General features: G+C 62.7%; 51 protein-coding genes and 1 other RNA gene (1 of these 52 cut by a window edge). 9 read left to right on the top strand and 43 right to left on the bottom strand.

The annotated features are described in order from the left end of the window. Positions 1-83, bottom strand: the beginning of a protein-coding gene (locus HPQ64_RS02565; protein WP_172886812.1) for a F0F1 ATP synthase subunit delta. Its footprint begins 478 nt before the window's first position; the window shows 83 of its 561 coding nt (coding positions 1-83); the start codon lies at positions 81-83; the stop codon falls past the left edge of the window. A gap of 300 nt (positions 84-383) precedes the next feature. Beyond that, on the bottom strand, positions 384-2588 hold the full coding sequence (locus tag HPQ64_RS02560; protein ID WP_343035893.1) for a primosomal protein N': 2205 nt from the start codon (positions 2586-2588) through the stop codon (positions 384-386). 219 nt (positions 2589-2807) lie between these two features. Here HPQ64_RS02560 and fsa point away from each other — a divergent pair, with 219 nt between their 5' ends. Then, positions 2808-3461, top strand: a complete 654-nt coding sequence (gene fsa, locus HPQ64_RS02555; protein ID WP_172886811.1) for a fructose-6-phosphate aldolase — start codon at positions 2808-2810, stop codon at positions 3459-3461. A gap of 186 nt (positions 3462-3647) precedes the next feature. Here the strand turns inward: fsa and HPQ64_RS02550 are convergent, their stop codons facing one another. From HPQ64_RS02550 to HPQ64_RS02540, 3 genes are all read right to left on the bottom strand, one after another. After that, positions 3648-4346 carry a sulfate transporter family protein gene (locus tag HPQ64_RS02550; RefSeq protein WP_172886810.1) on the bottom strand — a complete coding sequence of 233 codons (699 nt, stop codon included), beginning with the start codon at positions 4344-4346 and terminating at the stop codon, positions 3648-3650. A gap of 79 nt (positions 4347-4425) precedes the next feature. Continuing rightward, the gene (gene nudC / locus HPQ64_RS02545; RefSeq protein WP_172886809.1) at positions 4426-5361 is read right to left on the bottom strand and encodes an NAD(+) diphosphatase; all 936 of its coding nucleotides are present in this window, start codon (positions 5359-5361) and stop codon (positions 4426-4428) included. A 43-nt stretch (positions 5362-5404) separates the two neighbouring features. Then, positions 5405-5815, bottom strand: coding sequence for an HIT domain-containing protein (locus HPQ64_RS02540; protein WP_172886808.1), 411 nt, complete (start codon positions 5813-5815; stop codon positions 5405-5407). Positions 5816-5942: 127 nt separating this feature from the next. Here HPQ64_RS02540 and HPQ64_RS02535 point away from each other — a divergent pair, with 127 nt between their 5' ends. The 5 genes from HPQ64_RS02535 (at position 5943) to recR (ending at position 10744) form a co-directional block, all read left to right on the top strand. Beyond that, on the top strand, positions 5943-7571 hold the full coding sequence (locus tag HPQ64_RS02535) for an acyl-CoA synthetase (protein WP_172886807.1): 1629 nt from the start codon (positions 5943-5945) through the stop codon (positions 7569-7571). Between the two features lie 67 nt (positions 7572-7638). Beyond that, positions 7639-7736: signal recognition particle sRNA small type (gene ffs / locus HPQ64_RS02530), an RNA gene on the top strand. Between the two features lie 98 nt (positions 7737-7834). Beyond that, positions 7835-9739 (top strand): DNA polymerase III subunit gamma/tau, encoded by a 1905-nt coding sequence (locus tag HPQ64_RS02525; protein WP_172886806.1) that lies wholly within the window; start codon positions 7835-7837, stop codon positions 9737-9739. Between the two features lie 53 nt (positions 9740-9792). Beyond that, the gene (locus HPQ64_RS02520) at positions 9793-10113 is read left to right on the top strand and encodes a YbaB/EbfC family nucleoid-associated protein (protein WP_160777074.1); all 321 of its coding nucleotides are present in this window, start codon (positions 9793-9795) and stop codon (positions 10111-10113) included. A gap of 22 nt (positions 10114-10135) precedes the next feature. Next, the gene (gene recR / locus HPQ64_RS02515) at positions 10136-10744 is read left to right on the top strand and encodes a recombination mediator RecR (RefSeq protein WP_172886805.1); all 609 of its coding nucleotides are present in this window, start codon (positions 10136-10138) and stop codon (positions 10742-10744) included. Positions 10745-10771: 27 nt separating this feature from the next. Here recR and HPQ64_RS02510 read toward each other — a convergent pair whose 3' ends face one another. The 7 genes from HPQ64_RS02510 to HPQ64_RS02480 form a co-directional block, all read right to left on the bottom strand. Next, a complete protein-coding gene (locus HPQ64_RS02510; protein WP_172886804.1) occupies positions 10772-12409 on the bottom strand; it encodes an ABC transporter ATP-binding protein in 1638 nt (545 codons plus the stop codon). A 13-nt stretch (positions 12410-12422) separates the two neighbouring features. Continuing rightward, on the bottom strand, positions 12423-13601 hold the full coding sequence (locus HPQ64_RS02505; RefSeq protein ID WP_172886803.1) for an ABC transporter permease: 1179 nt from the start codon (positions 13599-13601) through the stop codon (positions 12423-12425). Between the two features lie 4 nt (positions 13602-13605). Continuing rightward, positions 13606-14721 carry a microcin C ABC transporter permease YejB gene (locus HPQ64_RS02500; protein ID WP_172886802.1) on the bottom strand — a complete coding sequence of 372 codons (1116 nt, stop codon included), beginning with the start codon at positions 14719-14721 and terminating at the stop codon, positions 13606-13608. 42 nt (positions 14722-14763) lie between these two features. Continuing rightward, the gene (locus HPQ64_RS02495; protein WP_172886801.1) at positions 14764-16632 is read right to left on the bottom strand and encodes an extracellular solute-binding protein; all 1869 of its coding nucleotides are present in this window, start codon (positions 16630-16632) and stop codon (positions 14764-14766) included. Beyond that, complete coding sequence (locus HPQ64_RS02490; RefSeq protein ID WP_172886800.1) at positions 16632-18518, bottom strand: extracellular solute-binding protein; 1887 nt, start codon at positions 18516-18518, stop codon at positions 16632-16634. The genes HPQ64_RS02495 and HPQ64_RS02490 overlap by 1 nt, the downstream gene beginning before the upstream one ends. Before the next feature lie 169 nt (positions 18519-18687). Continuing rightward, entirely contained in the window at positions 18688-20097 is a 1410-nt protein-coding gene (locus tag HPQ64_RS02485; protein WP_172886799.1) for a diguanylate cyclase domain-containing protein, read from the bottom strand. A gap of 255 nt (positions 20098-20352) precedes the next feature. Further along, positions 20353-20910, bottom strand: a complete 558-nt coding sequence (locus HPQ64_RS02480) for a c-type cytochrome (protein ID WP_172886798.1) — start codon at positions 20908-20910, stop codon at positions 20353-20355. 191 nt (positions 20911-21101) lie between these two features. Between HPQ64_RS02480 and HPQ64_RS02475 the strand changes: the two genes are divergently transcribed. The 3 genes from HPQ64_RS02475 (at position 21102) to HPQ64_RS02465 (ending at position 23862) form a co-directional block, all read left to right on the top strand. Beyond that, positions 21102-21836, top strand: coding sequence for a 3-deoxy-manno-octulosonate cytidylyltransferase (locus tag HPQ64_RS02475; RefSeq protein ID WP_172886797.1), 735 nt, complete (start codon positions 21102-21104; stop codon positions 21834-21836). 47 nt (positions 21837-21883) lie between these two features. Further along, the gene (locus HPQ64_RS02470; protein WP_172886796.1) at positions 21884-22774 is read left to right on the top strand and encodes a prephenate dehydratase; all 891 of its coding nucleotides are present in this window, start codon (positions 21884-21886) and stop codon (positions 22772-22774) included. An 86-nt stretch (positions 22775-22860) separates the two neighbouring features. Continuing rightward, positions 22861-23862, top strand: a complete 1002-nt coding sequence (locus HPQ64_RS02465) for an adenosine kinase (RefSeq protein ID WP_172886795.1) — start codon at positions 22861-22863, stop codon at positions 23860-23862. A gap of 76 nt (positions 23863-23938) precedes the next feature. On the opposite strand, the gene HPQ64_RS02460 is transcribed toward HPQ64_RS02465, so the two are convergent. From HPQ64_RS02460 to dnaK, 31 genes are all read right to left on the bottom strand, one after another. Beyond that, positions 23939-24559, bottom strand: a complete 621-nt coding sequence (locus tag HPQ64_RS02460; protein WP_172886794.1) for a 2,3-bisphosphoglycerate-dependent phosphoglycerate mutase — start codon at positions 24557-24559, stop codon at positions 23939-23941. Between the two features lie 29 nt (positions 24560-24588). Further along, positions 24589-25401 carry a 4-hydroxy-tetrahydrodipicolinate reductase gene (gene dapB, locus HPQ64_RS02455; RefSeq protein ID WP_172886793.1) on the bottom strand — a complete coding sequence of 271 codons (813 nt, stop codon included), beginning with the start codon at positions 25399-25401 and terminating at the stop codon, positions 24589-24591. A 142-nt stretch (positions 25402-25543) separates the two neighbouring features. Next, complete coding sequence (gene pnp / locus HPQ64_RS02450; protein WP_172886792.1) at positions 25544-27661, bottom strand: polyribonucleotide nucleotidyltransferase; 2118 nt, start codon at positions 27659-27661, stop codon at positions 25544-25546. Positions 27662-28036: 375 nt separating this feature from the next. Then, entirely contained in the window at positions 28037-28306 is a 270-nt protein-coding gene (gene rpsO / locus HPQ64_RS02445; protein ID WP_172886791.1) for a 30S ribosomal protein S15, read from the bottom strand. A 3-nt stretch (positions 28307-28309) separates the two neighbouring features. Beyond that, entirely contained in the window at positions 28310-29284 is a 975-nt protein-coding gene (truB, locus tag HPQ64_RS02440; RefSeq protein ID WP_172886790.1) for a tRNA pseudouridine(55) synthase TruB, read from the bottom strand. A 4-nt stretch (positions 29285-29288) separates the two neighbouring features. Continuing rightward, the gene (gene rbfA / locus HPQ64_RS02435; protein WP_172886789.1) at positions 29289-29699 is read right to left on the bottom strand and encodes a 30S ribosome-binding factor RbfA; all 411 of its coding nucleotides are present in this window, start codon (positions 29697-29699) and stop codon (positions 29289-29291) included. Between the two features lie 105 nt (positions 29700-29804). Further along, positions 29805-32492, bottom strand: coding sequence for a translation initiation factor IF-2 (infB, locus tag HPQ64_RS02430; protein ID WP_172886788.1), 2688 nt, complete (start codon positions 32490-32492; stop codon positions 29805-29807). A gap of 8 nt (positions 32493-32500) precedes the next feature. Beyond that, on the bottom strand, positions 32501-33148 hold the full coding sequence (locus HPQ64_RS02425; RefSeq protein ID WP_172886787.1) for an RNA-binding protein: 648 nt from the start codon (positions 33146-33148) through the stop codon (positions 32501-32503). Positions 33149-33203: 55 nt separating this feature from the next. Further along, positions 33204-34859 carry a transcription termination factor NusA gene (gene nusA / locus HPQ64_RS02420; RefSeq protein WP_172886786.1) on the bottom strand — a complete coding sequence of 552 codons (1656 nt, stop codon included), beginning with the start codon at positions 34857-34859 and terminating at the stop codon, positions 33204-33206. Positions 34860-34941: 82 nt separating this feature from the next. After that, the gene (gene rimP / locus HPQ64_RS02415; protein WP_172886785.1) at positions 34942-35511 is read right to left on the bottom strand and encodes a ribosome maturation factor RimP; all 570 of its coding nucleotides are present in this window, start codon (positions 35509-35511) and stop codon (positions 34942-34944) included. A gap of 244 nt (positions 35512-35755) precedes the next feature. Further along, positions 35756-36442, bottom strand: coding sequence for a tRNA (guanine(46)-N(7))-methyltransferase TrmB (trmB, locus tag HPQ64_RS02410; protein ID WP_172886784.1), 687 nt, complete (start codon positions 36440-36442; stop codon positions 35756-35758). A gap of 39 nt (positions 36443-36481) precedes the next feature. Beyond that, positions 36482-37654: a methionine adenosyltransferase gene (gene metK, locus HPQ64_RS02405; protein WP_172886783.1), complete on the bottom strand. Its 1173-nt coding sequence runs from the start codon at positions 37652-37654 to the stop codon at positions 36482-36484. A 153-nt stretch (positions 37655-37807) separates the two neighbouring features. After that, positions 37808-38215: a helix-turn-helix domain-containing protein gene (locus tag HPQ64_RS02400; protein ID WP_160777048.1), complete on the bottom strand. Its 408-nt coding sequence runs from the start codon at positions 38213-38215 to the stop codon at positions 37808-37810. Positions 38216-38430: 215 nt separating this feature from the next. Beyond that, positions 38431-40017 (bottom strand): apolipoprotein N-acyltransferase, encoded by a 1587-nt coding sequence (lnt, locus tag HPQ64_RS02395; RefSeq protein ID WP_210260061.1) that lies wholly within the window; start codon positions 40015-40017, stop codon positions 38431-38433. Positions 40018-40177: 160 nt separating this feature from the next. Next, positions 40178-41329 carry a transporter associated domain-containing protein gene (locus HPQ64_RS02390; protein ID WP_172886782.1) on the bottom strand — a complete coding sequence of 384 codons (1152 nt, stop codon included), beginning with the start codon at positions 41327-41329 and terminating at the stop codon, positions 40178-40180. Between the two features lie 80 nt (positions 41330-41409). After that, positions 41410-41937: an rRNA maturation RNase YbeY gene (ybeY, locus tag HPQ64_RS02385; protein ID WP_172886781.1), complete on the bottom strand. Its 528-nt coding sequence runs from the start codon at positions 41935-41937 to the stop codon at positions 41410-41412. Beyond that, positions 41934-42989 carry a PhoH family protein gene (locus HPQ64_RS02380; protein WP_172888471.1) on the bottom strand — a complete coding sequence of 352 codons (1056 nt, stop codon included), beginning with the start codon at positions 42987-42989 and terminating at the stop codon, positions 41934-41936. Before HPQ64_RS02380 ends, ybeY begins: the two co-directional genes overlap by 4 nt. Before the next feature lie 87 nt (positions 42990-43076). Further along, positions 43077-44516, bottom strand: coding sequence for a tRNA (N6-isopentenyl adenosine(37)-C2)-methylthiotransferase MiaB (miaB, locus tag HPQ64_RS02375; RefSeq protein WP_172888470.1), 1440 nt, complete (start codon positions 44514-44516; stop codon positions 43077-43079). 75 nt (positions 44517-44591) lie between these two features. Beyond that, positions 44592-45455, bottom strand: coding sequence for a lyso-ornithine lipid O-acyltransferase (gene olsA / locus HPQ64_RS02370; protein ID WP_172886780.1), 864 nt, complete (start codon positions 45453-45455; stop codon positions 44592-44594). A gap of 4 nt (positions 45456-45459) precedes the next feature. Continuing rightward, entirely contained in the window at positions 45460-45858 is a 399-nt protein-coding gene (locus HPQ64_RS02365) for a Fur family transcriptional regulator (protein WP_172888469.1), read from the bottom strand. A 128-nt stretch (positions 45859-45986) separates the two neighbouring features. Beyond that, a complete protein-coding gene (gene rimI / locus HPQ64_RS02360; protein WP_172886779.1) occupies positions 45987-46475 on the bottom strand; it encodes a ribosomal protein S18-alanine N-acetyltransferase in 489 nt (162 codons plus the stop codon). Continuing rightward, entirely contained in the window at positions 46472-47254 is a 783-nt protein-coding gene (gene tsaB, locus HPQ64_RS02355) for a tRNA (adenosine(37)-N6)-threonylcarbamoyltransferase complex dimerization subunit type 1 TsaB (RefSeq protein WP_343035892.1), read from the bottom strand. The genes rimI and tsaB overlap by 4 nt, the downstream gene beginning before the upstream one ends. Positions 47255-47326: 72 nt before the next feature. Beyond that, on the bottom strand, positions 47327-47881 hold the full coding sequence (locus HPQ64_RS02350) for a NifU family protein (RefSeq protein WP_172886778.1): 555 nt from the start codon (positions 47879-47881) through the stop codon (positions 47327-47329). A gap of 177 nt (positions 47882-48058) precedes the next feature. After that, positions 48059-48553 carry a universal stress protein gene (locus HPQ64_RS02345; RefSeq protein WP_172886777.1) on the bottom strand — a complete coding sequence of 165 codons (495 nt, stop codon included), beginning with the start codon at positions 48551-48553 and terminating at the stop codon, positions 48059-48061. A 78-nt stretch (positions 48554-48631) separates the two neighbouring features. Beyond that, entirely contained in the window at positions 48632-49936 is a 1305-nt protein-coding gene (hslU, locus tag HPQ64_RS02340) for an ATP-dependent protease ATPase subunit HslU (RefSeq protein ID WP_172886776.1), read from the bottom strand. 81 nt (positions 49937-50017) lie between these two features. After that, complete coding sequence (hslV, locus tag HPQ64_RS02335) at positions 50018-50578, bottom strand: ATP-dependent protease subunit HslV (RefSeq protein WP_172886775.1); 561 nt, start codon at positions 50576-50578, stop codon at positions 50018-50020. 108 nt (positions 50579-50686) lie between these two features. Beyond that, entirely contained in the window at positions 50687-51271 is a 585-nt protein-coding gene (locus tag HPQ64_RS02330; RefSeq protein WP_172886774.1) for an NADPH-dependent FMN reductase, read from the bottom strand. Between the two features lie 247 nt (positions 51272-51518). After that, positions 51519-52718 (bottom strand): ferredoxin reductase family protein, encoded by a 1200-nt coding sequence (locus HPQ64_RS02325; protein ID WP_172886773.1) that lies wholly within the window; start codon positions 52716-52718, stop codon positions 51519-51521. A gap of 312 nt (positions 52719-53030) precedes the next feature. Next, complete coding sequence (locus HPQ64_RS02320; protein ID WP_172886772.1) at positions 53031-53645, bottom strand: class I SAM-dependent methyltransferase; 615 nt, start codon at positions 53643-53645, stop codon at positions 53031-53033. A gap of 73 nt (positions 53646-53718) precedes the next feature. Continuing rightward, positions 53719-54846 (bottom strand): molecular chaperone DnaJ, encoded by a 1128-nt coding sequence (gene dnaJ / locus HPQ64_RS02315; RefSeq protein WP_172886771.1) that lies wholly within the window; start codon positions 54844-54846, stop codon positions 53719-53721. 252 nt (positions 54847-55098) lie between these two features. Next, positions 55099-57024, bottom strand: coding sequence for a molecular chaperone DnaK (dnaK, locus tag HPQ64_RS02310; RefSeq protein ID WP_172886770.1), 1926 nt, complete (start codon positions 57022-57024; stop codon positions 55099-55101). Positions 57025-57146 lie beyond the last annotated feature (122 nt).

The following is a 57146-nucleotide window of genomic DNA, read 5'->3' as shown; positions in this document are numbered from 1 at the left end:
GCCTTCTGGTCTTCGGCAAGCTCGAGGAGCGCCGTTGCGTATCGTGAGGCCACGCCTGAGATGAGAGATACGTTGTCAGTCACAGGATCCGTGCTCTCTGACGCAGGTTGGTGCCGGAGCTTTCAGCTGAGCTGTCAGCAAGGCTTTGAAAATTCGTCATTATTGGTGGTTTTGAGGGCCGAAAGCCAAGTCCGATCCCCCGAAGCCGCGCTCCGCATAGCACAGGCTTTCTCCCTGCGCAACAGCGCCTGACGGCCCGGAAATGCCCGCAAATGCCGGCTTTCGCCGCCACCGCGGACGATCCTTATGTCTTTTCCCCGCGCCCGGCAAGACCGATGACAGGCAAAACGCCCGCCGATCTCAACAAAAAGCGTGGATGCCGGTCACAAGAAGCTTTGCGGATCGACGTCGACCTGGAGGCGAAGCGAGGCCCTGGGTTTCGGCGCCGCCTTCAACCATTGTCTGAGATAGGCCTGAAGGTCGAAGGCGCGCGGGGCCATGACGAGGGCGCGGAACCGGTGACGGCCCCGAACCAGGGCAAGGGCGGCTTCTGCGGGGCCGAGCAGCGTGACGGATTGATCGTGCGGGGCGGAGCGTACCACGGCTCTTGCGAAATCCGCCGTCTGGTTGCGATCGGTGCCTGAAAAGATCAGTGCGGCGAGGCGTCCGAAAGGCGGCAGTCCGGCGGCGCGGCGCGCCTCGATTTCGCTTTTGTAAAAGGCATCGCGGTCGTTCGCCAGAAGCGCCTTGATGACCGGGTGTTCCGGCGCATAGGTCTGGAGGAAACCGCGGCCCTGACCGGCGATGCGCCCGGCGCGGCCCGTCACCTGCGAAATGATCTGGAAGCTGCGCTCGCCCGCGCGGGGATCGCCATGCGCCAGGCCAAGATCGGCATCCACAACGCCGACAAGGCGCATGAGCGGGAAATTATGGCCCTTGGCGACAAGCTGCGTGCCGATGACGATATCGGCCCCGCCTTCGGCGATCACCTTCATTTCGCGCCTGAGCCTGTCCGGCCCGCCTGGAAGATCGGAGGAAAGCACGAGCGTATGCGCGTCGGGCAGGATATCGGCGATCTCCTCCGCGATCCGCTCCACCCCCGGTCCGCAGGCGACCAGCGTTTCCGCATTTCCGCAGCTCGGGCAAGCGGACGGCACCGGCTCGCTATAGCCGCAGTGGTGGCACTGGAGCCTGCCGCGAAAGCGGTGTTCGACCAGCCATGTCGAGCAGTTGGGGCAATGGAAGCGGTGGCCGCAGGTGCGGCAAAGCGTGAGGGGAGCATATCCGCGCCGGTTCAGGAACAGGAGGGCCTGCGCACCGTCGGCAACTGTCTCGGCCAAAGCCTCGACGAGCTTGGGCGCAAGCCAGCGCCCGCGTTCAGGCCCTTCGGTGCGCATGTCGATGGGGATGATTTCGGGAAGGGCTGCGCCAGATGCCCGCTCGGGCAGTTCCAGCCTCGTGTAACGGCCGGCACTCGCATTCACCTGGCTTTCGACGGATGGGGTCGCGGAGGCGAGGGCAACAGGAAAGCTGCTGATCTTGCCCCGGACCACCGCCATGTCCCGGGCGTTGTAGGAAACCCTGTCCTCCTGCTTGTAGGCGGTGTCGTGCTCCTCATCGACGACGATCAGGCCAAGGTCCTTGAAGGGGAGAAAGAGAGCGGAACGGGCGCCGACGACCACCTTCACATCGCCGCTCGCCGTGCCGCGCCAGACGCGGGCGCGTTTTTTCGGCGGAACGTCGGAATGCCATTCGGCGGGACGCGCGCCGAAGCGGGCTTCGAACCGGTCGATAAACTGGCTGGTCAACGAAATCTCGGGAAGGAGCAGAAGGACCTGTTTGTCCTGGCGAATCGCCTCGGCGACCGCTTCGAAATAGACTTCCGTCTTGCCCGAGCCTGTCACGCCGTCGATGAGGAAAACCGAAAAGCCCTTGCCGATCGCGGCGCGCAGCTTGGCGACCGCTTCCCCTTGCGCAGGCGTGAGCGATGGTCCCTCACGGTCCGGCTCGGGTGCCGGCGGCGGCGGGCTTGCCGGCATGGAGACGACCTCCAGCACGCCGTGGGAAATTAACCCGTCCACAACGGACGGGCTGACGCCGGCAGCTCCCGCAAGGCCGCTTTTCGTCCAGGCGAAGCCGTCTTCGACAAGCTCGAGCACGCGGGCGCGCGCCTTCGTCACACGCTCGATCTCCACACCTTTCACCTTGCGCACGCCGGGCAGCGGCGCCTCGGGCTCGAGCGCTTCCTCGGACCTGAGCACCATGCGCGCGACCATTCCAGGCGGAGACAAAGTCCAGTTCGCTACCCAGTCGAGGAATTGCATGAGATCGGGCTTCAGCGGCGGCACATCGCCATAGACGTGCAGGATGTCTTTCAGCTTGCTTCGTGAGACTTCGGCACCTTCCTCGATATCGCGCACGACGCCGATCACCTCGCGGGGGCCGAGCGGCACACGCACGATAGAGCCGGGGCGCACGTGGAGGCCTGCCGGAACCCGGTAGCTGTAGGCATCCGCCACGGCGACGGGCACGAGAACGCTCACCGTTACGGGCAGAGAACCATCCAGGATTTCGTCATCGAAGAGCACGGATGCTACAGACCTTGAGAATTTTCCGGAGTTTGGCCTGCAGTGGGCGCACGCCGGGCGAATCAGGGGGTGTTCCTTATCCTCATCCTACGTTAAAGAGACGGCGAATTCGGACCAAGCGAGGATTGGAGGTAAACTCCAGCCGCTTTCCCAAAGTAGGATTTGCCTGAATCCGCCGCGCCGGCCCGATTGACGCTCGAGAAATGGAGCCCGTGTCCCATGAAATTCTTCGTCGATACCGCCGACACCGCCGAAATCAAGGAACTCGCCGATATCGGCCTGCTTGACGGCGTGACCACCAACCCCTCGCTCATCATGAAAGCGGGCCGCCCGATGAAGGAGGTTATCGCCGAGATTTGCGGGATCGTCGAAGGCCCGGTTTCGGCGGAAGTCACGGCCACCGAATTCAAGGACATGATGGCCGAAGCAGAAGTGCTCGGCAAAATCGCTGACAATATCGCCATCAAGGTGCCGCTGACGTTGAACGGCCTCAAGGCTTGCCGCGCCCTTTCCGACAACGGTCAGATGGTGAATGTGACGCTCTGCTTTTCCGCAAACCAGGCGTTGCTGGCCGCAAAGGCCGGTGCAAGCTTCATTTCGCCCTTCATCGGCCGCCTTGACGATATCCACCTCGACGGGCTGGAGATCATTCGCGAAATCCGCGTGATCTACGACAATTACGGCTTCGAGACGGAAATCCTCGCGGCCTCGATCCGCAGTGCCAACCATGTGAAGGATTGCGCGCTTGTGGGCGCGGATGTGGCGACGGTGCCGCCCGCGGTTCTCAAGGGCCTTGCAAAGCACCCGCTGACCGACAAGGGGCTTGAAGCCTTCCTTGCCGACTGGGCGAAGACGGGCCAGAGCATTCTTTAAGAGCTTGGGCCGATGACAAGTTTGGACGTTTTCGCCTTTGTGTGGCCGATCATTGCCGTGGCGATTGTCATCGGCCTCGCATTTTACTGGACGCGGAACATGCGCAAGCTGAAGTCCTGATGCGGATTCGGCGATTTTCGCGACCACCCTTGCAAGGTCTTCGATCTTCCCTGAAATGAGATCCGATCACGTTGAACGGTAGGGCGGAGCGTCGGCTGCGGCCGCCTTACCTCTCGCCAGACGCTTGTAGAGATGCACCATGAAAATGGTGGCGAAGATCGGCGTTACGAGGTTGAGGATCGGCACGGCGAGAACGCCTGCGATCACGAGGCCCGCCAGAAATACCGTGGCGCCGTGCGCCCTTCTCAAAGCCTTCGCATCTGCTTGTGGCATGAAACGCGTTGCTGCGAATTCGAAGAACTCCCGCCCCAGCAGGTAACCGTTCACCAGGAAGAAAGCGACGAGATTGATGCCCGGCACGAGCAGGAGCATCAGCGCGAAAATATTGGCGAGAATGACGATGCCGGTGAATTTCACCGTGAGCCAGATGCTTTCGGGCAGCGGCATGGCGCGACCCGGACCGTCGGCAGGGTAATCCTCGCGCTCGACGATCAATGCGATATCGTCCTGAAAAATTGCAGCGAACATCGCCGTGACCGGGGCGACGAGGAAGCCGAGGCCGATGAATGCGCCGACGCCGGTGAGGATTGAAAGCGCTGTATCGAGCCAGGGGTAAGGCAGGTCGACAAATCCGGCGACAAGCCCGTTCAGCGCTATCCAGATGAGAAAGAGCGCCGCAAGCGTGAACCCCAGCGACTTCCAGAAAATCGCCCGGAAGGCGGGCTGGAAGACCTGGCTCATGGCGCGGATGGCGGCGGCGATCATATTGCTTGGCGTCCTTTGAAACGACGGTCATTCGCCATTGACATAAGTAGCACTCGGCCGGGCCACAAGCGTCGCGGGGTCAGGATCGCCCCTCCACCCATTCCCGGATCAGCCAATGGGCGATGGAAATGCCTGGCGGGATGATTTTGCCTTCCCCGTGTTCGCCCGCCATCATCTGCCGTACTTCGCCACGGGAGAACCAGCGGCAGTCTTCCAGCTCCGTTTCGTCCATGGCGATGTCGCGTGAAAGCGCCTCGCCCCGGCAGCCGATCATGAGGGAGGCTGGAAACGGCCAAGGCTGACTTGCGCGATAGGCGACCTTGCCGACCTTGATGCCGGACTCTTCGAAGACCTCGCGGCGGACGGCATCCTCCACCGTCTCTCCGGGCTCGATGAAGCCCGCGAGTGTTGAATAAACGCCTTCGGCAAGGCGCGGCGGGCGGCCGAGCAGGCAATTGTCACCGTCGGTGATCAGCATGATCGCGACCGGGTCGGTGCGCGGGAAATGCAGGCCGCCGCAGTTCGAGCAGTCGCGGCGGTATCCGCCTTGCGTCATGACGCTCTTTTCGCCGCAGCGCGAGCAGAAGCCATGCGTCATGTGCCAGTGGCCGAGCGCGCGGGCCTGGGCGAGAATGCCGAGATCTTCCGGCGGGAGTGCGCCCTGTATGGCGAGCGAGCGGATGTCGATGAGCTTGAACGCATTATTTTTTTCAATCTCTTCTTCGGTCGCCGAAATCTGGACTGAAAAGACTGGAGCGTCCGTTTGCGGCCGGAAGCCGAGAAGCACCGTTTCATCCGATGCCGCCGCGAACTCGTTTGCGAGCGTGCGTTCGTGGAAGATGTTCAGTTCCTTGCCGGAAACGTCGACCACGGGCCGGTCGGCGGAAAAGAGCACGAAGCGGGCATTACCGGAATTTCGGTGCCGCTCGAACCATTCCGCATCGCCGCGATGCTCCGAAAGGCGGTTGAGCGGATTTGCGGCATAGGCGAAGGGTTCGAATCGATGCTGGCTCATGAAGTGGAAAACGTCCCTGGGTGGCTGGATACAAGCGCTTACATCAGGCGCTCAAACGGTCGGAAAGTTCTGAAATCAGGCGGTCGCGCTCGCCTGAATCATAGGCAACGGGTTTGGCAGCGCCCCAGACGGGGCCGGGCCATGCGGGATCGTCCTGATGACGCGCGATGATATGTATGTGAAGCTGGGGGACCTGATTGCCGAGGGCCGCGACGTTGAGCTTCTGGCAGTCGGTCGTCTCGCGCAGCGCTTCGCTCGCGAGCGCGATCTCTTCCATCAGTTCCGCGCGTTCCGGCGCCTCAAGGTCGAGCAGTTCGATCAGGTCCGGCTTTCTCGGAACGAGGATCAGCCAGGGATAATTCGCATCCTTCATGAGCCTGACGGCGCAAAGCTTCAGATCCGCCACGTGATAGGTGTCGCCGGCAAGCCTCGGGTTGATATCGAACGGGATCATGGGGACGCTCCTGAAACGCGGCCTGAGACTATACCCTTGCCGGAGAGGACGGAAAGCCGCGCCCGTGACATTTTCGCGATTGCGGGTCAAAACTGGATAAAACGTACGGGATGCGCGGAGGAAATTTATGCTGCCGAAAGCCGATAGCTACGATGCCCTGACGAAGAAGTTCCGCTGGGACGTGCCGGAACGCTTCAACATGGGCGTCGACGTTTCGGACAAATGGGCGGCGCGCGATCCGGACCGTCTGGCACTCACCTTCATCGACGAGGAAGAGAACGTGTCGCACTACACGTTCTCCGACCTGAGCCGGCTTTCAAACAGGCTCGCAAACCTCTTGACCTCGTCGGGCGTCATCCAGGGCGACAGGGTCGGCATACTGCTGCCGCAGGCGCCCGAGACCGCCTTCGGGCATATCGCCGCCCACAAGATGGGCGCGATCTCCATTCCGCTTTTCATGCTCTTCGGCGAGGAGGCTCTGCTTTTCCGGCTGAGGGATTCAGGTGCGCGCGCGATCATCACCAACACTGACGGCGCCAACAAGATCCTGCCGATTCGCGATCAATTGCCGGAGCTTCGCCAGGTCTTCACCGTGGACGGCAAGCACATAGGCACGCGCGATCTGCATGAGGAAATGGCGGGTCACAGCGATCACTTCACGCCCGTCAACACGAGCGCGGAGGATCCGGCGGTCATCATCTATACCTCCGGCACGACGGGGCAGCCCAAGGGCGCGCTGCATGCCCATCGCGTCCTCCTTGGCCATTTGCCGGGCGTGGAAATGAGCCATGACTTTTTTCCGCAGGAAGGCGACCGTATCTGGACGCCTGCCGACTGGGCCTGGATCGGCGGGCTTCTCGACGTCCTGATGCCGGCCCTTCATCACGGCGTTCCGGTCGTCGCACGGCGCTTTTCCAAGTTCACAGGCGAGGCGGCGTTCCAGCTTTTGCAGGACCAGAAGATCCGCAACGCCTTTCTGCCGCCGACGGCATTGAAGATGATGCGGCAGGTGGAAAGTCCGGAAAAGCGCTGGGAGCTGAACCTTCGATCCGTGGCGAGCGGCGGGGAGACGCTTGGCACGGAACTGCTCGACTGGGGCAGGCGCGTCTTCGGACTGACCATCAACGAGTTCTATGGCCAGACGGAATGCAACATGATCGTCTCCTCCTGCGGGGCGATCATGAACGCCCGGCCCGGCATCATGGGCCGCGCGGTGCCGGGGCACCAACTTGCGATCGTGACCGACGGCGGGCAGGCGCTCGCCAGCGGCGAGATTGGCAATATCGCGGTCAAAAGGCCAGACCCCGTCATGTTCCTCGGCTACTGGCGAAACGAGAAGGCGACTCGGGCGAAATTCGCCGGCGACTGGTTGCTGACCGGCGATACCGGCATCAGGGACGAAGCGGGCTGGATCCGCTTCGTCGGGCGCGACGACGACGTGATCACTTCCGCCGGATACAGGATCGGCCCCGGCGAGATCGAGGACTGCCTGATCGGCCATCCCGCAGTGAAAATGGCGGCCGCCGTCGGCAAACCGGACAAGCTTCGCACCGAGATCGTGAAGGCCTATGTGGTGCTGAACGAGGACGCCGAGCCATCCGGTGAACTTGCCAAGGAAATCCAGGATTGGGTGAAGACGCGCCTCGCCGCCCATGAATACCCGCGCGAAGTGGAATTCGTCGAAGAACTGCCGATGACGACGACCGGCAAGATCATCCGCAGGGAACTCAGGCAAAGGGCCACACAGGAAGAATGAAGAGGACGAAAGATTCCCTCCCTGCCCCCTTGCCAAGCCGTGCCCCCCTTCTGATATAAGGGGGTCGGGAGGCTGGTGGTGGACGAGCCACTCGCCAACCGGGTCAGGTCCGGAAGGAAGCAGCCCTAACGAGTTTCGGCACGGGTCATCGTGCCGGCCTCCCACCCTCGCCGTCAGCGCGTTCGGCCTTCGACGCGCCGAATTGCGGTGACAAGACGCCGCCTGGCGAGACAGAGCGCCGCAAGGCCTGTAAACTGGTGGCCATGGACGGCACGACTCCCCCAGAACCCGGCTTCGACCTTGGCGTCAAGAAAGACGATGCCTATCGCGTTCTCGCGCGCAAATACCGCCCAAGGACCTTCGACGATCTCGTCGGCCAGGAGCCGATGGTGCGCACGCTGCAGAATGCCTTCGAAACGGGCCGCATCGCGCAAGCCTGGATGCTGACGGGCGTGCGAGGTGTCGGCAAGACCACGACGGCGCGCATCCTTGCCCGTGGCCTCAACTACGAGATCCCAGGCGAAGCCGAACAGCCGACCATCCGCCTCGACAAACCCGGCATCCACTGCGAAGCGATTATGGAAGGCCGGCATGTCGATGTGATCGAGATGGACGCGGCCTCGCACACCGGTATCGGCGACATTCGCGAGATCACGGACGCCGCGCGCTACCGCCCGGCTTCCGCGCGCTACAAGGTCTACATCATCGACGAAGTGCATATGCTCTCCAACGCGGCCTTCAACGGCCTGCTCAAGACGCTGGAAGAGCCGCCGGAGCATGTGAAGTTCATTTTCGCCACCACTGAGATCCGCAAGGTTCCGGTGACGGTGCTTTCGCGCTGTCAGCGCTTCGACCTGCGCCGGATCGACGCCGCAAAGCTTGTCGCGCTCCTGCGCGATATCGCCGGCAAGGAAAACATAGACATTTCCGACGAAGCGCTCGCGCTGATCGCGCGGGCGGGCGAAGGATCGGCCCGCGACAGCCTTTCGCTGCTCGATCAGGCGATCGCCCATGGGGGAGGACATATCGGCGCGGAACACGTGCGCGAAATGCTGGGCCTTGCCGACCGGGCACGCGTTATCGACCTGTTCGAGCAGGTGATGAGGGGGGACGCTGCGTCTGCCCTTGAGGAAATGAAAGGGCAGTACGACAGCGGCGCCGACCCGGTGGTCGTATTGTCCGATCTCGCCGATTTCACGCATCTCGTCACGCGTCTAAAAATCGTGCCGAAGGCCGGCGACGAGGCCTCCGTCACCGAGGCCGAGCGCACGCGCGGGCGGGAATTCGCCGAAAAACTTTCGCTCAGGCTGTTGTCGCGGGCATGGCAGATTCTCCTGAAGGGGATTGCCGAAGTGCAGGCAGCACCCAAGCCGCTGGCGGCTGCCGACATGGTTCTGGTGCGCCTTGCCTACGCCGCCGACCTTCCCGACCCGGAAGAGGCGCTAAAGGCGTTGAGGGAAGGCGCGTTGCCACCTGCGAGTGCGCAGCCAACCAGCGGAGGCGCGGCGGCCCGACAGGCGCCGCAAGCGCCAGGCGGACAGCCGGTTCAGGCCCGAATGGCGACACCGCAGGCCGGCCCGGCTTCGCCAGGTCAGGGACCTTCCGCGCGCATGGCGGGCAGCCCGTCGGCGCAACTCAAGGCAGTGGAAAGTGCGCCGGAGCAGAAGGTGGATGAAGCACCGGTGCCCGATGCCTCCGCCCCGCCCGTGCCGGTGGCGAACGGGCCGAGGTCGCTTGCCGAGTGCGCTGCCCTTGCCGCCGAAAAGCGCGATATTCCGCTGAAGGTGGCGATCGAGCGAAACATGCGCCTCGTCAGCTTCGAGCCGGGCCGTATCGAGTTTCAGCCGACGCCGGACGCCGATGCCGACCTTGCCGGAAACCTCGGTCGCAAGCTTACCGAATGGACCGGCACGCGCTGGATCTGCATCGTCAGCCGCACGCAGGGCAGACCAACGCTTTTCGAGGAGCGGGAGGCCAACAAGCGCCAGCTTCTCACCGATGCGCGCTCGGAACCTTTGGTCGCCGAACTTCTTGCGGCCTTTCCAGGTGCCGAGATCGTAAACGTTCATGTCAGAACGCCGGAGGGCGAGGCGCCACCCACTGAGGCTGTGCCGGAAAATCCGGATGAAGGCGAATTCGATGGTGACGATCAGGATCCGAACGCTTAAGTCACCTACCTAGTGATCGAGACCAATTTGGCTCCAATCGACGGAGATATCCCATGGACTTCATGAAGATGATGAAGCAGGCCAAGCAGCTTCAGGAAAAGATGGGCACGCTTCAGGAAGAGGTTGCCCAGATCGAGGTGACCGGCACGGCGGGCGCTGGCCTTGTCACCGTAACCCTCAACGGCAAGAGCGAGATGAAGGGCCTCAAGATCGACCCGTCGCTTGCCAAGGAGGACGAGGTCGAAATTCTGGAAGACCTGATCATGGCCGCCTTTAACGACGCCAAGGCCAAGGCGGAAACCGCCATGCAGGAAAAGACGCAGGAACTAATGGGCGGCCTTGGCCTGCCCGCCGGCATGAAGCTGCCGTTCTGAGCACAGCACAGGATTCCGGCGAATGTCGAGCCGTTCCGTCGCCGGCCCGGAGATCGAGCGCCTTATCCAGCTTCTGGCGAAACTGCCGGGGCTGGGGCCGCGCTCGGCACGCCGGGCGGCACTTCACCTGATCAAGAAGAAAGAGCAATTGCTTGCGCCTCTGGCCGAGGCGATGGATGTCGCCGTGGAAAAGGTCGGCATCTGCTCGACTTGCGGAACGGTGGACACGAGCGACCCCTGCACGATCTGCTCCGATCCGCGCCGCGATGCGTCGACCATTCTCGTTGTAGAGGACGTCGCCGATCTCTGGGCGCTCGAACGGGCGGCGGCGCTCAACTGCCGCTATCATGTGCTTGGCGGCACGTTGTCACCGCTCGACGGCATCGGGCCGGACGATCTGAACATCGGCGGGCTTGTCGACCGGGTCGAGGCAGGCGGCGTGAGCGAGGTGATCCTGGCCGTGAATGCGACCGTTGAAGGGCAGACCACGGCGCATTTCGTGACGGACAGGCTTGCCGGCTTTGACGTGCGCGTTACCAAGCTTGCCCACGGCGTGCCCGTCGGCGGAGAGCTCGACTATCTCGACGAGGGCACGCTCACGCAGGCGCTGAAGGCCCGCACGGCTTTCTGACGCCGCTTTCGCCAAAAATCTTCCGCTTTACTGGCTGACGATGCCTTCGCCCGCCGTTTCAAGGCGGAAGGCGGCAGCCATCAGCGCCTTGGTGTAATCCGTTTCCGGATGGTCGAAAACCTTCTCCGACGGGCCTGATTCCACCACCTTGCCGTCCTTCATGACGATTACGTCGTTGGCGAGGGCACGCACCACCTTCAGATCATGCGAGATGAAGAGATAGGCAAGGTCATGGCGCTTCTGCAGGTCGCGCAGGAGATCGACGACCTGCGCCTGCACGCTCATGTCGAGCGCCGATGTCGGTTCGTCGAGCATGACGAATTTCGGTTCCAGCACCATGGCGCGGGCGATCGAGATGCGCTGGCGCTGGCCGCCCGAAAACTCGTGCGGGTAACGGAAGCGGGTCGCGGCATCGAGGCCCACCTCCTCAAGCGCATGGGCCACGCGTTCGTCGCGCCCTTCCTGTGAAATGCCGGGAAAATGCACTGCGAGACCTTCTCCCACGATATCGGCGATCGACATGCGCGGCGAGAGTGAGCCGAACGGGTCCTGGAAGACGATCTGCATGTCGCGCCTGAGCGGGCGCATCTCCTTCCACGAAAATTGTTGGATATCCCTGTCGTGGAAGGAAATTTCGCCGGTCGAAGAAATCATCCTGAGAAGGGCGAGACCCAGCGTCGTCTTGCCCGATCCGCTTTCGCCGACGATGCCGAGCGTTTGCCCCTCGCGAACGGAGATATTTACCCCATCGACGGCCTTGATGTGATCGACCGTGCGGCGCAGGAACCCGCGCTTGACGGGAAACCAGACCTTCAGGTCGTCGGCCTTCACCACGATCGGCTTGGATGTGTCCGTCTTGGGCGGGCTGCCCTTCGGCTCGGCCGCCAGAAGGTGCTTCGTGTACTCGTGTTGCGGGTTGGAGAAAATTTCCTCCGTCTCGCCCTTTTCCACAATCTTGCCGTCGGTCATCACGCAGACACGGTCGGAAATCTTGCGCACGATACCGAGATCATGAGTGATGAAGAGCATCGCCATGCCGACGTCGCGCTGGATATCCTTCAAAAGCTGGAGGATCTGCGCCTGCACCGTCACGTCGAGGGCCGTCGTCGGTTCATCCGCGATCAGGAGATCGGGTTCGTTGGCGAGCGCCATGGCGATCATCACGCGCTGGCGCTGCCCGCCGGAAAGCTGATGCGGGTATGACTGGAGCCGCTTTTCAGGCTGAGGGATGCCGACCTGGTCAAGAAGCTCAAGCACGCGCTTGCGCGCTGCTGTATCGCTCATGCCGCGGTGGATCTTCAGGACTTCGGCGATCTGCCTTTCCACCTGATGCAGCGGATTGAGCGACGTCATCGGTTCCTGGAAGATCATGGAGATCTCGTTGCCGCGCACCTTGCGCAGGGCTGCATCATTCGCGGTGAGCATGTCCCTGCCCTTGAAGAGGATCTCTCCGCTCGGATGCGAGGCTGTCGGATAGGGCAGGAGCCGGACGGTCGAAAGCGCAGAGACGGATTTACCCGATCCGCTTTCGCCGACAAGCGCGACCGTCTCTCCCGAATTGATGTCGAAGGAAATGTGGTCGACGGCAAGCGTCTTCCTGCCTTCCTGAGAAAAGGCGACGGAAAGGTCCTGAACGGAAAGGAGGGGGCTTTTCGATGTTGTCATGCCTGTCGCTCCCTCATGCGAATGCCTTGCGCGGATCGAAGGCGTCGCGCACCGCCTCGCCGATGAAGATCAGCAGGCTCAGCATGATGGAGATCATGAAGAAGCCGGTGATGCCGAGCCAGGGTGCCTGAAGGTTGTTCTTGCCCTGCGCGAGAAGCTCGCCAAGCGATGGCGATCCTGGTGGCAGGCCGAAGCCGAGGAAGTCGAGCGCCGTCAGCGTCGTGATCGATCCGTTCAGAATGAAGGGCATGAAGGTGAGGGTGGCGACCATGGCATTCGGCAGCATGTGCCGCCACATGATGACGCCGTTCGACACGCCAAGCGCCTTGGCGGCCGTCACGTATTCGAAGTTGCGGGCACGCAGGAACTCGGCACGCACGACGCCAACCAGCGCCACCCAGGAGAATGCGAGCAGGATGGTGAACAGCGTCCAGAAACCCGGGATCAGCACCGAAGAGACGATGAGGATCAGGTAAAGGGTGGGGATCGCCGTCCAGATTTCGATGAACCGCTGGAAGAAAAGATCCACCCAGCCGCCGTAATAACCCTGCACGGCGCCGGCTGCGATGCCGATGATCGACGAGGCGATGGTAAGCGCCAGCCCGAATAGAACGGAAATGCGGAAGCCGTAGATCAGGCGTGCGACGACGTCTCGTCCCTGATCGTCGGTGCCGAACCAGTTCCAGTTGCCGAGCGTGCAGTTGGCGTCCTCCGCGCCGTTCGGATACTGCTGGCAGCGTTCTTCCTTGTCGAGCATCCAGGAGGGTGGGGCGGGAGCGGGGACCGGTATCTCGTTGTTGATCGTATCGTAGGAATAGCGGATCGGCGGCCAGAGGATCCAGCCGTTGGCGTTGATCTCGTCCTGGATGAAGGGGTCGCGATAGTCGGTTACAGCCAGGAATCCGCCGAATTTTTCCTCTGGGTAATCGACGAAGACCGGCGTCAGCAGTTCGCCCTTGTAGGAGACGAGGATCGGCCTGTCGTTGGCGATGAATTCCGCGAAAAGCGCCAGCACGAAGAGGATGAGGAAAATCCAGAGCGACCAGAAGCCTCGCCGGTTCGCATTGAAGTTTGCTAGCCGGCGCTTGTTGATCGGCGAAAGCTCGAAACGGCCCCTCGGGCGGAATTTGCCCTCGCTTGCGCTCACGAAACGGCTTTGGCCGGTTGCCCTGTTCTCAGTGCGGGTGTCCATGCTCTCAGACCTCCCGGCTTTCGAAATCGATCCGCGGATCGATCCAGGTGTAGGTAAGGTCCGAGATCAGGTTCACGATCAGGCCGAGCAGGGAGAAGATGTAGAGCGTGGCGAAGACTACGGCATAATCGCGGTTTATCACCGCCTCGAAGCCGAGAAGGCCCAAGCCATCGAGCGAAAAGATCGTCTCGATCAAGAGGGATCCGGCGAAGAAGGCGGAGATGAAGGCACCCGGAAAACCGGCGACCACGATCAGCATGGCATTGCGGAAAACGTGTCCATAAAGCACCTGGCGCTCCGTCAGGCCCTTGGCGCGCGCGGTCTGGACGTATTGCTTGCGGATCTCGTCCAGGAAGGAGTTTTTCGTAAGCAGCGTCGTCGTCGCGAATGCCGAAAGCGCCATCGCCGTGATCGGCAGAACGAGGTGCCAGAGATAGTCGACGATCCGCGCCGGCCAGGAAAGCTGCTCCCAATTGTCGGAGGTGAGCCCGCGTAAGGGGAACCAGTCGAAGAACGAGCCGCCCGCGAAAAGGATGATCAGGAGCACGGCGAAAAGGAAGCCGGGGATGGCATAGCCGACGATGATGACGGCGGAGGTCCACACATCGAAAGGCGAGCCGTCCTTCACGGCCTTGCGGATGCCGAGAGGAATGGAGATCGAATAGGAAAGCAGCGTCATCCATAGCCCGAGCGAAATCGAGACGGGCATTTTCTCGATTATGAGCTCTATGACCGAGATATCGCGGAAATAGCTCTCCCCGAAATCGAAGCGGGCATAATTCCAGAGCATCTCGCCGAAGCGCTGCAGCGGCGGCTTGTCGAAGCCGAACTGGGCTTCCAGCTCTTTCACGAATTCGGGGTCGAGCCCTTGCGCCCCGCGGTATTTGGAACTTGCCGCTTCGCCGCTTCCGCCGCCGCTGTCCTGCCCACCGGCGGTAATATCCGACCCGCCGCCGCCGCTGATGCGCGCGGTGGCCGAGACGTCCGTTCCCTGAAGCTGGGCGATGATCCGTTCCACCGGGCCGCCCGGCGCGAACTGGATGATGACGAAATTTATCGCCATGATGCCGACTAGCGTCGGGATGATCAGCAGAAGCCGCCGGAGAATATAGGCGCCCATCGTTCGTTCTTACCTTGTCCGCATTCGCCCAGGGTTGTGCGCTCAGCCCGCCTTGCCCGCAACGGCAGCCTTGTCCTCGTCGAACCACCACGTCGTCTCGACCGGAAAGTCATAACGCGGTGGCTCGGGCGGCATGCCGAAGATATCCCACATGGCGACCGTGTGAACCGGCTTGTACCAATGCGGCACCCAGTAGTAACCGGCGCGCAGGCATCGGTCGAGGGCTCGCGCGGCAATCTCCATTTCGTCGCGGGTTTCCGCGAAAATTGCCTTTTCGATCAGCGCGTCGATTGCCCGGTAGCTGATGCCTGCCAGATTGTTGCTTCCCGGCGTTTCGGCGGCTTTCGAACCCCAGAACTGGCGGATCGATTCGCCAAGTGTCGGCGCCAGCGAATACCGGCGCGAAACCACGTCGAAGTCGAACTCGTTGATGCGTGCCTGATATTGCGATGGGTCAACCAGCCGGAAAGTAGCGGCAACGCCGAGGCGCTTGAGATTGTTGATGTAGGGCAGTACCACCCGTTCGAAGGACGGCGAATTCGACAGGAATTCGATGGTGAGCGGCTCGCCGGTGGGAAGGACGAGCTGGCCGCCCTCGCGGGTCAGGCCTGCTTCGCGGAACAGGCTGTCGGCTTTTCGCAGCAGGTTGCGGTCCTGCCCCGATCCGTCCGAGATGGGCGCCTGTATCGCCGATCCGAAGACGGCTTCCGGCAGGCTTTCGCGGAAAGGCTCCAGCAGGGCAAGTTCCTCCGGCCCCGGTTCGCCTTCCGCCTTCATCGTGGAGTTTTCGAAAAAGGATTCGGTACGCGTGTAGAGATCGTAAAAGAGGTTCTTGTTCGACCATTCGAAATCGAAGGCGAAGCCGATCGCCGCGCGCACTCTGGGGTCGGAGAACTTCTCGCGCCTCGTGTTGAAAAACCACCCTTGCGCGCCTGACGGTCGCCCGTCGGGGAATTCGCGTTGCTTGACGCGGCCATCCTGCACGGCCGGGAAATTATACTCGGTTGCCCATGTCTTGGAGGTGAATTCCTCGCGAAAGGTCATCGAGCCTTTCTTGAAAGCCTCGAAGGCCACTTGCCGGTCGCGGAAGAACTCCAGCCGCAGCACATCGAAATTGTAATGGCCGCGTGAGACGGGAAGATCCTTCGCCCACCAATTGTCGACCCGTTCGTATTCGATATAGCGGCCGACCTCGTAATCGCCTACCCGATAGGGGCCGGACGAAACAGGCGGCGTCAGCGTCGACTGGGTAAAGTCGTAGCGGGTGTAATAGTCCTTCGACAGGATCGGCAGGCCGGCAATGGTCATCGGCAGTTGCCGGGACTGCTTGCCGGAAAAGGTGACCCGTGCCCGGCGCTCGTCGAGTGCTATCGCCTCCACCATTTCCTCGATGGTCTGGCGGATCAGCGGATGGCCGTCCCGCTTCAGCGTCATCAGCGAAAATGCGACGTCTTCGGCCGTCAGCGGCTTTTCGTCGTGGAAGCGCGCCTCGGGCCGGATCGTGAAGGTGTATTGATTTTCATCGTCCGATTTTTCGACGCTTTCGGCGACAAGACCATAAACCGCATCCGGTTCGTCGAGCGCGCGCACCATCAGCGTGTCGAAGCAAAGCTCCATGCGCGGCGGGGCATCGCCCTTCAGGATAAAGCTGTTGAAGGTGTTGAAGGTCTGCGGGTTCTGGTTATACGCCCAGGAGGGAGCAGTGTAGACCATGCGCCCGCCTTTCGGCGCTCGCTGGTTCACATAGTCGAATGCGGCGAATTCGGGCGGATATTTCAACTCGCCGAAAACCGACATACCGTGCCTCCCCCCCGTTTGGGCAAGGCTTGCGGGGAACGGTAGCAGGCCGGCTGCAGCGGCGGCTCCGCCCAGTTTCAGGACCGTCCGACGGCTGGGGAGTCGTTGTGTCATCACTTCTTCTGCTCCACACGCGCGGCCTTTTCCTCGTCCCACCACCAGATCGTGGGGAAGCCGTGGGTGAATTCCGGAATGTTGTCCGGATGGCCGAACCGATCCCAGCGGGCGGTGCGGTCGACATCGAGATAAAACTGCGGCACGACGAAATTGTGGTGCAGGAGCACACGGTCAAGCGCCCTGGTCGCGGCCACGAGCTCGTCGCGGTCTTTGGCGAAGATCACCTTCCGGATCAGCGCGTCCACGCCTTCGTCCTTGATGCCGGCATAATTGCGCGACTGTGCCTGGTCGGCGGCTTCGGATCCCCAGAAGTCCAGCTGTTCGTTGCCCGGCGACAGCGACTGCGGCCAGAGCGAGGTGATCATGTCGAAGTCGCGGTCGCGGATGCGGTTGATGTATTGCGGCGTGTCGATGACCCTGAGATTGAGCTTGATGCCGAGGCGCTGCAGATTGCGCGCGTAGGGCAGCACGAGACGCTCGGAATTGGGATCGTTCGACAAAAATTCGATCTCGAATTGCTCGCCCGCGTCGTTGACGAGCCGGCGCCCATCGAGCTTCCAGCCTGCCTCCTGCAGAAGCTCCAGCGCCATGCGCAGGTTCTCGCGCAGCTTCTGCGGGTCGCCGTTGACGGGGTTTTCGTAAGGCTCGGTGAAAACTTCCGGTGGAATCTTGTCGCGCACGCTCTCCAGGATCTCCAGTTCCTTGCCCTCGGGCAGGCCGGAGGAGGCGAGCTCGGTGCCGGCGAAGTAAGAACCGACGCGCTTGTATTGGCCGAAAAAGGTCGTCTTGTTGGCCGATTCGAAGTCATAGGCGAGGTTCAGCGCCCGGCGCACCCGCTCGTCGGAGAATTTCTCCCGCCTGAGGTTCGGGACGAAGGCCTGCATCACGCCGCTCGCCTTGTCGGGGAATTTCTCAAGGATCACGCGACCGTCCTTAACGGCTGGAAAGTCATACCCGGTGGCCCAGTTTTTGGCGCTGTTCTCGGCCCGAAAATCGTACTGATCGCCCTTGAAAGCCTCCAGTAGTACCGTTGAATCGCGGAACGTGTCGTAGCGGATCCTGTCGAAATTATACGTGCCGACGCGAACAGGGTGGTTCGCGGCCCAATAATCGGGCACCCGCTCGTATTCGACGAAGCGATTCGGCTCGAAATTCTTGATTCGGTAAGGGCCTGAACCCAGCGGCGGTTCCAATGTTCCCGACTCGATCGAGCGCTGATTGCCGTTTTTATCCGTGCCTTCCCACCAGTGTTTGGGAAGCACGAGAAGCTGGCCGACGATGTGGGGCAATTCGCGGTTTCCAGGCCCATCGAAGGTGAAGCGAACCGTTCTGTCCCCCACCTTCTCCGCGCCGGTCACATGACGGTAGTAGAATTTCTGGCTGGGGTTGACCTCGGTGATCTTTTCGAAACTCCAGATCACGTCATCGACGGTGATGGGCTCGCCGTCGTGCCAGCGCGCGTTTGGGTTCAGCCTGTACTCCACCCAGGAAAAGTCCTCAGGATAGCGCACCGCCTCGGCGATCAGCCCGTAAGCCGCGCTGATATCCAGCTCGTCGAGCGCGGATTCGGTCAGCGAATCGTAGATCAGGCCAAGGCCGATCGCCGGGTTTCCGCGCGGCAGGACGGGATTGAACGTATCGAAGCCGCCAACGTCGGACAGCCTGACGATGCCGCCTTTGGGCGCATCCGGATTTACATAGCGGAAATGTTCGAACTCGGGCGGATAATTGGGGTCGCCCGTCAGGGCCGATGCATGTTTCCATTCAGGTTCCGCCGCGCGCGCATCGTCCAGCGTCGAGCTTGCGCCGATCAGGAATAGCGCCGGCAGCACGCAGACGAGTGTCGTTACGGCGCTGCGTCGAAACCTTGCAAAGCTCGGCATGATTATTTTCGGTCCCCTCGGTTCGCTGGCGTCAGGCGCACTCCGGGCGGGAGGCGTGAACGGGCAAATCGTCAGTTTCGATATATTAGGGACTCGAACCGCGCTTCGACACCTTAGAAACGATTAATGACAAAAGTTTAATCGCAATCCGGCAAGGGCGCCGCGCTTATCAGGACGAAGCGGAAGCGCTTTTCTTTGCGCGGTACATGCGCCTGTCGGCGAGTGCGAGAAGATCGTCGACAGATGAGGAATCGGTGGGAAAGGCCGCCCAGCCAATGCTCACCTCAATCGTAATGGAACGCTCGCCGATGATCAGCGGCTCGCTCACGCGCTGGCGCAGGCGGCCAGCCAGATGCCGCGCCGTCTGTTCTCCGCCCGCTCCCGGTACGATGATGACGAACTCATCGCCCCCGATCCGAGCGACCGTGTCGGATCTGCGGGTTGCGTCGGTTATGCGCCGGCCGATTTCCTGCAAGAGCGCGTCGCCCACGGCGTGGCCGTAGGCATCATTGATCGGCTTGAAGCCATTGAGATCGAGATAGAGCACGAGAAAGCCGAGGTCGGTCCGCTCGCAAAGCGCGGCGAGCTGGCTTAGCCGGTCCTCCAGCAGGCGGCGGTTCGGCAAGCCGGTCAAGGGATCGTGCAGCGCCATCGCGCGTGCGCGTTGATGGGCCGACACGACGAGCCCGCTCAAGACGGCGATCAGCAGCGAAATCCCGTAGCCGATGCCCCGTGCGGCGTGGATCCCGGTCTTGTCGACATACCAGCCGCCAGCCGGGCGTGCCGCCAGTTCCCAACTCCCGTGCGGCAATGATACGGGCAGGGTGACGGCGTCATTTTCGAACAGGGCCGGGTCTCCCATTATAGGGTCGCCGTCGGCTCCCTTGCCATCCGCGCCTCGCATGGCGAATTCATAGCCGCCCGTCCTGGGCAGGATGCCGGCATCGGCAAACAGGCCCTCCATGTTGATGACGACGGAAGCGACGCCCCAATATCCGGGCTCGGCCTGGGGGTCGCTATCCGGTCCCGGGCGATATATCGGCGTTCGGGCGATAAGCGCCCTGCCTCCCTGCACAAGGTCGACGGGGCCTGCGATAATGGTGGCGCGTTCGTCCATTACGCGTTTTATCGCCGGCCATTGATCGGCGCTTTCGCGGTAGTCGAACCCGAGTGCGCGTTCATTGCTCGCCAAGGGGTAGACATAGGCGATGACGTTGTCGGGCGCGATCGCCGCGCTTCGCACGTTGCGGCCGATGGACACGGTCTGCTCTGCAAACCGCTGAAACTCCTCCTGGGAAAGGCCGGGCCGCGTCGCGGCATAGCTGACGAGCCCCTGGCCGATGTAAAGCGTTGCGTTGATTTCGCCTTCAAGCTTCGCGCGAGCCTCGGCAAGGCGCGAAAGCGCCGTGGCCTGCTGGCGTTCGCGCGCGGCGTCAGCCATCAGATTCGCGATAAGTTCCGTGAGTAGGACGCCGGCGGCAAGGACGATGATCCCGGCGACGCCGGCCGCCAGCAGGCCGCGGCGACGCGCGCCGCCGACCGGCAGCCCGCCCTCAAGCGACATGATCGTCCCATGCATGTGAATCGGGCCCCGTCATGAAGTTCTATCCTAACGTAAATACAGGCTGAAACTTACGCATTGATAAAAACGAAAAAGCCGGGCGGGGCCCGGCTTTAGCATGTTTCGCAGTATTTTGGTGCCAACGCGGCACAAACCGTTGAACGAATGAGACTATTCCTTGTCCTGTTGCGTTGGGGCAACTGGGCGGAAACTTCCATCTCTTGGGAATATACCGCGAAATCCGATTTGGACTTCGCGGAAAGCGTTCTGGCCTTACTCGGTTGGCAGCGGTTCCGGATTGTCCGAAAGCGAGCGGAGATACGCGATCACGTCGGCGCGATCCTCCGGCTTCTTGATGCCGGCGAAAGACATCGTCGTGCCGTCAATGTAGCCACGAGGATTGGTGAGAAAGTGATCCAGTTGCTCATAGGTCCAGGCATCGTGCGAGCTGGCGAATTCGGTCATCGCGCCGGAATAGCCGAACCCGTCGTGGCTTCCTGGTGTACGGCCGACGACGCCCCAGAGCGCCGGACCGACCTTGTTCGGCCCGCCCTGTTCGAAGGAATGGCAGGCGGCGCACTTCTTGGCGGCCTTTTCGCCGCTTTCAGCGCTCGCCTCGACAAGGCGGGTGCCGATCGGCACTACCTCCGGCTCGGCGCTTTCCGCCGGCTCCTCGCCTTCGCCATGGTCCGTCGCCACGGCAATTTCATAGCCCGGGATTTCCGGCGGGTTCGTTTCGAAAATCAGGTCCGAGACGACACCGAGGCCCATGACGACCAGAAGGGAAAGCAAAACCGCGCCGGCGATTTTGTTCAACTCGAAGGAATCCATCCTGCCTGGCTCCAGCTTGTGATAAGCGCATGCGCGCTTACGGGCTACTTCGCCTGTAAACGTCGCGTCAACGAAAAGTCGCCGGAACCTACAAATTTTTTGACGCCCGTGTCCATAGGTATAAAAGGGCAAGCCATGAGACTTTTCGCCCTATCATCCCGTTTTGCCGCCACTTCGACCCGGAGCGTTTCGTGAGTGATGCCATCGTCCTGATCCCGAGCCGCATGGCATCGACCCGGTTGCCGGAAAAACCCTTGGCGGATATCGCGGGTCTGCCGATGATCGTGCATGTGGTCCGCCGCGCGGAGGCGACGAAAATCGGACCGGTCGTGGTGGCCTGCGACGACGAACGCATCAAGCAGGCGGTGGAAGCTGCCGGGGGGTGCGCGGTTTTGACGCGGGCGGATCACGTGTCCGGATCGGACCGTCTTCACGAAGCCCTGCAACTCGTCGACCCTGAAAGGCGCTACGACGTCGTGTTGAACCTTCAGGGCGACGTACCGATGATCGAGCCGGATGCGGCACGCGCGGCTTTCGAGCCGCTTTCCGATCCGGCCGTGGACATCGGTACGATCATGACCGCGATGCCCGACTACGCGCGCAATGATCCCAGTTTCGTGAAAGCGGTCGTCACCCCGGTCGATGGCCGGCGGCATCGCGCGCTTTATTTTACGCGCGCCACGGCTCCTTCCGGTGAGGGGCCGCTTCATTGGCACATCGGCGTTTACGCCTATCGCCGGGCAGCGCTTGAGCGTTTCGTTGCGCTGCCGCCCTCGCCGCTTGAACGGCGGGAGACGCTGGAGCAGCTTCGCGCGCTTGAGGCTGGCATGAGGATCGACGTCAGCATGATCGGCAGCGCGCCCATGGACGTCAACACGCCTGAGGATCTTGAGCGGGCCCGAATGGCGATGCGCGGGGTCATGTGAGCGCGCGCCAAGCTAGTTTTCAACGCAAATCGGAAGAAGCGGAATCGATGTCGGACCAGAAGAAGATCGTGTTTCAGGGAGAAGTGGGCGCCAATTCGCATATGGCCTGCCGCAACGTCTATCCCGATTATGAGGCAATCCCTTGCGCGACCTTCGAGGATTGCTTCCAGGCGCTCGAAAGCGGCGAGGCGGATCTTGGCATGATCCCGGTCGAAAACTCCGTCGCGGGCCGGGTGGCGGATATTCATCATCTCCTGCCACAGTCCTCGCTCAACATTATCGGAGAGTTTTTCCTGCCTATCCGCTTTCAGCTCGTTGCACCCAAGGGGGCGACGCTTGACGGGCTGAAAACGGTGCAAAGCCACGTCATGGCGCTTGGCCAATGTCGCAAGATCATCCGCGAACTCGGCCTTGCCCCGGTCGTGGGCGCGGACACCGCTGGTTCGGCCCGGCAGATCGCGGAACGCGGCGATATCAGCGCCGCAGCGCTCGCCCCGGAAATGGCCGCCGAGGTCTATGGCCTTGACATCTTGCGCCGTAATGTGGAGGACGAGGCCCACAACACAACCCGCTTCCTGATCCTGTCGCGGGAAAAGCTGACGGCGGCCAACAACGGCCAGCCCGTCATCACGACGTTCATATTCCGGGTCCGCAACGTGCCGGCCGCGCTCTACAAGGCGCTTGGCGGGTTTGCGACCAACGGTGTGAACATGACCAAGCTGGAATCCTACCAGCTCGAAGGCCAGTTCTTCGCGTCCATGTTCTATGCCGATGTGGAGGGTCACCCGGAAGACCGGTCGGTGGCCTTGGCGCTGGAGGAGCTCGAATTCTTCTCCGCCGAGTTCAAGCTTCTCGGGGTTTATCGCGCTAGTCCGTTCCGCGAAAAGATCCGCGAGCCCGAAGCCAATCGCGCCCTGCGGCCCAATCCGGCCGGCTGAGGGCCACCTTTCGAGCCGCTAAGCGCTCGGGGCGCGATTGATCCCGAACGACCGGGCAACCACCAGAACAGAGGGATATCTGTTTCATGACGGAACTCCGTTTCGACGCGCTTTGCATCGGCAATGCCATTTGCGACGTTTTCGCCCATGTCGAGGAGGATTTCCTCCGCCGGGAGGAGATGGTGAAGGGCTCCATGCAGCTCATCGATACCGACACGGCGGTCAAGCTCTACGACAAGATGGGGCAGACGGTGCGCATATCGGGAGGAAGCGCCGGCAACACCGCCGCCGGCATCGCCTCGCTCGGCGGCAAGCCCGCCTATGTCGGCAAGGTCGCCGAGGACGAACTCGGACATGCCTACAGGCACGATATGCGCGGCACGGGCGTGCATTTCGAGACGGCGGCCTTGAAGGACGGCGCGCCGACCGCGCGGTCGATGATCCTGATCACGCCGGACGGCGAGCGGACGATGAACACCTATCTGGGGGCCTGTGTCGAGCTTTCGCCGGAAGATATCGACGCGGAAGACGTCCGTGCTTCCGCGATCACCTATATGGAAGGCTACCTGTGGGACCCGCCGGCGGCGAAGAAGGCATTCCTCCACGCCTCGGAAATCGCCCATAAGGCCGGACGCAGGGTGAGCCTGACCTTGTCGGACTCCTTCTGTGTTGACCGTTACCGTTCGGAGTTCATCTCGCTTATGCGCGACGGGATCGTCGATCTTTTGTTCGCAAACGAGCATGAGCTGAAGGCGCTTTACGAAACCGCCGATCTCGATACCGCCATCGCCGCGGTGCGTGAGGATTGCACGCTCACCGCACTGACCGTGGGCGAGAGGGGCGCCATGGCGATTTCACGGGAGGAAACGGTGCATGTTCCCGCCGCGAAGGTCGATGATGTGGTGGACCTGACGGGCGCGGGCGATCTTTTCGCCGCAGGCTTCATGTTCGGCCTGTCGCGTGATCTCGGCCTTACCGCATGCGCGGAAATTGGCTGTCTTTGTGCTGCGGAAGTTATCGGTCACGTCGGAGCGCGGCCTGAAAAGTCGCTCTCGGACCTGGTTACGCAAGCCGGTTTCGCCGGCTGACCGCATTCTTCTTCCGAAATGAGAAACGGCGACCGATGGGCCGCCGTTTGAATTCGGGTCTTGTGGAAATTGTGCGTCAGTCCGCCAAATCCTGCACGCTTTCCACGCTGCCGTCCTCCGACAGGCGGTAGACGATGGGCACGCCCGTCGCCAGTTCGCGCTTCAGGATCTGCTCCGGCGAAAGCCCTTCAAGGTCCATCACCAGGGAACGCAGGGAATTGCCGTGGGCGGCGACGATAACGCGTTCTCCGGCGAGCACGCGCGGCAGGATTTCCTTGCGGTAATAGGGCAAGGTGCGCTCGGCGGTCATCTTCAGGCTCTCGCCGCCGGGCGGCGGCACGTCGAAGGACCTACGCCAGATGTGCACTTGCTCTTCGCCGAATTTCTCGCGTGCCTCATCCTTGTTCATGCCTGTCAGGTCGCCGTAGTCGCGTTCGTTGAGCGCCTGGTCGCGGATCGTCTCAAGCCCTTCCTGATTGAGTTCCGTCAATATCAGGTCGAGCGTGTGCTGCGCGCGCTTCAGGACAGAGGTGAAGGCGATATCGAAGGTAAGCTTCAGTTCCCTCAGCTTTCTGCCGGCGGCAATCGCCTCCTTGACGCCCAATTCCGTCAGATCCGGGTCTTTCCAACCGGTGAAGAGGTTCTTGAGGTTCCATTCGCTCTGGCCGTGACGGACCAGCACCAACAGACGTTCCATGAGCGTCCAAACTCCTGTGTGGGTTCAATTCATATGGTCAGGCCGAGGATATCGGCCATCGAGTAAAGACCCGGCTTCTTCGGGTGCGCGCGGATTGCCGCCTTGACCGCGCCATTGGCGAAGATCTTGCGGTCTTCCGCGTGATGGGCGAGCGTGATGCGCTCCGATGGTCCGGCGAAGATCACGCTATGATCGCCGACGACGCTGCCGCCGCGAAGTGCTGCAAAGCCGATATCGCCGGTCTTGCGCGCGCCGGTGTGCCCGTCGCGCGAGCGTACCGAGTGGCTGTCGAGGTCGATCCCGCGCCCTTCCGCCGCCGCTTGGCCAAGCAGAAGTGCCGTGCCCGACGGTGCATCGACCTTGTGACGGTGGTGCATTTCCACGATCTCGATGTCAAAGTCGACGTCGAGCACCCTTGCCGCCTGCTTGACGAGACTTGCAAGTAGGTTCACCCCGAAGCTCATGTTGCCGGACTTGACGACCCGCGCATGGCGCGAGGCGGCCTTGATCTTTTCCTCATCCTCGCGCGAAAGGCCCGTCGTGCCGATCACGTGGACGATGCGGGCCTGGGCTGCGTATTCGGCAAGTTGGACGGTCGCGGCCGGAACGGTGAAGTCGAGCAGGCCGTCGGCCTGGGCGAGCAGCGGGAGGGGGTCGTCGCTCACCGTGACCCCGTTTGGCCCGAGGCCGGCAAGCTCGCCCGCGTCCCGGCCGATCGCGTCAGCGTCCTTGCGGTCGAAAGCGCCGGAGAGGGTTACGCCCTCGATTTCGCTGACGGCACGGATCAGGGCCTGCCCCATCCGGCCCCCGGCTCCGGCCACGACAAGGCGCAAATCGCTCATTTCAGCATTCCTCCCGGCATTGGAACAGGCGCAAATACCTTCGTGCGGCGGTATATCATCTCGGCATCATACGATAATCGATGAGACGAAAATGGCCGAATGCGAGCATCCGGCCATTTGAGTTTCGGTAAAGCGAGGAGGATTACTCCGCCGCCTGGATTTCCTGGCCGGTGTCCTGGTCGACGACCTTCATGGACAAGCGCACCTTGCCGCGCTCGTCGAAGCCCATGAGCTTCACCCAGACCTTGTCGCCTTCCTTGACGACGTCGGTCGTCTTGGCGACCTTGTGCGGGGCGAGCTGGGAGATGTGCACTAGGCCGTCACGCGCGCCGAAGAAGTTGACGAACGCGCCGAAGTCCACGGTCTTGACCACCGTGCCTTCATAGATCACGCCGACTTCCGGCTCCGCGGCAATGGAATTGATCCAGTTGATCGCCGCCTTGATCGCCTTGCCATCGGAGGATGCGATCTTCACCGTGCCGTCGTCCTCGATGTTCACCTTGGCGCCGGTTTTCTCCACGATTTCGCGGATGACCTTGCCGCCGGAGCCGATGACTTCGCGGATCTTGTCGACCGGGATCTTGATGACCTCGATGCGCGGCGCATATTCGCCGAGCTCCGAGCGTGCCTCGGAGAGCGCCTTGCTCATCTCTTCGAGAATATGCAGGCGGCCGTCCTTGGCCTGGCCGAGGGCGACGCTCATGATCTCCTCGGTGATGCCATCGATCTTGATGTCCATCTGCAGCGAGGTGATTCCGTTCGCGGTGCCTGCCACCTTGAAGTCCATGTCGCCGAGGTGGTCCTCGTCGCCAAGAATGTCGGAGAGAACGGCGAATTTGTCCTCTTCCTTGATGAGACCCATGGCGATACCGGCCACAGGGGAGGCCAGCGGAACACCGGCATCCATCAGCGCCAGAGAGGTGCCGCAAACGGTCGCCATTGAGGATGAGCCGTTCGATTCGGTCACTTCCGACACCACGCGGATGGTGTAGGGGAACTCGTGATGGGGCGGCAGCATCGGGTGGATGGCGCGCCAGGCAAGCTTGCCGTGGCCGATCTCGCGGCGTCCGGGAGAGCCCATGCGCCCCGTCTCGCCCACGGAATAGGGCGGGAAGTTGTAGTGCAGCATAAAGGTGGCCTTATAGGTGCCTTCAAGCGCGTCCACGAACTGCTCGTCTTCGTTGGTGCCGAGCGTTGCCACGGCAAGCGCCTGCGTCTCGCCGCGGGTGAAGAGCGCCGAGCCGTGCGTGCGCGGCAGGATACCGGCTTCCGCCACGATCGGGCGTACCGTCTTCAGGTCGCGGCCGTCGATGCGCACGCCGTCGGCGATGATGTTGCCGCGCACGATCCTGGCCTCGAGCTTCTTGAAGAGATCGCCGACGACAGTCTTGTCCGGGGCGTCTTCGGCGCCTTCGGGGATTACCGCCTCGACGACCTTCGCCTTCACGGCATCGATTGCGTTCTTGCGTTCGGTCTTAGTGGTGATCTTGTAGGCCGCCTTGAGTTCCTCGGCGGCGATGCCCTCGATCTTGGCGAAAAGCTCGGAATGATCCTCGACCGTCAGATCGCGCGGCTCTTTCGCGGCCGTTTCGGCAAGCTTGATGATCGCGTCGATGACGGGCTGGAAGCTCTTGTGACCGAACATCACGGCGCCAAGCATCACGTCTTCGGGAAGCTCCCTGGCTTCCGATTCGACCATCAGCACGGCTTCGCCGGTACCGGCGACGATGAGATCCAGCGTGGATTCCGGCATGTCGTCGATCAGCGGGTTGAGAACGTATTCGCCGTTGATGTAGCCGACGCGCGCGCCGCCGATCGGGCCCATGAACGGTACGCCGGAAAGCGTAAGGGCTGCGGAGGCGGCGACCATGGCGACGATGTCGGGCGCGTTTTCAAGGTCGTGCGTCAATACCGTGAGGATGACCTGCGTGTCGCACTTGAAGCCGTCGGCGAACAGCGGGCGGATCGGGCGGTCGATCAGGCGCGAGGTCAGCGTTTCATGCTCGGAAGGGCGTCCTTCACGCTTGAAATAGCCGCCCGGGATCTTGCCTGCGGCAAACGCCTTTTCCTGGTAGTTCACGGTGAGCGGGAAGAAGTCCTGTCCCGGCTTCGGCTCCTTGGCGGAGACGATCGTGGCCAGCACCTTGGTCTCGCCGTAGGTCGCCAGCACGGCGCCGTCGGCCTGACGGGCGATCTTGCCGGTTTCGAGCGTGAGGGGGCGTCCGCCCCATTCCACTTCCACGCGATGTACGTCGAACATTTGTTATCCTAACTTCGTTGCTCCATGCGCCGGATATTTCCGGCGCCGGACGGGTAAGCCGATGCGGACACGCTCATCGTGAGCGGCGCATCACCGCCGGGACGGGCACGGGCAAGACGGCGGGAAACTTCAAGCTCCGCTGCCGAAGGGGCTCAAGCCTTTCGGCAGGGGATCGGGCTGGAAGTCGCCTGCGATCCTGCCCCATGACCGTCGTTACGGTTCGATACGGGTCCTTGCTCCTGTTCCGCCGTATCCCGGAACGCTGACTTGCTCGTTCGCCGGCCGGAAGCTGCGGCCGTCAATCCTGTTATTTCGTTCCACTTCATGCGGAACGAGAACGCGGCGGGCTTGCCGCCCGCCGCGCTTTAAGCCGCCTTAGCGGCGAATTCCCAGACGCTGGATCAGGGAGCGGTAACGCTCTTCGTCGTGCTTCCTGACGTAGTCGAGGAGGGAGCGGCGGTTGCTGACCAGCTTCAGAAGGCCGCGGCGGGAGTGGTTATCCTTGCCGTGGGTCTTGAAGTGTTCGGTCAGGTTGGTGATCCGCTCGGTCAGGATCGCGACCTGGACTTCCGGAGACCCGGTATCGCCTTCCTTGAGGCCGTATTCCTTGATGAGCGCGGCCTTGCGCTCTGCGGTAATCGACATCGGTCATTCCTTCATGGTTACGACGGCGCCGGCAGGCGCCGGTGCCAGATTGAAAACGCGCTTCGGCTGGATGGCGCCGCGGACAACCTCGCCAAGTGCCACGAGCTCGCCGCCCGCGCTTACACTGACAAGGCCCTTGACCGCCGGCGCGTCCCGCCCGCGCAACAAAACGCTCTGTCCTTTACGAAGCAGAGCTGCATCCGCCCGGCTGACAGCCAGCGCCGGGATGTCGTCCAGCGCGGTCTCAACGGGCAGAAACAGGGAGGCATGGTCCTCAGAGAGGCCCAAGCCGGGCGCACATTGCCCCAGTTCTTCAAGATTTTCCAGCATAATCATGTCGTCTTCGCCGAACGGGCCGACGACAAGGCGCCGCAGGGCCGTCACATGGCCGCGCGTACCCAGCTTGCGGGCGATATCGCGCGCAAGCGCGCGCACGTAGGTGCCCTTTCCGCACTCTGCTTCGAATATGGCCGTGTTTTCATCGGGGCACTCCACAAGGTCGAGGCGATGCACGTCGATCGGGCGGGCCTCGATTTCCACGTCTTCGCCGGCACGGGCGAGCTTGTAGGCGCGTTCGCCGCCGATCTTGATCGCCGAATATTTCGGCGGCACCTGCATGATCGTGCCTTGGAATTCGGGAAGAACCGCGAGGATATCGTCTTCCGTCGGGCGGACGTTCGATGTCTCGGTTACGTCACCCTCGGTATCGTCGGTCTCGGTTTCCGCGCCCCAGGTCACCTCGAAACTGTAGACCTTGCGCCCGTCCATGACGAAAGGAACGGTCTTCGTCGCCTCGCCGAAGGCAAGCGGCAGAAGTCCCGAGGCAAGCGGGTCCAGCGTACCGGCGTGGCCGACCTTTTCCGGGTGGATCAGCCGCTTGATGCGGTTCAGCGCGTCATTGGAGGTCAGCCCGGCCGGCTTGTCGAGCACGAGCCAGCCGTCGACACGGTTGCGTTTTTTCTTCTTTGCCTGCGCCATGCCGTCAATCGTCGCTGTCGTCGTGTTCTATGTCGCGCCGCACCGTATCGGAATGCAGAAGCCGGCCGATGCGGTCGTCGTCGTCGAAGCGGGTGTCGAGTACGAACCGCAAGTCGGGCATGTATTTCATCGTCATCCGGCGCGAAACCTGTCCGCGCAGGTATTTTGCGCTGCGGTTGAGTGCTGCGACAGCCTGATCCGCCTTCTGGCCGCCAAGTGGCATCACCAGACAGGTAGCGACCTTCAGATCCGGCGTCATGCGGACTTCTGGTACGGTGATGACCAGCCCGTCGAGGGCGGGGTCGCGCAATTGGCCGCGCGAAAGAATATCAGCCAGTTCCTTACGCACGAGTTCGCCGACGCGAAGCTGGCGCTGCGAAGGCTGGCCCGGATTGTCCCTGTGTGCCCGCGACATGGTTCTTGTCTGTTTCGTTCCGGTGTTCGCCGAATGGCCTGCTGAAATACGTCAACGCCGGCGGGGGAACCGCCGGCGCCAGGAAGTTCCGCCCGGGGCGCGCCGTTACAGCGTCCGGGCGATCTGTTCGACCCGGAAGCACTCGATGATGTCGCCCGGACGCATGTCCTGATAGTTCTCGAAGTTCATGCCGCATTCCTGACCGGCGTTGACTTCCTTGACCTCGTCCTTGAAGCGCTTCAGCGTGCCGAGCTTGCCTTCGTGAATCACCACGTCGTCGCGGATGAGGCGCACTTCCGCACCACGCTCGACGGTACCTTCGGTAACCCGGCAACCGGCCACCTTGCCGACCTTCGAGATGTTGAAGACCTCCAGGATTTCCGCATTCCCGAGGAAGGTCTCGCGACGTTCCGGCGAAAGAAGGCCGGACATCGCCGCCTTAATGTCATCCACGAGATCGTAGATGATGTTGTAGTAGCGGATTTCGATGCCATCGCGCTCCGCTGCCTCGCGCGCCTGCTTGTTGGCGCGCACGTTGAAGCCGATGATCGGCGCACCGGAGGCTGAGGCAAGCGTGACGTCGGATTCGGTGACGCCGCCGACGCCTGCATGCAGCACGCGCGCGGCCACTTCTTCCGTGCCGAGCTTCTCCAGCGCTCCGACAATCGCCTCGACGGAGCCCTGCACGTCGCCCTTGATGACGAGCGGGAATTCTTTGCGTCCTGCTTCCTGCAGACGGTTCATCATCTGCTCGAGAGAGCCGCGTGCGCCGGAGAACTGGACGGATGCCTTCTCCCGCTTCTGGCGTTGGCGATACTCGACGATCTCGCGGGCGCGGGCTTCGTTTTCGACGACTGCAACACGGTCGCCGGCTTCCGGCGTGCCCTGGAAGCCCAGGACCTCGACAGGCTTGGAAGGTTCGGCCTCCTTCACCTGGTTGCCGTTCTCATCAAGCATGGCGCGCACGCGCGCCCATTCGGCGCCGGCCACCAGGATATCGCCGACACGAAGCGTGCCCTTCTGGACGAGGACGGTGGCAACGGGGCCCCGGCCCTTGTCGAGCTGCGCCTCGATGACAATGCCTTCGGCCGTGCGATCCGGGTTCGCCTTGAGTTCCAGAACCTCGGCCTGCAGCAGGATCATCTCGACAAGCTTGTCGAGATTTGTGCCCTTCAGCGCCGAAACCTCGACTTCGATGACGTCGCCGCCCATCGATTCCACGACGATTTCGTCCTGCAATAACTCTGTGCGAACGCGGTTGGGGTCCGCCGCCGGCTTGTCGATTTTGTTGATGGCGACGATGATCGGGACGCCCGCCGCCTTGGCGTGGGCGATCGCTTCCTTCGTCTGCGGCTTCACGCCGTCGTCGGCGGCAACCACCAGGATGACGATATCCGTCGCCTTGGCGCCACGCGCGCGCATCTGGGTGAAGGCTGCGTGGCCCGGCGTATCGATGAAGGTCACCTTCTGGCCGTCGCGGTCCACCTGATAGGCGCCGATGTGCTGCGTGATGCCGCCGGCTTCTCCGGCAACGACGTTTGCGTTGCGCAGCGCGTCCAGAAGCGACGTCTTGCCGTGGTCGACATGGCCCATGATGGTCACCACCGGCGGGCGCGCCTTCAGATCGCCCTCTTCCTCGGCCTCGGTGAAGAGGCCCTCTTCGACGTCGGCCTCGGAAACGCGCTTGACCGTGTGGCCCATTTCCTCGGCGATCAGCTCCGCCGTATCGGCGTCGATCACGTCGTTGATCTTGAGCATCTGCCCCTGCTTCATGAGGAGCTTGATCACGTCCACGGCGCGCTCCGCCATGCGGTTGGCGAGCTCCTGGATCGTGATCGCTTCGGGAAGCACCACCTCGCGCGAGATTTTCTCGCGCTGCACCTGCTGCCCCGCGCGCTTTTCCTTCTCGCGGCGGCGCCGCAGGGAAGCGAGCGAGCGGCTGCGGCCTTCCTCGCCGTCCGTTGCGGAAGAAATTGTCAGTTTCGAGCGGCGCCGGTCGTCGCCACGGCCGGGGCTGCGCGTCGGCTGAGGCTTGCTGACGCCGCGTTTGGCCATCTTGGGGCCCTTGCGGCTTTCGTCTTCCTCGGCGACCGGTTTCCTGCGGACGGCCGCAGCCGGGCGTTCGGCCGCGGTGTCTTGCGGCTGTTTCGCGCGCGCCTCGGCGGGCGCAGCCGTTTCCCGCGGGGCCGCTTCCGCCTCGGGTGCCGCTGTTGCCTCGGGCGCTGACGCAGTCGTCTCTTCCTCGGCCTTCTTGCGCGCCTCGTCTTCCTCGGCGCGCTTGGCGGCCTCTTCGGCCTCGCGTTTCGCTTGCTCCTCGGCCTCCGCCCGGCGGAGTGCCTCTTCCTCGGCGCGGCGGCGCTCTTCTTCCTCGCGGAGCTTTTGTTCCTCGACTTCGCGCACCTGGGCTTCGCGCAACGCTGCCGCGCGCGCCGCCGCTTCGGCGCTCGTCAGCGTTCCCGCACTGCCGCCGCCGTTGCCGGAGCGCTGCTGGCGTGCGGCCTGTCCGCCGCGGCGCTGGCCACCAACCGGCTTTTCGGATGCCGGCTGCCTTGCCTGGGTGCCGGTTTTCTTCGTCTCCGCCGGAGCTTGCGGCTGAGGCGCCTCGGCGGCTTCCGGCTTGGCTTCCTGACCCGGCATGACGATGCGGCGCTTCTTCTTCTCCACCACCACGGCCTTCGACCTGCCATGGGAGAAGCTCTGGCGCACGGTGCCCTGTTCCACGCCCCGCTTGAGGCCGAGGGTCTTGCGCTCAACGCTTATCGTCTTGTCACCTGGGTTTTTCGTTTCGCTCATATCCGCCTTCAGTCCTGCGTCGCCGCTCTGCTCATTTCCTGCCGGGCAGACCCGAACGGCCCGCCGCGAAAATTCTCAAGACGCCGTGCACGCGTCAGGAAGCTTTCGCTCGTCCGGCCTTCGAGCAGTGCAGCATGTATCACATTTGACCGGCCCAATGCCAAATCCAATTGAGCCGACGTGAACAAACGGACGACCGGACATCCGTCTGTTGATCCAAATCTCGCGGCGGCGACCGCCGCCAGTTTCCTTTTTCCGTCCTCAGCGCCGTCCCGCGCTTCGATGAGGCCGGCCACGGGTTCCCGCTTCAAAGCCGCCTCTACCTTGGAAAAGCCGGTAACGACTTCACCCGCTTTTCGCGTCAGCGACAGCGCGCCAAGGGCCGCCTTCTCCAAAAGCGCGTCCGCCTGCGCGGCAAGGTCCGGCTCGGCACGCGCACCCGACCTCAGGCTACGGGCGAAGACCCGCTTCTTCTGCGCTTCCTCGACGGCTTCCGCCGTCGCGGTAATCCATACGCCCCGCCCCGGCAAGACACCTTTGATGTCCGGGACCACGGTCCCGTCCGGCGCTTCGACGAAACGAAGCAGCTCTGAAACCGGCTTCACTTCGCGCGTGAGCGCGCATGTTCTCTCGAGCGGTTCGTTCTTTCTGGGCACGGCCTTCCCGCTCGTTCGTTCTCTCGCCACGGCGCCTCATGGAGGCGCCGTGGCTTCAGACCTCGTGCACCCGGCCCGTCGGTTCCAGGGCGGGGGCAGCGTCTTCGGCGTCCCCGCCTTCCGTATCCTCGCCTTCCTCGGCGGCTTCCGGTTCGGCCAGGTCCTCCTCGGTGATCCAGCCGGCCGCAAGACGCGCCGCGATGACCATGGATTCCGCATCCGCCCGGCTTACGTCGAAACCGCTCAGCGCGCCTTCATACTTCACGACCTCGCCTTCCTTGCGCTCGGTCCAGCCGACAAGATCGTCCGCTGCGCAGCCGGCAAGGTCTTCCATCGTCAGGATGCCTTCCTTGCCGAGCGCGACGAGCATGGCCGTCGTCAGCCCGTCGATGGAACGCAATTCGTCGGCAACGCCCAATTCGCGGCGTTCCGCATCGAGCTTGCCTTCCAGCTCTTCCAGGTGCTCACGGGCGCGTGCCTGGATCTCTTCGGCCGTTTCGTCGTCGAAGCCTTCGATCGATGAAATCTCGTCAAGGTCGACATAGGCCACTTCCTCCACGGAGGTAAAGCCCTCGGAGGCCAAAAGCTGGCCGACGACTTCGTCAACGTTAAGCGAATCCATGAAGAGCTGGGAGCGGTCGGCGAATTCCTTCTGCCGGCGCTCCGATTCTTCCTGCTCGGTCATGATGTCGATCGCCCAGCCCGTAAGCTGCGAGGCAAGGCGCACGTTCTGGCCGCGCCGGCCGATGGCGAGGGACAACTGGTCGTCGGGGACGACAACCTCGATGCGCTCCGCATCCTCGTCGAGCACCACCTTGGCGACTTCCGCCGGCTGCAGCGCGTTGACGATGAAGGTCGCCGGATCCTCGTTGAAGGGGATGATGTCGATCTTCTCTCCCTGAAGCTCGCCGACGACCGCCTGCACGCGGCTGCCGCGCATGCCCACGCAGGCGCCAACCGGATCGATGGAGGAATCCTTCGAAATCACGGCGATCTTCGCGCGCGAGCCCGGGTCCCGGGCCACATGCCTGATCTCGATGACGCCGTCGTAGATCTCCGGCACTTCCTGGGCGAAAAGCTTCGCCATGAACTGCGGATGCGTGCGCGACAGGAAAATCTGCGGTCCGCGCTGTTCGCGGCGCACGTCGTAGATATAGGCGCGTATGCGGTCTCCGTTGCGGAAGATTTCGCGCGGGATCAGTTCGTCACGGCGAACGATGCCCTCGCCGCGGCCGAGGTCGACAATGACATTGCCGTATTCCACGCGCTTGACCACGCCGTTGACGACGTCGCCGATGCGGTCCTTGAATTCCTCATACTGGCGGTCGCGTTCGGCCTCGCGCACTTTCTGCACGATCACCTGCTTGGCGGACTGGGCTGCGATGCGGCCGAAATCGAGCGGGGGCAGCGGCTCGGCGATATAGTCGCCAAGTTCCACGTTGGGATTGCGCGCCTTGGCGTCTTCCAGCGATATCTGTGTGGAGACGTTGTCGACCTCGTCGACGACGAGCAGCAGACGCTGCAGCTTGATGTCGCCGGTGCGGCCGTTGATCTCGGCGCGCACTTCGGTTTCCGTGCCGTAGCGCGAACGCGCCGCCTTCTGGATCGCATCCTCCATCGCGGCGATCACGATCTCTCTGTCGATCGTCTTTTCCCGCGCCACCGCATCCGCGATCTGCAGGAGTTCCAGCCGGTTCGCACTGATTGCCATCTCAGATTACTCCTCTCGCGCCCGTGCTTCGCGGGTGCGCCGTTCCTCGTTTTTGCGGGCGTCGTCGCGGCCCGGTCAAAGTTCAGTCCCCGTCGTCAATACCCCGTGCGGCCTTCGCCGCCTTTTCCGCCTTCAACGCGGCGGAAATCAGCTCGTCGGTCAGGATGAGCCGGGCTTCGGCGATATCCTCGATCGTGAGCCGCACATCGCGCTCCCCTTCGTCCGGGGCGTCGTCCAGCCTGATCACGGCCTTGCCGTCGTCCGTGCCGAGCACGGTGCCCTTGAAGCGTTTTCTTCCATCGACGGCGATCGCCATCTCGACGCGGGCCAGATGTCCGCTCCAGCGGTCGAAATCGCCTGGGCGCACCAGCGGACGGTCGATGCCGGGGGATGAGATCTCGAGATGGTAGGCCCGATTGATCGGGTCATCCACGTCGAGAACGGGCGACACCGCCCTGCTTATCTCCTCGCAATCCTCAACGGTCATCGTGCCGTCCGGACGTTCCGCCATGATCTGCAAGGTGCAGCCGTTCAACCCTGAAATGCGAATCCGAACCAGGCGGTAGCCGAGATCCTCGATCACCGGTTCGACGATCGCCGCAACGCGCGCCTCAAGGCCGCTTTCCTTCACAAGCCGCTGGTCTTCCTGCAATTGGCCGCCCGTCTTTCGTCCCTGTCACGCTCCCGCCGCGTCGCGCGCTGCGAAGAGCTTTGCGTAATGGATTTCGGCGCTCCTGCCGTGTGATCGGTGTTGAGAAACAAAAAAGAGCGGGTCCCGGGGTGGGCCCACTCTCCAACCACTCACAAGAGCCGCTTGAGAACTTTGCGCTCATATATAGCCAAAATGCCCGCTGACGCAAGAGGTGATCGCCCCGCACCAGCCGGACTTGCCGCCGTCAGATACGCCGGAACTCCAGATATCGCGGCACCCGGCCCTCCGCGATAGCTTTTTTCTCGTATCGCGTCCCGGACCAGGGCTGCCAGGGTTCCTTCCAGTCCGACGCCCGTTCGCATGTCCATGCGAAGGCTGGATGGTTGCGCATGTGCCGCAGCGTCCAGTCCACATAGGTGTCAATGTCGCTCGCGAAGCGGAAAAGGGCGCCGGGCTTCATCACGCGGGCGTAACGGTCGAGATTGACCGGGTTTATGAACCGCCGCTTCCAGTGACGTTTCTTTGGCCAGGGGTCGGGATAGAGCTGGTAGACGCCGTCAACCGAGCTTTCCGGCAGCCAGTCGAGCAGCTTGCCGGCGTCATCGTCGAAAAGGCGAAGGTTTTGAAGCGCTGCGTCGGCTGATCCGGCGACAGCTTTCGCCATGCCGCCGACGAATGGTTCGACGCCTATGAAGCCGGTTTCCGGCAAGCGTTCCGCCTCATGAAGCAGGTGTTCGCCACCGCCGAAGCCGACTTCCAGCCAGACGTCCTTCACCGGTGCGGCGAAGAGACGGCGAATATCCTCCGGCGGCGGGGTGCCGAGGTCCGGGCGCAAGGCTGGCAGCACCGTCTCCATGAGGGAAGCCTGCCGCTCGCGCAGCGGCTTGCCCTTCCGGCGGCCGAAAAAGGAACCTTTCCTGTGGTCGATCATGCGGTATCGCGCGTGCTTGCCGTTTCCGGTTCGCGATCGTCAGGCCACCGCATCGCGGATGGCGTGAACCAGGTCGATCTTCTCCCAGGAAAACCCGCCATCGGCCTCCGGCTCGCGGCCGAAATGGCCATATGCCGCCGTGCGGGCATAGATCGGGCGATTCAGCTTCAGGTGTTCGCGGATGCCGCGCGGCGTCAGGCTCATCACTTCCCGCAGAGCGTTTTCAAGCCTTGCCTCTTCGCACCGTCCGGTGCCGTGAAGGTCGACGTAGACCGACAGCGGCTCGGAAACGCCGATTGCGTAGGAAAGCTGGATCGTGCAGCGGTCGGCAAGGTCCGCAGCCACAACGTTCTTGGCGAGATAGCGCGCTGCATAGGCAGCGGAGCGGTCGACCTTGGTCGGATCCTTGCCGGAGAATGCGCCGCCACCGTGCGGTGCTGCGCCGCCATATGTATCGACGATGATTTTGCGGCCCGTCAGTCCGCAGTCGCCGTCGGGCCCGCCGATCACGAATTTGCCGGTCGGGTTCACGTGCCACACGGTTTCGGGCAGGATCCATCCGTCGGGCACCGCCGCGCGGATGTAGGGCTCGACGATGCCCCTCACATCATCCGATGTCAGGTTCGCGTCGATGTGCTGGGTGGACAGCACAATGGAGGTTATGCCGACCGGGCGGCCTTCGGCATAGCGCACCGTCACCTGGCTCTTGGCGTCCGGTCCGAGCGCCGGTTCGCGGCCGGACTTGCGTGCTTCCGCCAGCATGTGAAGGATCTTGTGGGAATAAAAGATCGGCGCGGGCATAAGCTCCGGCGTTTCGCGGCAGGCATAGCCGAACATGATGCCCTGATCGCCAGCGCCCTCGTCCTTGTTGTCGGCGGCATCCACACCCTGTGCGATATGCTCCGACTGACCGTGCAGGTGCACGGCGATATCGCAGGTCTCCCAGTGGAAACCGTCCTGCTCGTAGCCGATATCCTTGATCGCCAGGCGCGTGAGATGGGCGAGGTAGTCGTGCGTCAGGGTGTTCGGGCCGCGCGTTTCGCCAGCGATCACGACGCGGTTCGTCGTCGTCAGGGTTTCGCAGGCAACGCGCGCTTCCGGCATTTCGGCCAGAAACGCGTCCACGATAGTATCAGATATTCTATCGCAAACCTTGTCCGGATGTCCTTCCGAAACGGACTCGGAAGTGAAAAGATAGTCCTGACGCGCCATGGCAATCGTCCTTCTGGGAAAATAAAGCAGGAGCGGCGGAAAAACCGCCGCTCCATATATTTCAGAAGCTCTAATGAATGGTTCGCCGATTGCCGTCAAGTCCGGGCGCCCCATGCATCGACGCAGGACGCAGGGAAACCGGCCGGCGAGCGGTCAGGCGTCTTCGCCCGCGATGGAGCGCACGAGGTCGACGATGCGCCGACGCACCTTGGCATCCTCGATACGCACGAAAGCCTTGTTGAGCGATAATCCCTCGGACGATGAGAGAAAGTCGACCACATAGGACGTTTGCTGCGAATCTCCGCTGGCCGGTACATCCTCCGGACTGCCCGGCGCGTCTTCGAAGAAGAAGGATACGGGCACTTTCAGCACGGTCGCTATATGCTGCAGGCGGCTCGCGCCGATCCGGTTCGTGCCTTTTTCATATTTCTGGATTTGCTGGAAAGTTATGCCTAGGCTTTCGCCAAGCTTTTCCTGGCTCATTCCAAGCATCATGCGCCGCAGCCGTACGCGGCTGCCCACATGAACGTCGATGGGATTAGGTGCCTTTTTGCTGGGCATTTCTGGCCCTCTTTGTTGCCACAGTGGTAGACGTAACCCGAGTTCTTTTTATTTGATTGTATGTTCTTTTCGGATCTCCGGCCGAATGTTCGATTTCTTTGTTTCGGGCGAAGAACTATCAGGGAAGATTGATTCCGGATGCCATTCCTCGTTTGTATGAGCCGAAACTAAACGTAACGGTCGTATCCAATAATGCCGCCCCCGCCGTACCCTCGTCAATCATTACGAGTACGAATTACGTAGCGTAATATGATCAGCAGGATCAGCGAAATGAAAAAGAAACAAGAAAACAGGTATCTTTGGTAGAGGGAAAAGAAAGTTGCAGGAATATAGTTCGGCAACCCAGAGTCGATATTACCACGATTTTGCAAGCCGAGACTTGCGATGATGCGCCCATAGGGGTCGATGACCGCTGATATTCCGGTGTTGGCGGCCCGCACCACGGGGATGCCCTGTTCCACCGCGCGAAGCCTGGCCTGGGCGAAATGCTGGTAGGGTCCGGAGGTCTCGCCGAACCAGGCATCGTTGGTGACGTTCAATATCCATGCCGGCCGCCCGTCGGGCGTCCACATCGCGCCCGGGAATATGATCTCGTAGCATACGAGCGGCGAAAAGGCCGGAATTCCACCTGCGTCCAGCAGGCGGTTTCTGAAACCGGGCAGGAAGTCGCCGGCTCCCTGCACGAGACCCGTAATGCCGAGGCGGTCGAACAAGGGCTGAAGCGGCACATATTCGCCAAACGGGACGAGATGAACCTTGTCGTAGGCGTCGAGGATCGTGCCGTCCTCGCCGATGGCGTAGACGCTGTTGTAGAAAACGCGCTCGCCATTCCCGGTTTCGGAGCGGATGGCGCCGGTTATCAGGATTTCGCCCTGCGAAAGCATCGAGGCGATATCCGATAGCGCGCCCGGTTCCTCCGTCAAAAGAAAGGGAACCGCCGATTCCGGCCAGACGATTATGTGGCGTGATCGTTCTTCGTAAGGGTCGGAAAACGGACGTTCGGACATTTCGATCAGCGTGGAGAAGACTGCTTCCCTGTTTTCCGGCCGCCATTTTTCCTCCTGCGGGATTGCCGGCTGAACGATTCTCAGGCCGATATCCTCATGTTCGCCCGGCATCGCCCCGCCGAGGCGAATGGCGCCGAACCCGGCGATCGCAAGCAGAAGCAGGCCCGTCGCGACGGGCGTGGCGCGGCTGCCGCGCGTATGCTCTGCAAGAAGGGCCGGGCTTGCGAAGATCAGAACGACGAGGAAGCCGAGGCCGTCGGCACCGACGAGCGATGCGGTCTGCGCGAGAACCGGGGTTTCGGCGAATGCCTGCCCCCAGGTGTTCCATGGAAATCCCGTCAGGATGTTTCCGCGCACCCAGTCCATCGTGACGAATGCGAAGGCGAGCGCGTAAATGCGCGGCCAGCCGTCGCGCCAGAAAAGCGCTGCGATCCCCGCGCCCAATGCGCCGAACAGGGAAAGCCCGGCGGGCATGGCTATGACGGCCAGCGGCATCAGCCACAAGAAGCGATCGGCGTCCACCAGGAAAGCGCGCCCGATCCACCATAGCCCTGCGAGGTGAAAGCCGAAAAAGAACCACCAGCCGACAAACATCGCGGGCCGAACCCGCCTCCCGCCCGTATCCTGTTCGATTGCGCCGTCGAGCAACCAGACCAGCGCCGGCATGGTGAACGCAAGGATCGGGAACCACCCGAATGGGGCGAACGCAAGTGCCGAGGCAGCGCCTGCGCCAAACGCAAGGCCGAAGCGTCGCCATCCCCAGCTGATCAGGAATATGTGTGACAGGCGATGCACTTGCGTCCGGACCCCGATGGCGCTTTCCGCAAAGGCTGGAAAGGGAGTGCGCGAATCACGCACCTGCATCGCAAAAGATCGGCTTACGCAAGATAAGCGGTCAAGTGAAAGCGGCTGGATTTCGCGGGAAAGTGCTGCAATTCGACGATGAATCGAAGATCTATCCTGCTTCAGCCGTACCGTCATCCCGCCGCCCGCGCCGGCGGGTTTCGGCCAGCCGCTGATCGCCCGCCCTGCGGCGGCGGATACGCATGCGCTTGATGCGTCGCGGATCGGCGTCCAGCACCTCGAATTCGAAGCCGGGCAGTGCGCGGGGGGAAATCAGCTCGCCGCGTACCGGTACACGGCCGATCAGCGTAAAAAGCAGCCCACCAAGCGTATCGACCTCTTCCGCGAGGTCGCCGATCTGGAAATCGGCGCCGAGTTGCTCCTCGACGTCCTCTATCAGCACGCGCGGATCGGTAATCCAGACGTTTTCGCCGACCTTGGCGATCATCGCCTCTTCGTCCTCGTCGTGTTCGTCCTCGATATCGCCTACGACGGTCTCGACCAGATCTTCCAGCGAAGCGAGACCGTCGGTGCCGCCGTATTCGTCGATGACGAGGGCCATCTGCACGCGTTCGGTCTGCATTTTCGCCATGAGGTCGGTAGCGGGCATGGACGGCGGTACGAAGAGCACCGGGCGGATGATATTGAGTTCGGACAAGGGCGCATTGAGATCGACGTTGGAAAGGTCGAGGCCAAGGTCGAAGTTGGACCCGTCGGCAGGCTTTCTTTCCTCGTCGCTGGCGGCGTTCGACTTGCCGTTCTGCTTCTCGGGGGCCTTTTTTGCCGGTTCCTGCGTGCCTTTTTGCGCCTGCTCGGCGAAATAGGACATAAGGTCCTTGATGTGCACCATGCCGCGCGGATCATCGAGCGTGTCACGGTAAACCGGCATGCGGGAATGGCCCGATTCCTGGAACACCTCCATCAGGCGGCCGATCAGGATACCCTCGTCGACGGCGTCGATATCGGCGCGCGGCACCATCACGTCGTCCACGCGCACTTCGCGAAGCCGCAGGATATTGCCGAGCAGCATGCGCTCTTCCGGCGTGAAGATCATGTCCGGCCCGTCGACGCGGGCCAGTTCGTCCTGCAGGTTCTCGCGCAAGGAAGCCTTGCCGCCGCCAATCATGCTGATCCGGCGCAAAAGCTTGCGAACGGGGGCGAACAGCGGGCCTGCCGCGTCAGGTTGTCGGGCGGGGGCCGCATCCGGGGAAGCGGCCGTATTTTCGGAAGAAGCTTCGGGACTTCGTGTTTCTGCGTCGTTCATCGTCTCATTTTGTCCGCGCCGCGGAGCATCTGGAGGCCGTCAGGGCCTGGTTGGGCGCCCGACAGCTTCTTGCCGCCGGATCAGGCCTCGTCTCCGGCAAGGGGTGTTTCGGCGTAGGGGTCGGAGATGCCGAGACGTGCCAGAATGCGCCGTTCCGCATCTTCCATCTCCTGCGCTTCCTCCTCTATCTGGTGATCGTACCCGAAAAGATGAAGTAGACCGTGAATAAACAGATGCGTCAAATGCGCGGGAAAGCTCTTTTTTTCCGCTTCTGCTTCGTGTTCCAGCGTTTCACGGGCGATCACGATGTCGCCGAGAAGCGGCCCGAAGGGCGGTTCGTCCTCGTCGCCGCCGGGAAACGAGAGAACGTTCGTCGGTTTGTCCTTGCCCCGCCATTCGCGGTTGAGCTCGCGGATCGCGGCATCGTCGGTCAGCACGACGGAAAGTTCCGTGCCGGGCACGACGCTAAGGTCCGCCTCCGCGAAAGCTTCCCGCAATGCTCTTTCGAAAAGACGCTGCAGCGGGGCGGGATCACCCCAGGCCGGAGCCTCGATGCTTATGTCGATTTCGACCTCGCCGGGCACTTCGACGGGTGAGGGTTTCGTCATCGCTGCCTGCTGCGGTCCCAGGCAAGCGCCTGGGGGCCGTCAGCCTCGTCCATCGCGCCCGCGCGCGCCTCGCGTTCCTCGGACGCCTTGCGAGAGGCGTCGTCATAGGCGCGCACGATGCGCGCGACGAGTTCGTGCCTCACGACGTCGGCCTCGGTGAAGGCCACATGCGTGACACCCTCAACCTCCGTCAGCAGCGACAGCGCTTCGCGCAGACCCGACTTCTGGCCCGGCGGCAGGTCGATCTGGCTGGGGTCGCCGGTGACGATCATCTTGGAGTTTTCGCCAAGGCGCGTCAGGAACATCTTCATCTGCATCGTCGTGGTGTTCTGGGCTTCATCCAGGATCACCATGGCGTTGGAAAGCGTGCGTCCGCGCATGAAGGCAAGGGGTGCCACCTCGATCATGCCCGACTGCAGGCCGCGGTCGACCTTTTCCGGCGGCATCATCTCGAACAGCGCGTCGTAAAGCGGACGCAGATAGGGGTCGACCTTCTCCTTCATGTCGCCGGGCAGGAAGCCGAGGCGCTCGCCGGCTTCCACGGCCGGACGGGAGAGGATAAGCCGCGCCACGTCGCCGCGTTCAAGCAGCGTCGCGGCATAGGCGACCGCAAGGAAGGTCTTGCCCGTGCCGGCGGGGCCTGTGCCGAACACGAGGTCGGCCCGGTCCATTGCGCGGATATAGGCGTCCTGCGCGGGTGTGCGGGCGATCACCGTCTTGCGGCGCGTTGCGACCTGGGCGAAAGCCATGCGCGACTTCGGCTCGATCGTCGGAAGGTTGAGCTGCGCATCGGCGGCGGCCGCCATCCTGAGCGCGCCTTCCACATCCGCGGGATGCAGCTCATGGCCTTGCTGCAAGCGCGCATAGAGCGATTCAAGCGCATGGCGCGCCTGTTCGCAGGCCCAATGCGCGCCCTTGATCGTCACCTGGTTGCCGCGCGCGACCGCGTCGACACCCAGACGCTGCTCGATAATGGCGAGGTTCTGGTCGAATTGTCCGAACAAGTCGCCGACGAGGCGATTGTCATCGAAGGCCAGCACGACATGCGTCATGTCGGAAGCCGGAACCGCGTCACGGTTTTTGCCGTTACGGGTCGGTGGAGGGGCAGTGCCCGTCAAGAACCACCTCCTAGCGTTAGCTCAGGCGGGAATCGCAACACCAACGTTGGACCCTTTCCTATCCTGCCCGTTAATCAATCGCCCGAACAGGGAGTTTGTGCCCACATCGACGATTTCCACCGTTGCGAGCTTGCCGATCAGTTCTTCCGGCGCATCGACCTGCACCGGCTGGAGCCAGGGAGAGCGCCCGACAAGCTGTCCGGCGTGACGGCCGGGCTTTTCGAAAAGCACATCGAAGGTGCGTCCGGTCATGGAGGCGTTGAAGGCGCGCTGCTGCTTCTGCAAAAGCTCCTGAAGGGCGGCAAGCCGTGCCGATTTCACCGCTTCTTCCACTTGGGCTTCCATCGCGGCGCCCGGCGTTCCCGGCCGCGGGCTGTATTTGAAGGAGAAGGCCGAGGCATATCCCACCCGCTCCACAAGTTCCATCGTGTCGGCGAAGTCCTCGTCCGTTTCGCCCGGAAAGCCGACGATGAAGTCGCCGGACAGCGCGATATCGGGCCGTGCAGCGCGGATTCTTTCGATCAGCCGGAAGTAGTCGTCGCGCGTGTGGCGCCGGTTCATGGCTTTCAGGATGCGGTCCGATCCGGTCTGCACCGGCAGGTGCAGGTAGGGCATCAGCATGTCGAGATCGCGGTGCGCGGCGATCAGCGCGTCGTCCATATCGCGCGGATGGCTCGTCGTGTAGCGCAGGCGCTCGATACCGTCGACTTTGGCGAGGCGGAACAGGAGTTCGCCGAGCCCCCATTCGCGCCCGTTCTCGCCCGTGCCGTGCCAGGCGTTCACGTTCTGGCCGAGCAGCGTCACCTCGCGCACGCCGGCTTGTGCCAGGCGCCCGGCTTCCGCGACGATCTGCGAAACGGGGCGCGAAACTTCCGCGCCGCGCGTATAGGGCACGACGCAGAAGGTGCAGAACTTGTCGCAGCCTTCCTGGACGGTCAGGAATGCGGTAACGCCGCGTGCGCGCACCGCCTTTTGCGAGGGCGTGGCCAGATGCTCGAATTTCTCTTCGACGTCGAATTCCGTTTCGACGACCTTCGCGCCGGCGCTTGCGCGCTGTACGAGTTCCGGCAGCCGGTGGTAGCTCTGAGGCCCGAATACGAGATCGACCACGGGAGCGCGGCGGGCGATCTCCTCACCCTCCGCCTGCGCCACGCAGCCGGCGACGCCCACCATCAGCGAGCGGCCCTCGCTTTCGCGCTGCTGTTTCATCACCCGCAGGCGGCCAAGTTCGGAATAGACCTTTTCCGCCGCCTTTTCGCGGATGTGGCAGGTGTTGAGAATAATGAGGTCGGCCTCTTCCGGGGCTTCGGTCAGCGCATAGCCCTCGGGTGCCAGCGCGTCGCTCATCCGGTCGGAATCATAGACGTTCATCTGGCAGCCGTAAGTCTTGACGTAAACGCGCCGGGTGTTTTCGCCCCCGCCCTGTTCCGTCGCGCCTGTTGCCTGCCGGTTGTCCGTCATGTCTTCCTCGATCTGCCGCGGGCCGCGTCCTTCCGCCCGCATCGCGAATTCTGTCCGTTGTTTCCACGCCTGCCTTCAGGCGGCGTCAGCATTAGCGGTTTTTTCGCCTTTTGAGAATAGCGCACCGTCGCCGGTTCGCAGGCTCGCTCCCCGTTCCGGCTTGCCGTTCAGCGCCGCCGCCGCCATCCGGCGGACCTCGCCCTCGAGTTTGCGGGCAAGCGCCTTGCGGTCGTCGCCATTGGCCACCTGCACGGGCTCGCCCCAGGTTAGCTCTACATCGATCGCCCCTTCGCCGACGACGGAAAGGAAATGATGCGTCATTTCCATGTCGCCGTACCACGCGACATGCGGGCGGAATTGGCGTCCCATCGGCAGGCCGTGCAGCTTCGTATAGGCGATTGAAAGCGGCTGGATCCAGACCTTTGCCTCGTCGTCGCCCATCGCGTGGCGGGCCGCACCGATCAGGGCGGAGCGGAAGGGCAGCACGCAATTGCCGTCGTTGGAGGTTCCTTCGGCGAAAAGCACCATCGCGTCGCCGTCGGACAATCTGGTGCCGATCTCTTCCGCCACCTTTCCGGTCGCGCTGCGCCGCTGCCGGTCCACGAAGACGGAGCGCTGCAGTTTCGCAAAAAGCCCGAACACCGGCCATCCCGCCACTTCGGATTTCGCGATGAAGGAAAGCGGCATGCGCGAACCCAGCACCGTAATGTCGATCCAGGACACGTGATTGGCGGCGATCAGCAGCGGGCGTTCGCGCGCCGGCGCTCCGTTCTCGCGCACGCGGATGCCGACAAGGGCGCAGGCAAGCTTGTGCCAGAGGAGGGGCAATCGGCGTTTCAGGGGCCAGTTCGCCTTCAGCGCCAGCCACTGCAGCGGGATCGCCACCAGCGTGACGATGGTCAGCACGGCCAGCACGAAGGCTGCCCGAACCCGCGTCATCCTCTCACTCCTCGTTTTCCGGCGGCGTGTCTTCCGCCTTGAGGGGGAAGCCGTAAAGCTCCAGCCTGTGGTCGACGAGGCGATAGCCCAGCTTGCGGGCGATCGCATCCTGCAGCGCCTCGATCTCCTCGTTGCGGAATTCGATCACCCGTCCCGATTTCAGATCGATCAGGTGGTCGTGGTGCTCGTCGGGCACGGTTTCGTAGCGCGCCCGCCCGTCGCGGAAGTCGTGCCGCTCGATGATGCCTGAATCCTCGAACAGCTTCACCGTGCGGTAAACGGTGGAAATGGAGATACGCGGGTCTTCCGCCACGGCGCGGCGATAAAGCTCCTCCACGTCGGGATGGTCGGTGGATGATTCGATCACACGGGCGATCACGCGGCGCTGGTCCGTCATGCGCATGCCCTTGGCCACGCATTGCTCTTCAAGCGAAAGGGGAATCTCGGGTTCCGTCACGTCGTCTCCGGATCGCGTGCTTTCTGGCCGGCGAATGTGCGCTTCGCGCCATGCCGATATTCTGGAGGATGCGCTTAAGCCAGATCAACCCGCATGACAAGCGCGCTGCCGTCGCCATCGCTTGCCGAGTAGTATCCGCGCCGCGTGCCGACCTGGCGCATGCCGAAGCTCTTGTAGAGCGCGATCGCGCCCTCGTTCGCTGCGTCGACTTCCAGGAACAGGGATTTTACCCGATCCGCATAGAGGCGCGAAAGCACGGCCTGCATGAGCTGGCGGGCGATGCCGCGTCCCCGCCATGCAGGATCCACGGCAATCGTCAGGATTTCCGCCTCATCCGCCGCGGTTCGCAGGATGACGAAACCAAGCGCCTTTCGCGTGCCATAGGGGCTCGCGCGCCGGGCGATTAGGATCGTGACCCCGGCTTGCGCGCGAAGGGCGGCCAGCTCTTCCGTGTGCCACGTCTGGCGGAAGCTCTTGTCGTGGATTTCCGACAGACGGTCCAGGTCTTCCACGGCCGCTTCCTCGACCACCGGCGGTTGATTCCAGAACCACCAGAAGGTCATACGCGCAACCGCCGGTCCCGCACCTGCGGCTTCGCGTCGGGGGGCCTGAGGTAAAGTGGCGCAGGCGCGCCGCGGCTTGGGCTGGCCTGGCTTCCCAATCTCGTCACGTCGCTTATCTCCGGCCATCCGGCTTCGCTGATCACCGGACTGTCATCCAGTTCGGCCGCCTCGGCAAGCATCCGGGCGCCGGACCCGGCCAGTTTCATGCCGGTTTTCGCGTTCTGTATCAGATCGGCCACGCGCGCGACGCGCGGTTCGTCGAGCGGTGTTCCGTCGGCATCGAAGGCTTGCGTGTAGACCTCGTCGCGCCTTGCGTCGAGGATCACGAGAACGGGCGAGGGTGGCAAGCCTTGTTCCTCAAGCTTCCGCCGCGCGCCTTGTGCGATCGCGCCAAGCGTCGTCACGCCGATCACCGGAATTTCGAGTACAAGCGCAAGCCCGCGTGCCACGGAAAGGCCCACGCGCAGACCCGTGAAGCTGCCAGGGCCAATGGTGACGGCGATCCGGTCGAGGTCGGTGAAGGCGACGCCCGCTTCGGCCATCACCTCGGCGATCATGTCCATCAGCCGTTCGGCGTGGCCGCGGCCCAGATCCTCGCTTTGGGCGAACAGGCGTTTTTCGCCGCCTTCGTCTACAAGAACGGCGGCTGAACAGGCCGCAAGGGCGGTATCTATGGCAAGCAGGATCATTTCAGGATTAAAGGGCGAGGTTGGTTGGCGGTCGAGCACTGCTTTCGGATGACGACTTTCGGCGAAATTGTCGAGTGCGCTCCAGGCCAATGTTATGGCGGTCCAAAGAAAAAGGCCCGGCGCAGGGCGTTCCGGGCCTCTGGCATTGTCGTGCCACAGAGGTCAAATGGGTCGCACTTCCTCGACTTCCGGCACGAAGTGGCGAAGCAGGTTCTGGATGCCGTGTTGCAGCGTCGCGGTCGAGGACGGGCAGCCGGCGCAGGCGCCGCGCATGGAAAGATAGACGACACCTTCCTTGAAGCCCTTGAAGGTGATGTCGCCACCGTCCTGCGCGACGGCCGGGCGCACGCGCGTCTCGATCAGGTCCTTGATCATGTCGACGGTTTCTTCATCGCCCTCGTCGAAGAATTCTTCGGAAGACTCGCCCGGCCCGCCGTCGCGGATCACGGGTTCGCCGGACATGAAGTGTTCCATGATCGCGCCGAGGATCGCCGGCTTCATATGCTGCCAGTCGGTGTCGTTCTTGGTCACGGTAATGAAGTCGTGGCCGAAGAAGATGCCGACGACGCCGGGCACCGCGAAAAGCTTCTCGGCCAGCGGTGAAACGGCGGCGTCGCCGGAATCGCGGAAATCCCGCGTTCCTTCGGGCAGAACGATGCGCCCCGGCAGAAACTTCAGGGTCGCCGGGTTCGGCGTTGCTTCGGTCTGAATGAACATTCCTGTGGTCCTTCCTCATCGGACGGTGGCTGCACCGCCCGGATGAAATCGTTTCCTGGTCGTCACTATATACGTGTCTTCGCGTAGCCGCCAGCTTAGAATTATTCCAGACTATCGAATAAGGTAACGCATCATGGCGGCCGATCAAGGGGTGGCTCGTGCGCCGTTTTCGAAAAATCACGCAAGCGCGATGATCGAGGCCTCGTCAAGGTCGCCCGGCACGATCGTGACGGGAATGGGAAAGGTGGCGGCGGATTTGCCGGCGATGGATGTCACCAGCGGTCCCGGCCCTTCGGAGCCCGTGGCCGCGCCCAGAACAAGGATCGCGATGTCGGCATCCTGCTCGATCAGTTCCACGATCTCGTCGGAACGGTTGCCTTCGCGAATCACCGTTTCGGGCTCGGTGCGGGCAACGGCGCGCACCCGGTCGGCGGCCTTGGCGAGCACCGTTTCGGCTTCCTCGCGCGCTTCGGCGCGCATGATGTCCTCCACGCCCAGCCAGTGCTGGAAGTCGCCGGGCGCTATGACATAAAGCAGGATCGCCACGCCTCCGGTGCGTTCGGCGCGTTTTGCGGCGTAAAGGATCGCCTTTTCGCATTCCGGCGTTTCGTCGACGACGACCAGGAACTTGCGGCGATGCCCTTCCTCGAAGCTCTTTCGGATCGCTACCATGCGCGCATGCTGCCATCGACATTGCCGCGGAACAAGCGTCTTGACGTCGCGGGTGCGAACAAAGTCCTCTGCTTCGCCTCAGAGAATGAAGCGCGACAGGTCGATGTTCTTGGCAAGTTCGCCGATGTTGTCACGCACGTAGTCAGCGTCGATGACAACCTTGTCTCCCCCCTTGTCGGGCGCGGTAAAGGAGATTTCGTCGAGAACGCGCTCCATCACGGTCTGAAGCCGCCTTGCGCCGATATTCTCTATCGTCGCATTGAGGTCGACGGCGATGGACGCGATCTCGTCGATCGCCTCGGGAGTGAACTCGAGCTCCACCTCTTCGGTGCCCATCAGCGCCACATACTGCTTGATGAGGCTTGCTTCCGTCTCCGTCAGGATCGCGCGGAAATCGTCCTTCGTCAGCGCGCGCAGCTCCACGCGGATCGGCAGGCGGCCCTGCAGCTCGGGCAGAAGATCGGACGGCTTTGAGACATGGAAGGCGCCTGAGGCGATAAAGAGAATGTGGTCGGTCTTGACCGAGCCGTGTTTGGTCGCGACCACGGTTCCCTCGATCAGCGGCAGGAGGTCGCGCTGCACGCCTTCGCGGGAAACGTCGCCGCCCGCGCGTTCGCCGCGCGCGCAGATCTTGTCGATCTCGTCCAGGAACACGATGCCTGCGTTTTCCACGCGCGAAATCGCTTCTTCGACAACCTTTTCCTCGTCGAGAAGCTTGTCGGATTCCTCGTCGATCAGAAGCTGGTAACTGTCCTTAACGGTCGTGCGCTTCGTCTTCGTCTGCCCGCCGAAGGCCTTGCCGAAGATGTCGGAAAGGTTCATCACGCCGACGCTTGCCCCCGGCATGCCCGGCATCTCGAAGGAGGGCATCTGCGGGTGGGAGCGCACCTCGACCTCGATTTCCTTCTCGTCAAGGTCGCCCTCGCGCAGTTTCTTGCGGAAGGAATCCCGGGTCGACGGGCTCGCGTTCGTGCCCACAAGCGCATCGAGCACCCGTTCCTCGGCCTGTAGATGCGCCTTGGCCTGCACTTCCTGGCGCTTTTCGGTGCGCACCAGCGAAATGCCGACCTCCACCAGATCGCGCACGATCTGCTCTACGTCCCGGCCGACGTAGCCAACTTCAGTGAATTTCGTCGCCTCGATCTTCACGAAAGGCGCATTGGCGAGCTTCGCGAGCCTGCGCGAGATTTCCGTCTTGCCCACGCCCGTCGGCCCGATCATCAGGATGTTCTTGGGCAGAACCTCCTCGCGCATCGGCCCTTCGAGCTGCTGGCGGCGCCAGCGGTTCCGGAGCGCGATCGCAACCGCCCGCTTGGCCTCTTTCTGGCCGATGATGTAGCGGTCGAGTTCGGAGACGATTTCGCGCGGCGAATAGTTGGTCATGCGAATGAACCTTCGGGTCGGGACGTGCCGTGTATTTCCGTTGGAGCGCTTTCGTGATCAGAATTCGCTCAAGATGGCCTTTCAGGCCTTGCTTTCCAGCGTTTCCACCGTGAGCTGGTCGTTGGTGAAAACGCAGATATCGGCGGCGATGGCCATTGCCTTGCGGGCGATCTGTTCCGCGTCAAGGTCGGTGTCGACAAGCGCGCGCGCCGCGGCCAGCGCGAAATTCCCGCCCGAACCGATACCGATGACGCCGCCTTCCGGCTCTAGCACGTCGCCGTTGCCGGTCAGCACCAGAGAGGTTGTGGCGTCGGCGACGATCATCATGGCCTCCAGCCGGCGCAGGTAGCGGTCGGTGCGCCAGTCCTTGGCCAGTTCCACGCAGGCGCGCATGAGCTGGCCCGGATATTGTTCGAGCTTCGCTTCCAGGCGCTCGAACAGGGTAAAGGCATCCGCCGTCGCGCCCGCAAATCCGCCGATGACCTCGCCTTTGGCGAGCGGGCGCACCTTGCGGGCCGTGTTCTTGATCACCGTCTCGCCGAGCGAGACCTGTCCGTCGCCGGCGATCACCACCTTGCCGCCCTTGCGCACGGTCAGGATCGTTGTGCCGTGCCAGCTTGCCGGTTCGCCTTGTGCCCTCATTCCCGCCTCGACTTGATAATTACCGTACCGGCGAAACATCCGCCGGGCACCCCCTGGGGTGCGGACCCTATGTAAGGCTTGGGGCGGCGTTTGCAAACAGCGCTTTGATCAAGTTGCCCTGAGGCTTGCCTCCTCGATCAGCCGCGCCGTGGCGGCGGCTGCCGCGTTCCTGGCCGGGCCTTCTTTCAGGTTGCCGTGCTCGTCGAAGGCGCTCTTCGCTTCGGGAACGGAAACCATATTGGGAATGACCAGCGCACCTACCCCGATTTCCAGGATCGTGCGCAGGGTGATCAGCGAGCGCATGCCGCCGAACCGCCCCGGCGAAGCTCCGCCGACGGCGAAAACGCGGTTCTTGAAGGCAGCCGAGGGCGGTTCCCCATCGTCGGACAGGCGCGATATCCAGTCGATGGTGTTCTTCAAAAGCGGCGTGATGCTGGAATTGTACTCCGGGCTTGCGATGAAGACCCCGTGCTGCTTCGTCATCAGCTTCTTCAGCCGTTTCGCGTTTTCCGGCACGCCTTCCTCCGCCTCCAGGTCGCCGTCGTAGATCGGCATCGGATAGTCGGCAAGCGAGACATGCGTAACCTCGGTATCCGCCAGCGCCAGTTGTTTGGCCATATAGCCGGCAAGCCGGGCGTTGTGGGATCCGCTGCGGATGGAGCCTGCGAAGACGAGGATTTTCGGTGTCTGCATGAAGTGCTTCTCCGGGTTTCGGGTTTGCCGATGGGAGTATCGCCTCATGCATATATACCGCGTGGTTTGCCGGACCAGTATCGGCGGCTTTCCACCGGCCGGAATCCGCTTTTATCCATTCATGACCTGAAGTCGTCGCTGCGTTCACCCGCGCAGAGCGAAGGCGATCAGGACGGTCAGGATGGCCGCGTTCATCGACCAGTGAGCCAGGACGAGCCTCCGCTTCGATGAAAGACGCCTCAAGAACTCAGTCATACCTGAACCTTTCGGATAGGATTTGCCGGGTCGGGACACCCTTGGCGATGAGTGCATCCTCCACGGTTTCCATCATTTCCCCCGGTCCGCACATGACGAACAGCCAGTCCCGCATTTCCGGCTCGCGAAAGATACTTTCGACAAGGGCTGCGTCGATCATCCCGGTGCGTCCGCTCCAGCCTTCCGGCGGCTCGGAGAGAACGAGGACGATCTCGGTTCCAAGTTCGGTTGCAAGGGCCTCCAGCTCCTGCGGATGGACGATCTGCTCCGCCTTCCGGTTGCCGTAGATGAGCAGCGTCGGCCTCCCGTCCCGCTCCAGCCGCATCTGGCGGAGAATGCCGAGCAGCGGCGCCAGGCCAACACCTCCGGCGATGAAGGCGATGCCCGGTTCCTTTCGCCCCGTCACGACGAGGCTGCCGTGCGGGCCGTCGACATAGGCGCGGGTTTCCGGCGCCACCTGGCCGATCGTCGACGTAAAATCGCCAAGCTCCTTGATTAGGAAGCTCAATGTCTTGCCCGCTCCCGGAGCGGAGCTGATGGAGAACGGATTCTCGCGGAGCGAAAAGGCGCTGTTCGCAATGTTGAGCCAGGCGAATTGCCCGGCCTTGTATCGAAGGCCCGGGTGCCCGTCCGGTTCCAGGTCGATCTCCCAGGTTCGTTCGCCGGCCTTTTGCACCCGGCTGACCCTCCAGGGCGCGCGGGCAAGCATCATGGGTTTCAGAAGATAGACGTAGATCAGCGAAACGCCCGCCAGTCCGGCCAGCACCGTCCACAGGGTTTCCAGTGCCGGTAGCTGGCCGTATCGCCCGGCGGAAACCGTGTGGTGAAGAAGCGCGCCGGAAATCGCCACTGCGCCCAGCCCATGCATCAATCGCCAGGTTTCGTATTTGTAGGGCAGGCTGTCGCGGCCGATCGAAAGGATCACGAAGGCGGGAAGCAGCACGAAGGCAAGAACGCCGGAGGAAAGGCTTGCGATGTCCCGCGTCAACGTCAGTTGGCGCGTGGGATCGAACGGGTAAGGCAAGTTGAATTCCGACCCGTAGAGAAAGGGATGAAACATCGCCAGCACCAGCGCCGTTCTGGCAAGCAACTGGTGAAAGCGCATCGTCACATCCATGCCGATCTTGGCCGACACCGAGCGGAAGCGCCCGGAAAGCACGAATTCCACCAGAATGATCGCGAATGCAAGCATGCCTGCCCCACTCGCGAATTCGTCCCGGAAGGGGCGGGGCGGGAGGCCGCTGAAGGCGGATAGCGCCAGTGGAAGCAAAACGACGGCGAGATAGAATAAGGAGAGGAGAACCGCGCTCATGGACAGGGTGCGGTCGGTTCGCGATGGCGGAAAGCCGTGCAGCTGGCCGGTTCACGCGCTCGCGGCCCGGCTTTGCCGGGCAGTTGTCGGCGTTTCTTCGCCATGGCCTTCCTGCTTTGCAAGAACTTCAGGATTGCCGCGCCTCACGTCGATGTCCACTTGGGAAAAATGCGAAGGTTCCGGATGCGAAAGTCAGTGCCGGATTTCCGGCCTGCGGTAGATCCAGACCCGTGCGGGCGGCAGGTTCATCACGATCCATCCGGTCCGCTGCAGCGTGCACCAGCCCGCTTCCGGAGTTACGGGGGGAAACAGCGCGTAGGAAAACTGTATGAAGGGCGCACCCGGTTTCAGCAGCGTCAGCGCATCGTCGATCAGCGCGCGCCGGACCTGCCGTGGCCTGGTGAAAAGCGGCAAGGAGGAAACGATGCTCGACAGGGAACCTGGTTTCATCTCGCCCAGCGTTTTCCGGAGCGTATAGGCATCGCCTTCCACCACGGCCATGTCGGGATGGCGGCGCTTGAGCAGACGGCAGAATTCGCCGTTGTATTCAAGCGCCACAATATCGCGAGCCGGTACGCCGTGCCGGAGGATTTCCTTCGTCACGACGCCGGTGCCGGGGCCGAGCTCCAGCACCTTGCCGTTCCCATCGGCCTCGACAAAGCTTGCCATCCGCTTTGCAAGATCGGCGCTTGAGGGGCTGACGGCCCCTGTTGTCAGCGGGTTCTCCGCCCAGCTTCTGAAAAAACGAACCTCGTCGGCGATCTTCTCGCGCAAACCGCGGACCTTGCGGGCAGAACCATCGATCATCGCCAACACCTGTCGTAAAAACGCAAGGGTGGATTTTTTATTCTTCGAATGGCGAATTCAAGGCGTATTTCGATCAGCCGCCAAGATTGTCGAGGAAATCCTTCACCTTGGAGAAGAAACCATGCGCGGCGGGGTGGGTTTCGCCGGAGGATTCGCTTTCGAACTCCGAGAGCAATTCGCGCTGCTTCTTCGTAAGGTTCGTGGGTGTCTCTACGGTCACCTGAATGTACATGTCGCCGAACTGGGGGGAGCGAAGCACCGGCATCCCCTTGCCGCGCAGGCGGAACTGCTTTCCGGTTTGCGTTCCTTCCGGCACCTTTACCCGGGTCGTCACGCCTTCGAGGGTGGGAACCTCGATCTGCCCGCCAAGAGCCGCCGTCGTCATGGACACCGGCACGCGGCAGAACAGGTCGGCCCCGTCGCGCTGGAAGAATTCGTGCGGCTTCAAAGACAGGAAGATATAGAGGTCGCCGGAGGGTCCGCCGCGCAAGCCCGCTTCGCCTTCGCCGGCAAGGCGGATGCGCGTTCCGTCCTCGATGCCGGCCGGGATATTGACCGAAAGCGTCCGCATCTGGGATTTGCGTCCCGATCCGCCGCAGCCAGAGCAGGGGTCGGAAATCACCTGGCCGCGGCCCTGGCAAGAGGGGCAGGTGCGCTCAAGCGTGAAGAAGCCCTGCGCCGCGCGCACCCGGCCCGCGCCCCCACAGGTGCGGCAGGTCTGTGGCTCGGTGCCGGCCTTGGCGCCGGAACCGGAGCATTCGTCGCAGGTAATGGAGGTCGGCACCTCCACCTCCACCGTCTTGCCGGAGTAGGCTTCCTGCAGCGTAACCTCGAGGTTGTAGCGCAGGTCCGCGCCGCGCTCGCGCCCGCCGGAGCGGCGGTTCGCGCCCATGCCGAAGAATTCGTCGAAGATATCCGAGAAGGCGGAGGCGAAATCGCCGGGGTGCCCGCCGCCTCCGCCGCCGAATCCGCCGTTCTCGAATGCGGCATGGCCGAAGCGGTCGTAGGCCGCGCGCTTTTGCGGGTCCTTCAGCGCGTCATAGGCTTCATTGACTTCCTTGAAGCGGACTTCCGCGCTTTCGTCGCCGGGGTTGCGGTCGGGGTGGAACTGCATCGCCAGCTTGCGGTAGGCGCTCTTCAGCGCCTTTTCGTCGGCATCGCGCCCAACGCCCAGCACTTCGTAATAGTCGCGTTTATCCATGAATGGCTTCACCTGACGTTTGCAGCGTCATGTCCGCTCCGTCGTTTCCTTTGCGCATTGGCGCGCCGCGCCGTACCGGCGTCGCGCAACCCGCCGGGCAACGCCCGGCGGTATCGCGTCCCGCTTCGGCTTGCGGGGGCACATGCGGCGGAGCTTGAAATTGGTATCTCGAATCGGTGCGGCATCATCGGACGGGCGGCCTGACATAAAATTCCGGCGCCGGAGGTCCGGCGCCGGAAAGGCATACTACAGTCAGGCCGACTTCTTGTCGTCCTCGTCCTTGACTTCCTCGAAGTCGGCGTCGACCACATCCTCGTCCTTGGAGGTTTCGCCGCCCTCCTCGGAGCCGGCCTCGCCTGCTTCCTGCTCGGCCTGGGCGTCCTTATACATGGCTTCGCCCAGCTTCATGGAGGCTTCGGCAAGGCCTTGCGTCTTGGCCTTGATGTCCTCCAGGTCGTCGTTTTCAAGGGCGGACTTCAGGTCGGCGATCGCCGTTTCGATCGCGGCCTTGTCGTCGGCGGAAACCTTGTCGCCGTAGTCCTTGACCGATTTCTCCGACGAATGGACCAGCGCCTCGCCCTGGTTCTTCGCTTCGACGAGTTCCCTGCGCTTGCGGTCTTCGTCCGCATGCGCCTCGGCGTCCTTGACCATCTTCTCGATGTCGGCGTCGGACAGGCCGCCGGAAGCCTGGATGCGGATCTGCTGCTCCTTGCCGGTTCCCTTGTCCTTGGCAGAAACGTTGACGATGCCGTTGGCGTCGATGTCGAAGGTGACCTCCACCTGCGGCACGCCGCGCGGTGCCGGCGGAATGCCGACGAGGTCGAACTGGCCGAGCATCTTGTTGTCGGCCGCCATCTCGCGCTCGCCCTGGAAGACGCGGATCGTCACCGCGGTCTGGTTGTCCTCCGCGGTGGAGAACACCTGGCTCTTCTTCGTCGGGATCGTCGTGTTGCGGTCGATCAGGCGGGTGAAGACGCCGCCCAGCGTTTCGATGCCGAGCGAAAGCGGCGTGACGTCGAGAAGGAGCACATCCTTCACGTCACCCTGCAGCACGCCCGCCTGGATAGCCGCGCCCATGGCCACGACCTCATCCGGGTTCACGCCCTTGTGCGGCTCCTTGCCGAAGAAGTTTTTCACGACTTCCTGGACCTTGGGCATGCGCGTCATGCCGCCGACGAGCACCACTTCGTCGATCTGGCCGGCGGCAAGGCCGGCGTCCTTCAAGGCCGCCTTGCAGGGCGCGACCGTGCGCTGGACGAGATCGTCGACAAGCTGCTCGAACTTGGCGCGCGTCAGCTTCATCGTCAGGTGCTTCGGCCCGGTCTGGTCGGCGGTGATGAACGGCAGGTTGATTTCCGTCTGCGTCGCCGACGACAGCTCGATCTTCGCCTTCTCCGCGCCTTCCTTCAGGCGCTGCAGCGCGAGCTTGTCGTTCTTCAGGTCGATGCCGTTTTCCTTCTTGAACTCCTCGGCGAGGTAGTCGACGAGGCGCATGTCGAAGTCCTCGCCGCCGAGGAAGGTGTCGCCGTTGGTCGACTTCACCTCGAACACGCCGTCGCCGATTTCAAGAATCGATACGTCGAAGGTGCCACCGCCGAGGTCGTAGACGGCGATCGTCTTGCCCTCGTTCTTCTCAAGCCCGTAGGCGAGGGCGGCCGCCGTCGGCTCATTGATGATGCGCAGCACCTCGAGGCCCGCGATCTTGCCGGCGTCCTTGGTCGCCTGGCGCTGGGCGTCGTTGAAGTATGCCGGAACCGTGATCACGGCCTGCGTGACCGTTTCGCCGAGGTAGCTTTCGGCGGTTTCCTTCATCTTCTGCAGGATGAAGGCGGAAACCTGGGAGGGGGAGTATGTCTTGTCGCCGGCCTTGACCCAGGCGTCGCCATTGTCGGCCTTCACGATCTCGTAGGAGACGAGCTTCTTGTCCTTGGCGACCGTCGGATCTTCGAAGCGCCGTCCGATCAGGCGCTTGACGGCGAACAGCGTGCCGCTCGGGTTGGTGACGGCCTGGCGTTTCGCCGGCTGGCCGACGAGGCGCTCGCCATCGTCGGAAAACGCCACCATGGAGGGCGTCGTCCGCGCGCCTTCCGCATTCTCGATAACCTTGGCGTTCTTGCCGTCCATGACGGCGACGCACGAGTTGGTCGTGCCGAGGTCGATACCAATGACCTTGCCCATAGCGTCCTTCCTTTCCAGCAGACCGGTCAGACCCGATAAGGCGTCACGCCGGTCCCCATTCCACACTTAAGATTTGATGTGCCGCGGGCGGTGCCGCGGCGGGTACGAAATCGTGACCGCTA

Origin of the sequence: Hongsoonwoonella zoysiae, assembly GCF_013266695.1 — a bacterium.
Taxonomy (GTDB): Bacteria; Pseudomonadota; Alphaproteobacteria; order Rhizobiales; family Stappiaceae; genus Hongsoonwoonella; species Hongsoonwoonella zoysiae.
The sequence above is the reverse complement of the archived record's forward strand: the minus strand, read 5'-3'. Positions and strand labels throughout refer to the sequence as shown.

Bases quoted from the DNA above. Each gene is read 5' to 3' on its own strand.
- HPQ64_RS02500 (WP_172886802.1), bottom strand. From the start codon at position 14,721: ATGGGCGCCTATATTCTCCGGCGGCTTCTGCTGATCATCCCGACGCTA.
- HPQ64_RS02525 (WP_172886806.1), top strand. From the start codon at position 7,835: ATGGACGGCACGACTCCCCCAGAACCCGGCTTCGACCTTGGCGTCAAG.
- HPQ64_RS02470 (WP_172886796.1), top strand. From the start codon at position 21,884: ATGTCGGACCAGAAGAAGATCGTGTTTCAGGGAGAAGTGGGCGCCAAT.
- HPQ64_RS02505 (WP_172886803.1), bottom strand. From the start codon at position 13,601: ATGGACACCCGCACTGAGAACAGGGCAACCGGCCAAAGCCGTTTCGTG.
- HPQ64_RS02390 (WP_172886782.1), bottom strand. From the start codon at position 41,329: ATGAACGACGCAGAAACACGAAGTCCCGAAGCTTCTTCCGAAAATACG.
- nusA (WP_172886786.1), bottom strand. From the start codon at position 34,859: ATGGCAATCAGTGCGAACCGGCTGGAACTCCTGCAGATCGCGGATGCG.
- HPQ64_RS02320 (WP_172886772.1), bottom strand. From the start codon at position 53,645: ATGATCGATGGTTCTGCCCGCAAGGTCCGCGGTTTGCGCGAGAAGATC.
- HPQ64_RS02510 (WP_172886804.1), bottom strand. From the start codon at position 12,409: ATGACAACATCGAAAAGCCCCCTCCTTTCCGTTCAGGACCTTTCCGTC.
- HPQ64_RS02465 (WP_172886795.1), top strand. From the start codon at position 22,861: ATGACGGAACTCCGTTTCGACGCGCTTTGCATCGGCAATGCCATTTGC.
- HPQ64_RS02365 (WP_172888469.1), bottom strand. From the start codon at position 45,858: ATGCGCATGACGGACCAGCGCCGCGTGATCGCCCGTGTGATCGAATCA.
- HPQ64_RS02495 (WP_172886801.1), bottom strand. From the start codon at position 16,632: ATGACACAACGACTCCCCAGCCGTCGGACGGTCCTGAAACTGGGCGGA.
- HPQ64_RS02520 (WP_160777074.1), top strand. From the start codon at position 9,793: ATGGACTTCATGAAGATGATGAAGCAGGCCAAGCAGCTTCAGGAAAAG.
- pnp (WP_172886792.1), bottom strand. From the start codon at position 27,661: ATGTTCGACGTACATCGCGTGGAAGTGGAATGGGGCGGACGCCCCCTC.
- HPQ64_RS02485 (WP_172886799.1), bottom strand. From the start codon at position 20,097: ATGCATGGGACGATCATGTCGCTTGAGGGCGGGCTGCCGGTCGGCGGC.
- HPQ64_RS02480 (WP_172886798.1), bottom strand. From the start codon at position 20,910: ATGGATTCCTTCGAGTTGAACAAAATCGCCGGCGCGGTTTTGCTTTCC.
- dapB (WP_172886793.1), bottom strand. From the start codon at position 25,401: ATGAGCGATTTGCGCCTTGTCGTGGCCGGAGCCGGGGGCCGGATGGGG.
- HPQ64_RS02330 (WP_172886774.1), bottom strand. From the start codon at position 51,271: ATGCAGACACCGAAAATCCTCGTCTTCGCAGGCTCCATCCGCAGCGGA.
- rimI (WP_172886779.1), bottom strand. From the start codon at position 46,475: ATGACCTTCTGGTGGTTCTGGAATCAACCGCCGGTGGTCGAGGAAGCG.
- hslV (WP_172886775.1), bottom strand. From the start codon at position 50,578: ATGAGGGCACAAGGCGAACCGGCAAGCTGGCACGGCACAACGATCCTG.
- olsA (WP_172886780.1), bottom strand. From the start codon at position 45,455: ATGACGCGGGTTCGGGCAGCCTTCGTGCTGGCCGTGCTGACCATCGTC.
- metK (WP_172886783.1), bottom strand. From the start codon at position 37,654: ATGGCGCGTCAGGACTATCTTTTCACTTCCGAGTCCGTTTCGGAAGGA.
- dnaJ (WP_172886771.1), bottom strand. From the start codon at position 54,846: ATGGATAAACGCGACTATTACGAAGTGCTGGGCGTTGGGCGCGATGCC.
- infB (WP_172886788.1), bottom strand. From the start codon at position 32,492: ATGAGCGAAACGAAAAACCCAGGTGACAAGACGATAAGCGTTGAGCGC.
- HPQ64_RS02460 (WP_172886794.1), bottom strand. From the start codon at position 24,559: ATGGAACGTCTGTTGGTGCTGGTCCGTCACGGCCAGAGCGAATGGAAC.
- HPQ64_RS02345 (WP_172886777.1), bottom strand. From the start codon at position 48,553: ATGGTAGCGATCCGAAAGAGCTTCGAGGAAGGGCATCGCCGCAAGTTC.
- dnaK (WP_172886770.1), bottom strand. From the start codon at position 57,024: ATGGGCAAGGTCATTGGTATCGACCTCGGCACGACCAACTCGTGCGTC.
- hslU (WP_172886776.1), bottom strand. From the start codon at position 49,936: ATGACCAACTATTCGCCGCGCGAAATCGTCTCCGAACTCGACCGCTAC.
- HPQ64_RS02550 (WP_172886810.1), bottom strand. From the start codon at position 4,346: ATGATCGCCGCCGCCATCCGCGCCATGAGCCAGGTCTTCCAGCCCGCC.
- HPQ64_RS02400 (WP_160777048.1), bottom strand. From the start codon at position 38,215: ATGCCCAGCAAAAAGGCACCTAATCCCATCGACGTTCATGTGGGCAGC.
- HPQ64_RS02350 (WP_172886778.1), bottom strand. From the start codon at position 47,881: ATGTTCATTCAGACCGAAGCAACGCCGAACCCGGCGACCCTGAAGTTT.
- HPQ64_RS02535 (WP_172886807.1), top strand. From the start codon at position 5,943: ATGCTGCCGAAAGCCGATAGCTACGATGCCCTGACGAAGAAGTTCCGC.
- HPQ64_RS02380 (WP_172888471.1), bottom strand. From the start codon at position 42,989: ATGACGCATGTCGTGCTGGCCTTCGATGACAATCGCCTCGTCGGCGAC.
- rpsO (WP_172886791.1), bottom strand. From the start codon at position 28,306: ATGTCGATTACCGCAGAGCGCAAGGCCGCGCTCATCAAGGAATACGGC.
- truB (WP_172886790.1), bottom strand. From the start codon at position 29,284: ATGGCGCAGGCAAAGAAGAAAAAACGCAACCGTGTCGACGGCTGGCTC.
- HPQ64_RS02540 (WP_172886808.1), bottom strand. From the start codon at position 5,815: ATGATCCCGTTCGATATCAACCCGAGGCTTGCCGGCGACACCTATCAC.
- HPQ64_RS02490 (WP_172886800.1), bottom strand. From the start codon at position 18,518: ATGCCGAGCTTTGCAAGGTTTCGACGCAGCGCCGTAACGACACTCGTC.
- HPQ64_RS02325 (WP_172886773.1), bottom strand. From the start codon at position 52,718: ATGCTTGCATTCGCGATCATTCTGGTGGAATTCGTGCTTTCCGGGCGC.
- miaB (WP_172888470.1), bottom strand. From the start codon at position 44,516: ATGACGGACAACCGGCAGGCAACAGGCGCGACGGAACAGGGCGGGGGC.
- rbfA (WP_172886789.1), bottom strand. From the start codon at position 29,699: ATGTCGCGGGCACACAGGGACAATCCGGGCCAGCCTTCGCAGCGCCAG.
- fsa (WP_172886811.1), top strand. From the start codon at position 2,808: ATGAAATTCTTCGTCGATACCGCCGACACCGCCGAAATCAAGGAACTC.
- nudC (WP_172886809.1), bottom strand. From the start codon at position 5,361: ATGAGCCAGCATCGATTCGAACCCTTCGCCTATGCCGCAAATCCGCTC.
- ybeY (WP_172886781.1), bottom strand. From the start codon at position 41,937: ATGACGAAACCCTCACCCGTCGAAGTGCCCGGCGAGGTCGAAATCGAC.
- recR (WP_172886805.1), top strand. From the start codon at position 10,136: ATGTCGAGCCGTTCCGTCGCCGGCCCGGAGATCGAGCGCCTTATCCAG.
- trmB (WP_172886784.1), bottom strand. From the start codon at position 36,442: ATGATCGACCACAGGAAAGGTTCCTTTTTCGGCCGCCGGAAGGGCAAG.